We start from the raw sequence: 57,671 nt of genomic DNA, 5'->3' as shown, positions 1-57,671 counted from the left end.
TTCGCCCTTCGGCGAGGTCTCCCGCTCCACCGGAAACTATTCGACAGATAAGCGTTTCACTGGTAAGATATATGACGATTCATCCGCTCTTTTATATTTCGGGGCAAGGTATTACGACCCCGAACTGGGCCGTTTCATTACTGCAGATCCCACAATAGCGCATCCCTTCGACCCGCAGGATCTGAATCGATACAGCTACTGCAGGAATAACCCGGTTAATTACATAGATCCGACGGGGTTAAGTTGGTGGAGCAGTTTCTGGAATTGGCTGACAAGCGGCGTAGGGGCTATAATAGCGTCAATTGCGATTATTGCCGTAACTGCGGTGGCTGCGATATTTACAGGTGGAGCGCTCGCCCCTGTTTTGTGGGGTGAAATCTCCGGAGCTATAGCAGGTGCCGCAGGAGCCGCCGCTACAGGGGGCGATATAGGCAGGGGGATGCTTATAGGTACGATAGTGGGGGGCATTACAGGCGGCGTGATGGGCCAAATGTCTGCGGCGGCAGGGGCAGAAGGAGGAGCAAGTGGAGGCGCGGCTGCAGGCGGTACTACGGCAGGTTTAATAATACCAGCGGATATTGCACTGTCAATGGGAACATCTATGGCTTCTACATCAGCCGCAGTGGCAGTAAGTAATGCTGGAATAAGCGCCTGGGGCTCTGTACTTGCGTCTGGTGTTGTTGGAGGAGGTGCGGCTGTAATAAACGGGATGGTTTCAAACGCGTATGCGGCAGGTTCTAAAGTAGGTAATCATGTTACAGGAGAAGGCCCTCGCCTTTCGATAGGGTTTTCTGGAATTAGAGTTGCTGGCAAATATACATATGTTACGCACGCTGGGCTTCAGATAACCGGAACAGATGATTATAATATATCGGCCGGGTTTAATCCTGAGAATAGCAATGATATTAGTATGTTCTTAGGTAAACCTGTTAATGGAGTTGTTCGTCCGAATGAAAGATATGCATTTACATTAACTGTTAGTAAAGACCCGGTTTTTATTCAGAGGGTATTTAACAACATAATGAAGTCTAGTCAAAACCCGCCAAAATACGATTTCCATGCTTTAAATGATGGCAAACACTATGAATGTTATGATTGGGTAGCGGATATGCTGGGGAGTTAGAAAATATGCGTAAACAAAGTGTATTATTAGGAATTATATTCTGTCTTTTAGGGATAATAATAGTATCAGGAACTCTGTTGCAAATGACATTTATAATTAAATTTGAAAATACAATATTTGTTAAAAATATAGATATTTCAAAAACGGGTACAAATTACACTTTTAATTTTGTTGATAAGCATGGTCCCGAAAAGGAAGTTCTGCTGCAATTTAAAAAAACTCTACTGCCAGGAATTGATTTAAATACGACAAAACCAAATATTATCGATGGAAAAATAAGAGTTTTAGTGAAATCGTCAAATGGCAGAATGCTATATAACGAGGTAATTAGTAGAAGTAGTTTTTTAGTAAAAGAATATTCATCTGAAGATGTTAGCTTAATCATAGCTAGCTATAGCCGAGCTTTTTCGCAAAATTATGTTATTATCATAGATATATTGGAAGGTGATGCTCGATATGAAAATGTCGAGCCTACTTTAATAATAAGAAGTCCGCCAGTAGCTGGAGAGGCAGGATTTTACTTTTTATTCTTATTATTGGCTGGCTCAATCAGTTTTCTTATAGGTTTAGGAATTATAATAGTGTCGATAATAAAAAAATAATAATACACTTTACGTAAGTCAATAAAGATAATAATAGTAGACACTTTAAGAATTTTATCGAAATGAGTCAACGGTTTCATGAAAATGATTAGCATTGATTAATAACGGTGCAGGTGCCACCCTATGAGATACAAAACAATAAACAAAGGAGGACCGATATGAAAACCAAACTGACGATCATATTAATACTTTTCATGGCTATTGCTTTGACTTTGACGCTGGTTGCCTCTGCGGAGATTCCGCATCTAATGAGCTTTCAGGGTAAAGCAACCGACAAGACAGGTGCTCCTTTAAATGGCACATATAACCTGACATTCAGGATATATAATGCCGGAACAGGCGGAACTGCCAAATGGACCGAGACACAGCCGAATATCACTATTTCAAACGGTGTATTACAGGTCCAGTTGGGAAGTGTCGCGCCGCTAAGCCTGGCTTTTGACGAGTCCTACTGGATATCGATCGAGATAAACACGGATGGAGAGATGAGCCCGCGAACAAAGCTTGCCTCAACGCCATATGCATATAAATCTGAATTTGCCGACAATGGTGTGCCAACAGGTGTTATAATGATATGGGCTAGAGATACTTCGCCAAATGGTTGGCTATTGTGTGATGGCAGCGCGATATCGAGATCCACTTATGCGAATTTATTTGCTATAATAGGTACGACTTATGGGGTTGGGGATGGCGTTACAACTTTCAATTTGCCGGATATGCGAGGTCGTGTTGTTGTGCAAAAATCGACTGAAATGGAATTTATGGCATTAGGGCAAAAGGGCGGTGAAAAAGAGCATAAGTTAACAATAAACGAAATGCCCGCACATAATCATAGCTGGAGCGCTACTCAAAGAGGTGGTAATCCAGGATGGAGTAGTATTGTAGAAAATAGCAACGGTAGCTGGACAACGCTTTATGTTAATAACGCTGGTGATAATGGCGCACATAACAATTTGCAACCGTACATGGTGCTAAATTATATTATCAAGACGTAATTCCCAAGATAGTATTGATTTGCCAGCGCAAGCAGGCTGTTTTTTGTTCAATGAAAAATATGATTGGCAAGACCAAGAAAGTTATGGTGAGAGAGGATTATTTTGAAAATCAAGAAATTTATAAATAGACTACGGGATTTCATTTTACATTATATAAGCCAAAAGAAACAAACTTATTATTACGAAGATTATATCAGGGTATATCCCGATGGAATAAATTTTAATAAATATGGTAAACGTAAAAAAGCAACGCCGGATGATATTAAAAATTTTATTAATCACTATAAATTTTATAAGTTTGCGGCACAGTTTGTAAAAAATAAAGTTGTGGCTGATATCGGATGCGGGGCTGGCTATGGATGCCAGATCCTGAAAGAGGAAGGATTTGCTGCACGTGCTTATGGGGCTGACATGTCAAAACCAAGCATAGAATTTGCACAAGCACGGTATGGTAATATTGCGGAATTTAGTATTCAAGGTATAACAAATTTAAAAGAATATCTAAATCATTCTTTTGATGTCGTCATATGCAGCGAAGTCTTAGAACACATTAAAGAATATCATAAAGAAGACAGTGCAATAAAAGAATTGAAGAGGGTTACAAAGGAAGGCGGCATTATCATAATTGGGACACCTAATACGGAAATGTTGGATAATCACGGTTTTTCTTATGAAGAAATTCAAACACTCTTAGCGAATAATTTTAATAAGTTTTGTGTTTTTGAAAATGCGCTCGTCCCTTACTCTAATAAAAAAGAATTATGGAATAAGCGACTGTTAGCCAACAAAGTTGGTATAATTGTTACGCAGGATATTAATTTTAATGAAATGGTTATCCCTAAAGGAATAAATCCAGAGCTTAAAAAAGGATTGCCATCCGGTTTTATTAATGTATTAGGTTTAGAAATTAATACTGCTTTATTGCACAATACACACTCATGGGCTATTGTTGCTGTTAATTAACTTTGCGTCTAAAAAGGTCTGAATATATACAGCTTGGCCCAACATTGCGCATTATAGAATAATAAAGATGCTCAAGAAGAAAGAATGGAATTATAGTGCCGCTGGCATATTGGACAGAACACATCTTAGATTTTTTACCATCAAAAGTATACAAGAAATGTTTAAAAGCGCAGGTTTTAACATAATAAGAATAGAACGTATACTAAGCGCTTCAAATGTTAAAAAGAAAATAAATCAGATCTTCCAGAATAAATTTGCGGACGTTCTCACCGAACAATATATAGTTGTTGCTCTGAAATCAGAATAGAATAACTGGTGCCATGCATCCAGTTGCTCTTGACAGTTGACTACAAAATGTATATAATCGACTACATAATGTATACAGGAGGACGTTATGTTAGATGAACTTTTTTCATCAAGAGCCCGCGTTGAAATACTAAAGTTATTTATCTTTAATCCGCGGGATAAGTTTTACCAGCGGCAGATTTCCTTGAGATCTAAGCAGCCGATCAGGGCTGTCCAGAGAGAGGTAGAAAAACTTGAAAAGATAGGGTTAATAAAGAAGAGCGTTACAGGTAACCGCATCTATTACAGTATCGATAGCGCCTGTCCTATATATGGAGAGTTAAAAGGCATTATCTTTAAAACAGCCGGAATAGCGCAGGTCTTAAAAGCCGAACTTGACAGGTCAAAAAAAGTCATATTCGCTTTTATCTATGGCTCATATGCAGAAGGCAAGGAAGGGCCCTTGAGTGATATAGATTTAATGGTCATCGGTAATGTTTTATCCAGGGAGCTTTCAAAGATACTTTCCAAGTCGAAGATGGAATTATCGCGTGAAATAAATTACGCCGTATTTAAAACGGCCGAATTTAGAAATAAAGTAAAAGAGAAAGACCATTTTTTAAGTACGGTATTAAAAAAGAAAAAGATATTTATCATAGGGAGCGAAAATGAGCTTAAAAGATTTATTAGCTCAGGGCAGCTTAAAACCCCATAAGACGTCAAAAGAGGAGATTGAAAATCTTCTCGATCTTGTCCGGCGTGACATCAAAGACGCAAAAGTCAAAACCATATCCGTCGACAGAAGATTTGCTATAGCATATAACGCGGTTCTGCAAATGGCTACCGCTATTATATACTGTAGGGGATATATGCCGACAGGGTGGGGACATCATTATACCGTATTCAAGTCTCTTAAGTTTATAATGGGTGAAAATTATAACGATATTGCGGATTATTTCGATTCCTGCAGATCTAAAAGAAATATAACTGATTACAGGCGTACAGGAGAGATATCGGAATCAGAAACCGACGAATTGATCGGAGAGGCGGAAGACTTCCTGAATATAGTGCTGGAGTTTATCAAAAAACATCATCCCAGCCTATTAAAACCCCTATAATAATTATGACCGACCATATCGAATTCCTATTTTTTATAATTTATCGACCCCATATTCCACATAATAAGAAAACCATGAACGTTAGAAAAACATGATACGCGATTCAAAAAACTACGGTTGGGTGCCGGATATACCGGATCAGAGGGATTACCTCTATAGGGCGATAAAACCTGTTATCAGGCTCCAGAATAAGGTAGACCTAAGGGAGAGGTGTCCCGAAATAGAGCGTCAGGGTGATTTGGGAAGCTGTACAGCCCAGGCCCTAGCCGGGAACCTCGAATTTCTCGATAAGAAGATAGATGATGTTTATACGGATGTCAGCCGGCTCTTTATCTATTATAATGAGAGAGTGCTGATGGATACGGTTGATTATGATTCAGGCGCCTCCCTGAGAGACGGCATAAAGACATTGAAGAATGAAGGTGCCTGCCATGAAGTGACCTGGCCGTATAAGATATCAAAATTCGCCCAAAAGCCCTCTAAGGACTGCTATATTGAGGCTAAAAAACACCTTATCCAATCCTACCACCGTCTCCACACCATACAAGAGATGCTGATATGCCTTACCGAAGGCTACCCGTTCGTATTCGGTTTTGCCGTATATGAAAGCTTCGAATCTTCCAAGGTAAAGCGCACCGGTATAGTCAACATGCCGGGTGACGATGAGGTTGAAATAGGCGGCCATGCTGTCATGGCCGCGGGATACGACCAGAAGGCCAAAAGGTTCATTGTACGCAATTCCTGGGGCAAGACATGGGGCATGAGCGGATATTTTACGATGCCGTTTAAATATCTGGAAACCCTCGGAGGCGATTTCTGGACCATCCGGCGTTAAATGAACAGGATGGCGGGGATGGTCCATAAAGGTGCGGATGGGATTGTGCAAGATAGACTATATTGATAAAATATGAAAAATAATTTGACATATTTAGAAATGTATGATATGCTTTAAACATTCAATAAAGACCGGCAGAACTTAGCTTACTATCTAATTTTTATTGACACAAAGCTATTATTGATATACGTTTATAATCAGAAGCTACAAAGGAGTAGTGAATATGGAGATGGTCAGATAGATATTTTTAACCGTCTACCCATGAAAGGGTTGTTTTTTTATGCATAGAATATTTGAGAGTGATGCTTAGAAAGGAGATGGGAATGATTATTAGATATTTTTGTGCAGCGCTATGCGTTCTTTTGTTGTCCGGATGTTCGTCCGCTTATTATCATGCTAAGCAAGTCAATAAAGCAGATCAATTGGACAGGGTTACAGTGGGAAAAGTTCAGAGTCAAATACGTATTGGGATGTCATCTGCTCAAGTTGTCGAAGTACTTGGATCGCCTAATATAGTTACAACCGATGAAAACAGATTGGAAAATTGGGTTTATGACAAGATTGCCACGGACGTAGTTTATTCAAATGAATCGGGCGGCGCATGGCTGATAATCGGGTCTGTCCATCCGAATTCAGGGGCAAGCTCTACTTCACAGAGAACACTTACAATAGTCATTAAATTTGACGCAGACAAAAAAGTTCGCGATTTTGCCTATCATTCTTCCAGTTTTTAGGAGAATAATATGAAAAAACCAAGTAATGGGCCGAAGATATTTTTGGTGATATTTTTATGCTTAGGTATATTTGGTTGCGCTACCATGCCAAAGGGTTTTCTTAAACCATCAGAGCAGTCTCTTAAAGATAGACAGTTACAAATGAGGCAGTACGAGACAAAAGACCAGGAAAAAATAGTTACTTCTGTCGCTGGGGTTTTGCAAGATCTGGGGTTTACTCTGGATAATAGCGAGACAGAGTTAGGATTTGTAGCTGCCTCTAAGAGGGCAGACGCAACAAGCGGCGGTCAAATTGCTGCTGCAGTAATGGCCGACACATTAGGTATTGCCGCTGCTTTAATAGGTGCTCCCTGTTATACCAATGCCGTTTCACGATGCGATAAGGAGCAGATGGTGAAAGCGTCAGTAATTACCCAGCCAGCTTTAGATGGAAACAAGACAGTCGTTCGAGTCACGTTCCAAAGGATTGTGTGGAATATGGCTAATCTGATCAGTAAGATAGAAACAGTTAAGGAACCAACTATATATCAGAAATTTTACGATAGTTTGTCAAAGGCGATATTTTTGGAGGCAGAGCAAATATGAAGAAACTAATAAGGTACTGCAGTCTTTTTGTTATTCTGGCGATGGCTGTTATGGTGTCAGGCTGCGCAACAACAGCAACTAAAGCCTTTGAAAGTGATGCAAGTGCAGTTAAATTAAGGAGCATGCAAACAAGGGCTTTTGATACAATCGACAAGAAAAAAATGATGCAAACGGTAATAAGCACGATGCAGGATCTGGAATTTGTAATTGATAAAGCCGATATGACGCTTGGGTCTGTTACCGGCACTAAATTTGTTAAGCAAGCATCTGTCACGATGACTGTAACCGTACGCCCTAGAGGAGATAAACAGTTGCTTGTAAGGGCGAATGCTCAATACGGCATTAAATCCGTAGATGATGCAGCAACTTACCAGGATTTTTTTACCGCTTTAGAAAAGGCCATGTTTTTAACAGCTCAGCAAGTTGACTAGATATGAATGAAAATAGGGGTAGTTCATAAAGCGTCTCATCAGTAATTTTTTTAAATAATTCAGCCTCCTTCCGCGGAAGGAAGTGCCGTAATAAATTCATTTTTTTATATTAACATTGAGTCGTTTGATTAGGGCCACAACCTCTTTTTCGAATATCTCCTTAGCGTAGTAAATACGTCCTATTTCTTCCTTTTTTTCAAGCTCAGCAACACTCCAATTTTTGAGCATCGACTCACTTGTTATATCGCTTCTTATCTCTTTGCGGGTGATGAGATCTTTTATTTCAGCAACGTCAAATCTAAACCTTTCAAATAAAAGCACAAGATCGTAAAAATCCCTATAGCGGGCACGCTCGCTTGCCGCGCGAATCTTCTCAGCGCAAACCTCCCTTACATCCATCGCATTTACTATTGTATTAATTTTCCATGCGTTTTTATAGATAGTAGCTTTTGCCGGAAGAACAACATTCTGATAAAAATCTATCTCAACTTTTAAAGAATTGGCTAACCCCAAAGGACCGGTATATTTAAGACGGCCTATCTTGATCGTCGCCCTGGAAACATTCTCTTCCTTTACCTCCAGGAAATCCTGCGATCCAATGACCGATTTTACCTCTTCTAAGGTTATGGCATTGTCTAAAGATGTGAAGTCAAGATCTTCCGAGAGCCGCGTTTGATCAAGATAACAATGATGGATGGCGGTACCACCCTTAAAGACAAGCTTATTCTGTAACGGCGAATCGTAGATCATCTTTGAGACTATTGCCAGCAGGTAATCTTTTTCGGCATCGGCGAGTTTGTATTTAAGCGATGATTTGTTTAGAATACTCAAGTCGGATTTATTTAATAATGCTATCTTCAAAATACAGCCTCCATTTCGAATCAAACGTCTTAGAGTTTTCCGTCATTTTACTGTACCCGCCTTTGTTTTTTACGAGATTTCGTAAACCATTGGCATCAATATTCAAATGATCCAGGAAAAAACCGATCTGCCTGATCACGTCAAGCGTAAATTTAGCCGCATATTCTTTTAGAAGCTCCATGTTCATAGCATCTTTATTCTCTCTAAGCTTCTCCCAGACAAGGCTCGCGTAGTAAGCATTTGACCTAAAATATAGAATATCCAAAAGAGCTTTCTCCTTAGACGCTATATTTACCAGCCCTATATCCGAACGCTCTTCGGAAAACCCAAAATATAGATCTTTTTTAATATGGAAGAATCTGATTTCCTCATCTTTGACCTTATAGACTCTGGCACGCATGAATGTTACAGCGCCTATACCTGACAGCATCTGATCGAATAGGCCGTGATACTGTAGGGCGTTTTCGAAAGATATATATGAATCCATGTTCAAAGCATGAGAAATAGCGTAATAAGAGACGCCTTCCGTGGAAAGAGACCCGATATCTGTTACTATTGTATAAAACCCCTTCTTAATCCTTATAAGCCAACCTAGGTTTGCCAGCATAGCTATGCGGTTTCTTGCCTCGGCAAGAGAGTAGTCATTCTTTAATATCTCGTATAACTGGGTAAACGAAACTATGCGGCCATATTTTAATATGGCATTTTCAAGCAGATGTGAGTCTTTTCTAGATAAAATAGTATGTTTTATTACCATATAATAATCCTTTTTAGTTATTATCTGGTATAAATATACACTATTACTTAACTTTTGGCAAGTTTTTTTACCCCAAAATCCGGCCAGGTGATATAATAGCGCGATATGAAGAAAGCTTTATTTACGCTTATCATGGTTTTGCTGACGGTCGTGACGGTCGCGGTCATCGCGGAGGTCGCGTTCAGGGTACGAGACCTTTTCGATAGGAACGTCGGATTGAAGAATTCGATGGGACACGCCGACAAGAAGTATTCGCATGTCTTTAATCCAAACAGCCAATTCAGGAATATCTCATCAAGGCGCGGCGAATACGACGTAAACATCCATATCAATAACTACGGCTTCCGCGGGGGCGATATCGAGTTCAATAAAGAGCCCGGCACAACGCGCATAATGGCCGTCGGGGACTCATTCACTTTCGGTGTAGGTTCCAATGATAACGAGACGATACCCGCGCTTGTTGAACAAGACCTGCGCGATGAGAATGTAAGCGCGGAAGTTATTAACGCCGGGTTCGGCAATTATTCTCCGCTATTGAATTACCTGCGGCTTCGCGACGAATATCTCGAATTCAAGCCCGACCTCGTGTTGCTATTCTTCGATTTCTCGGACCTTGCCGATGTCTGGCGGGGCGAACGGTCGCTCATATACGATAAGGCGGGTAATATTCTCAGGTGCGATCCGTCATATGTGAACGGAAGATACGACTGGTGGCTGGCCATGCGTTCGCATTCACGCCTTTGCTCCTATATCCATAATAAGCTGATAAGAACCATAGAGAAGATACGCATCCTGGGGCTTGCTGAGTATATAAAGGCGAAGTTGGCGGGTAAGCGCGCCAAGGCTTTGATAGTGGCTAAAGAGAACGACTATTTCAAGACGCGGGACCCTGTCGAATATGACGGATATCTGATGATCAGGGGGCGGGACCGCCTGCCGTATATCGAGAAGCATTTTGAAAGGGTGAAAGTATATCTGGGCAAGATAAAAGAGCTGTTGGACGAGCGTAATATACCGATGATCCTCGTCATCTATCCCTACGGTATCCACGTCGGCCCGGATCAATGGGGCGAGGGCAGGGTTTACTGGGGCTTCGAGAAGGGCAGGGTATACGACGATTATTACGCTTTCGATATGCTGGAAAAATACGCACGCGACAACGATATTCCGAGCATAAACCTTTTGCCGGTATTCTTGAAAAATAAGGAGAAGAAGCTCTTCTTCGACGTCGACGGCCATTTTACGCCGGAGGCAAATCACATAGCGGCGCGGACGATAGCCGCGGACAAAGAATTCAGGCGAATAATTAACAAAATTGATTGACACTAGGGGCATAAGAATATAATATAGATGAAGAGTTCAACGGAAGCTAAAACTACAAAAAAGAGGAGTTGACATGTCCGAATACCCGGGAGTGGAAAGGCGCGAATTTTTCAGATACAGGCACGAGAAGCCGGTTACTTACAGGGTAGTAACGCCCGCTAAGACCGAAGCTTCCGATATGCTCAATGGTATGTCCAAGAACCTGAGCGCTTCAGGCATTTTATTTACCAGCAAGCATCATCCGGCCATCTCGAGCATAGTGGTGCTGGACCTGGATTTCAGGACTACGCGGATCTGCGAAGAGGTTGAGGAGCGCGCATTAATAGTGAACAACAAAGTGATAGGCAAGGTAGCGCGCATAGAGGACAATGACGACGGTTCCTTCGATGTGGGCGTGGCATTTGTTAAAAAGACCGACGGCGTTTCCGACGAGATAAAACGCCTGGTCGATTAGAATAGCATTCTAATAGTTCAACAGCAGTTTCCTGATCCTCAAGGCTTTGGGACTTTCCCCATTCTCTTCGTAAAGCTGGTACAGGAACAGAAGCATCTTCGCGTATTCCGGAGTCCCGAGGCTCAATTCATACTGCACTTCTTTTATCGCCTTTCCGTATAGGTCCTTTTTCTCATATATGACGGCCAGCGCCTGGTGGATCTGCGGCATGAGCCCATTGTGCTTAGCGAGTTCCTCGAACTCGGTGATCGCATCGTCGAACCTACCAAGATTAAAATATGCGTGTGCGAGATTGAACCGCGCCTCTTTTACGTCCCATTGGATATCTAGCGCTTCCTTGTATTTAGCAATCGCCGAGGGCAGGTCATTGCGCAGGGAATATGCGCATCCGATTTGGTAAATAATGATCGGGTCTTTCGGGTATTTCTTTACCATTAATTCCAGCAATGTCGAATTATCTTTCCAATGCAGCGTATTGCAATATGATGAGACTGCCATTGATATGATAAGCGCCAGCGTAACGCCATAAATGATAAGTTTCTTGCGCCCCGCCGCGAAGATGCCGGAAAACCCTGCTATTCCTATAAGAGGGAATAGCAGAAACCTCGGGCCCATTAATATGGCGACAAACAGGACGTTTGCTGAAGTTATCGCTGCCCAGCCGAGAAAAAATACTTCCTTTTTGAATGAAAGCCCGTATCTGAAGCCGTAATGTAGAAGAAAACATATCAGGCAGATAGTTGCAGCGATGCCTGCAAGATCCGGCGAGGGTACGACGGGGATCTTAAGCGCCTGGAATTCCAGCGGAAAAGGGAAGAGCGCGGATTTGATGTAATAGGGGATGCTCTTCAGCGTGAGGGCCAGGCATGTCGCCAGCGGCATTTCCTTCGGATGGCGTATGTAGATACCGGAAGCGCCTTCCAATGCCACATATCTTGCCCACAAGTATACGACGGCGACGACGAAAAGTGGTAGATAGTTTATCAGTTTTTTTAATATTCTTTTAACGCTGAAATCGCAGGTAAAGCAATAGTCATGCCATGCAAGAAGCGGCAACAGGAACAATGCCGCCTCTTTTGATAATAGGCCAAGGGCGAACATCATCGCTGAGCCGGCGCAGAGAAAGACGCGGCCGGATGAGCTTTTGGAATTATCGGCTTGCCGGAACATCAGAAAGGATGCAAGCGTGAATATAAGAAAGAGAGGTTCGTTCCTTCCGCTTATCCAGCAGGCGGCGATGCCGCTTACAGGATGGACGATGAATATGGCAGTTCCAAGGATAGACGCGAGCCTTGAGCCGGAAACGGCTCTGATGACGGTATAGACGAGTAATGATGTAAGTATGAATAACAGGATATTTGTCAGATGGAACATCCTGGCGTTGAGGCCCCATGCGGCATGGTCGAGATAGAAAGAGAGCATATCCAGGGGCCTGTAGTAATTGGCTGAAGCCGGGAACCTGGAGAGACGCCACATGTCCGTTAAAAAGAAGGAGCCGATGTAGCCCGGATCCTTTATGTAGGGATTCGTCTCGATAAGCGGGTCGTCGTCATAAGCAAAGCCGAATCCGAGGGCATGGCCATACAGGGCCGTCACTGCCGCGGCGATGAGGAGCAGGATGCCGCATTCTTTTAAGAGTTCGCTCGCCTTTAACATAGCATAAAATATACCATAAAGTCGGCTATCTGGTATAATAGATTTTGACGTTTGATATCTTTGGGAGTATACTTATTCGAAATGCGCCTGTGGCCTAAAGGATAAGGCAATGGCCTCCGAAGCCATGTATGGCAGTTCGATTCTGCCCAGGCGCGCCAGATAAAAAATTAACCAGGTTAGATCTGACGGAGACCGTAGTTTCTAACCTGGTTAAATAAAAATTTATATAGCCTTTTTGATCTTACCGGCCTTGAGGCACTTTACGCAGACGGTGACCCTTTGAGGAGTGCCGTCGATGATAGCGCGGACGCTCTTAAGGTTAGGCAGGAAACGGCGCGCGGTGATGCCGGTTATCTTCTGGCCCACGCCGCCTTTTTTCTTTGCCAGGCCCCGGCGGACTATAGTCCTGCCGGCTACCGGCTTCTTGCCGCATGAATAGCATACTTTTGACATGATTTTTTAGCTCCGTTTTGTCCTTCTTCGCCCTTAAGGAAGTTAGACTGCAGTAGGGCTTCGAAGGATAAATAATAACACAGGTAAATGGCGCATGCAAGAGAAAAATAAAGCAAGTTTCCATACATTGAAGTCGCCGGTCAGGTATTTCAAGGGCGTGGGCCCGAAGAAAGCGGCCGAACTTTCGAAATTGGGGATCGAGGACGCTGAGGGCCTGCTGTATTATTTGCCGGCTCGATACGAGGACAGGTCAATATTCGTTCCTATTAAAGACTTGAAGATAGGCGAATCTCAGACGATCCACGGAGATGTATTCACCGTTACAAATCGTATAGCAAAAAGCGGGATGCCGGTATTCCGGGTAGCCGTGACCGACGGCACAGGCTTTATCCACGCCGTATGGTTCAACCAGCCATACCTGAAAGATTATCTGAGAAAAGGGCAGAAGGTCGTCCTGTACGGCAAGGTCGAGCGGCACGACAAACTGCAGATAACTCAGCCGGAATATGAACTGTTGAAAGGCGACGATACCGATTCCATTCACATCGGCAGGATAGCGCCCATCTATGCCTCGACCTCGGGATTGTCGCAGAGATATCTGCGCAGCCTGCTGTTCCAGGCAGTAACGAATTATTGCAAACTCCTCGCCGAGAAATTGCCCACATATATGCAGGCCCGCGAGAAATTGGTCGACATCAAGTTCGCGATACATAATATACATTTCCCTGCCAGCTTCGATAATCTCGAAAAGGCTTACAGGCGGATAGTCTTCGAGGAATTTTTTTTACTGCAGCTTGCTCTGGCGGTAAAGAAGAAGAATGTGAAGCTGAAAGAGGACGCGCCCAGCCACAGGATAGGCGGCGAACTCGTCGATGCGTTCAAGAGGAGCCTACCGTTCGAGCTGACACAGGCCCAGAAGAAGGCCGTAGCCGATATCGAGCGCGACATGTCGAGCGGCAAGCCGATGAACAGGCTTCTCGAAGGTGACGTGGGCAGCGGCAAGACCATAGTGGCCGCATACGGACTGGCGCTCACAGTGCAGAACGGATTCCAGGGGTGTATTATGGCGCCGACGGAAGTTTTGGCGCGGCAGCATTTTATAAGCTTGAGCGAGTTTCTTATGCCGCTTGGCGTGAACGTGGCGCTTCTTGTGGGCGGAGCCGACCCGAAGACGAAGAGAGAGATCTATTCCGATATCAAGGAAGGCAACATCGACATTGTGGTCGGGACTCACGCCGTGATACAGGAGTCTGTGGAATTTAAAAAGTTAGGGTTAGCCGTGATAGACGAGCAGCATAAGTTCGGTGTAACGCAAAGAGCCATACTTAAACAAAAAGGTTACAGCCCGCATATACTTATCATGACAGCCACTCCGATACCGAGGACGCTGGCGCTAACCGTTTACGGGGACCTGGATATATCGATAATAAGGGAGATGCCGAAGGGGAGGAAGCCGATAGCCACTTATTGGGTGGAGGAAAGTAAGCGCTCTAAGGTGTACGGCTTCATCAAAGAAGAGCTTTCAAAAGGGCGGCAGGCGTACGTGATATGTCCGCTTATCGAAGAGAGCCGCGGGTCGCAGGTTCAAGGGCAAGCGGTATGGGATGGACGGCAGGGCGCTGTCAGCATGTTCGAAAAGTTGAAGAGCGAGGAGTTCCGTGATTTTGAAGTAGGACTGCTGCACGGCAGGATGCCTTCGAAAGAAAAAGAATCTGTGATGAAGGATTTCAAAAAATGGAAGATCAAGGTCCTCGTCTCGACGATAGTGATAGAGGTGGGTATCGACGTGCCGAACGCGTCTGTGATGCTCATCGAGAACGCGGAACGCTTCGGGCTGGCCCAGCTGCATCAATTGCGCGGCAGGGTCGGGAGGGGCGAACACGAATCGTATTGCATATTGCTTGCCGATCCCAAGACGGAAGAGGCGAGCCAGAGGCTGAAAGCTGTGGAAGGAACGCTCGACGGGTTCCAGATAGCCGAGGCCGACCTCGATATACGAGGGCCGGGCGAATTTTTCGGAACGCGGCAGCACGGGCTTCCGGAGATAAGGTTCGGGAATATCCTGAAAGATTTTGATATAATGGAAGCGGCCAGAAAAGAGGCGTTCGGCCTCGTGGCGGCCGATCCGGGTTTGAAAGAAGAGCGCCATAGACAGCTTAAGGCGGCGCTGGCTGACAGGTTCAAGGATAAGCTGGAATTGATAAACGTGGGGTAAATGTAAGTTTACACCTCGTAGGTGAACACCTACGAGGTGTAGTAAGGGTAGGAATGCGTATAATAGGTGGTGAATACAGATCGAGGCTTATTTCGATGCCTAAGGGCGTCGAGGTCAGGCCGACTCAAGACAAGGTCAGGCAGGCGATATTCAATATGCTGGGCGACGTCAGCGGCAAGAACACGCTCGACCTCTTCGCCGGGAGCGGCGCATTTGGCATAGAAGCCCTCTCAAGGGGCGCTGTCCACGCGACTTTCATTGACGACGATTTCAGGTGCGTCCAGACGATAAGGGAGAACCTCCGATCATTGACTATACCTGAATCTAATTATGATATTATTAGAGCAAATGCCCTCAGCGTTATGCCCAGATTGGCCAAGACGAAGGAGAAATTCGACCTGATATTCGCAGATCCCCCGTATTATAAGGGTATGGCCAAAAAATGCTTGATAAATATAGATTCTTATGATATATTATCGCCCATTGCCTTAGTGGTGATAGAGCGGTTTAAGAAGGACGCGCTTGCCGCGGATCTTAAGACCGTTATTATCGATAAGGAGAGGCAATACGGGGACACATCGGTCACAATTTTCAGAAAGGCAGCATGAAGAAATGCAAAATAGCTGTATACCCGGGCACATTTGACCCTGTTACCTACGGCCATATAGACCTTATCAGGAGAGCCTCGAAGATATTCGATAAAGTCATAGTCGCCGTAGCGCACAATAAATCCAAGGGCACACTGTTCAGCGTCGAAGAGCGCGTCTCTATGATAAGGGACGCCGTTAAGGTCATCAGGAACGTGACGGTCGACGATTTCGGCGAGCTTGCCGTGGATTACGTCAAGAAACAGGGATCGAACGTGATGATAAGAGGACTCAGGATGATCTCCGATTTCGAATATGAGTTCCAGATGGCCCTGACTAACAGGAAGCTGTCGAGCGATATCGAGACGATCTTCATGATGCCGCACGAGGATTATTCGTATGTATCGAGCAAGCTGATAAAAGAGGCCGCCGGCCTCGGAGCGAATGTCGGCTCTTTTATTCCGAAAAAAGTGGAAAAAGCTTTAAAAGAAAAGATGAACTTGAGGTGAAAGATGAGTTTTCTCGACGAGATCAGGTTAAGATCCGCTAAGGCTTCGAAGAAGGTCGTCCTTCCGGAAAGCGAAGATAAGCGGACGCTCGACGCGCTGGAAATTATTTTAGATAAAAAAATAGCGAAGATAATATTGATCGGCAAAGAGGACCTTAAATCCGGGATAAAGAGCAAAAATACGAAAGACCTGGAGATCATCGACCCCGCAACATACAAAGATACGGATGGCATAGCCTCGGAGTATTACGAATTAAGAAAAGCTAAAGGGATGACGCCGGAAGAGGCGAAGTCCATCATGACGAAAGATTATCTGACATTCGGAGGCATGCTGGTGCGCAAGGAACTGGCCGACGGTTTTGTGGCCGGCGCGAGCCATACCACGCCGGATGTCATACGGGCGTCGTTAAGGACGCTCAGGATCGACAAGAACATCGGCGTTGTGTCGGGCGCGTTCCTGATGGAAGTGCCGAATTCGCCGTACGGCGAAAAGGGCGTGTTCATATACGGGGATTGCGGCGTCAATCCTGAGCCGAACGCGAGGCAGCTGGCCGGCATAGCCGCGTCCTCCGCTGAGTTATTCAAAAAGCTTGTCGGGACTACGCCCAGGGTGGCATTCCTGAGTTATTCGTCCAAGGGAAGCGCCGAGGGCCCGCTGGTGGAGAAGGTAAAAGAAGCCGTGGCTAAGGCGAGAGAGATATCGCCGGGACTGCTGGTGGATGGCGAGTTTCAGGTCGACAGCGCCATAGTGCCGGAAGTGGCGAAGATAAAGTGCGCCCGGAGCGATGTTGCCGGAAAGGCTAATGTCCTGATATTCCCTGACCTGAATTCCGGTAATATTTCATATAAACTGACCCAGAGGCTGGCCAATGCAAGAGCGGTCGGGCCTCTGCTTCTTGGGTTCACTAAACCATCGAGCGACCTGTCCAGGGGCTGTGACGCGGAAGACATCGTCGATGCAGTAGCGATAACGGCGATAAGGGCGGCATGATAATCCTAGTTATAAATTGCGGCAGTTCGTCCGCGAAATACCAGGTGTTCGATATTAAAAAGAAACAGTCTTTGGCGAAAGGCGTCGTAGAGCGTATAGGCCAGGCGGGTTCGACGTTGTGTCACCAGAAAGAAGGCAGCCCTTCCTTAAACAAGAACGTCCTCTGTAACGACCATCACGCCGCTATCGGCATGATAGTCAGTATCCTGAGCGATAAGCGCTATGGGGTGATATCGTCTAAAGGCGATATAGCCGGCATAGGCCATCGCGTTGTCCACGGAGGAGAGGAGTTCAAGGAGTCGACCCTCATCACGGCGAAGGTGCTGCGCTCAATACAAAAATACAGCGAACTTGCGCCGCTCCATAATCCGCCGGCGCTCCTGGGAATAGAAGCGTGCCTGCAGATACTTAAGGGTGTGCCCCAGGCGGCGGTTTTCGATACATCTTTCCACCAGACGATGCCCGAAGTGGCGTTCCTGTACGGCCTGCCTTTCGAATATTACAAAAATTACGGCATAAGGAGATACGGTTTTCACGGGACTAGCCACAAGTTCGTGACCGAAGAGGCAGGACGTATCCTGAAGCGCCCCCTGAAGAGCCTGAAGCTAATAACGTGCCATCTCGGGAACGGCTGCAGCATGACCGCGGTCGACGGAGGCAAGTCCGTAGATACATCGATGGGATTTACGCCGCTGGAAGGACTTTTGATGGGGACGCGGTCGGGCGATCTCGACCCGGCTGCCGTATTGTACCTGCTGGAAAAAGAGAACCTGTCGTTTAACCGGGTCAACGATATATTGAACAAAGAGAGCGGCCTTCTCGGGATATCGGGCGTCAGCAACGACATGCGCGACATATTGAAGGCCTCAAAAGGCAGGGGCGAGAAGGCCCTAAGGTCCAAGCTGGCCATAGACATGTTCATCTACAGGGCAAAGAAATATATCGGTTCTTACCAGGCGGTGCTTGGAAGATTGGACGCGGTGATATTTACGGCCGGAATAGGAGAACATAATCCTTGGCTGGTAAAGCGGATCATGAGGGAGATCAAGGGGATAGTCGGGCGCAAGGTGAGATTTTTGATAATACCTACGAACGAAGAGTTGCTGATAGCGCACGATACGTATCAAATTGTAAAAGACAGAAGTTATTAAAGGAGGAACAATGGCACTACCAAAAAGAAAACACTCTAAGGCGCGGAGAGATAAAAGACGCAGCGCGAACAGTAAGGTATTCATGCAGGACCTTGCCGTATGCACTAACTGCAAAAAGGTAAGGATACCGCACCGTGTTTGCCCTCACTGCGGTTATTATAACGGTAAGCCGGTCGTCATGATGAAAGAAAAAAAGACGAAAAAGAAGCAATAATAAGGAAGAGAAAGATATGAAGATAGTGATCGATGCAATGGGTAGCGATAGGGCGCCCGTCGTAGAGGTCGAAGGGGCGATCCAGGCCGTAGAGGAACTCGGCCATGACCTGATCCTTGTAGGCGACGAGAAGACGATCAGGGCCGAATTGAACAAATATAAGGACTATTCGTCAAAGATAACCGTGTTGCACGCGCCCGAGAGGATAGAGATGCATGAGCCTGCCGCCATCTCCGTAAGGCGCAAGCGCCATTCATCTATAGTCGTCGGACTCGACCTTATAAAGAGGGAACAGGCGGACAGTTTCATCAGCGCCGGCAATACGGGGGCGGTTGTTTGCGCGGCCACGCTCTCTTTGAGACTTTTGCCGGGCATCGAGCGTCCTGGCATAGCCATAGTAATACCGACCCTCGCCGGACCTTCGGTGATAATCGACGTCGGCGCGAATATAGATCCCAAGCCGATCCATCTTCTCCAGTACGGCATTATGGCGGACGCGTATTGCAGGTACATCCTGCGGAAATCGAATCCCAAAGTGGGACTGCTGAATGTAGGCGAGGAGGAGTCCAAAGGGACGGAATTCGTTAAAGAGACCCACACGCTTCTCAGCGAATCAAAACTCAACTTCATCGGGAACATGGAAGGACGCGATATATATGCCGGTACCGCCGACATAGTCCTGTGCGATGGGTTCGTCGGCAATGTCATACTCAAGGTCTCGGAGAGCGTAGTGGATACAATCGTGAAACTTCTTAAGCATGAGATAAAGTCCAATATAATCGCCACGCTGGGCGCCGCGCTCGCGAGCTCCGCGTTTAACGAACTGAAGAAGAAGATGGATTATTCGGAGTACGGCGGAGCGCCGCTTTTGGGCGTAGACGGAAGATGTATCATAAGCCACGGCTCGTCCAGCCCCAAGGCGATAAAGAACGCTATAAGGGTAGCCGGCGAGTTCAAGGACCTGGATGTGAACAAACATATCGTAGAGGAATTGGAGAGTTATTGATATGTGTGAAAAAATCAAGACAGGCATATTGGGGCTGGGGTCGTATCTCCCGGAAAAGGTGCTCACCAATAAGGACCTGGAAAAGATGGTCGATACTACCGACGAATGGATCACCACGAGGACGGGAATCAAAGAGCGCAGGATAGCCCGGCCCGACGAAGCGACGAGCGATATGGCAACGGAGGCGGCCAAGAGGGCTCTCAAAGACGCCAATCTGAAACCAGAGGATATAGACCTCATCATCGTAGCGACCATTACGCCGGATATGTTCTTTCCGGCGACGGCGTGTCTCGTCCAGGAAAAGATAGGCGCGAGGACGGTTCCCGCGTTCGATATAAGCGTAGCCTGTTCCGGCTTCATATACGGGCTCGCGATAGCCGATAAATTTATCTCCTCGGGAACTTATAAGCACGCGCTCGTGATAGCCGCGGAAAAACTCTCGGCGATAACGGACTGGAGCGACCGCGCGACCTGCGTCTTATTCGGAGACGGGGCGGGCGCCGCCGTGCTGGGGCCGGTAGAGCGCGGCGGGATATTGTCGGTCTACCTCGGCGCTAACGGGAAACAGGGCGAACTCATCAAACTTCCGGCGGGCGGCTCCAGGATGCCGGCCAGCAAGAAGACGGTCGAAGACAAGCTTCATTTCATTAAAATGAACGGCACAGAACTCTTCAAACATGCCGTCAAGATAATGGCCGACGCCGCGCTTGAAGCGACAAAACCTCTCGGGCTGACGGCTAAAGATATCGCCCTGGTAATACCTCATCAGGCCAACATCAGGATACTGAACGCCGTGGCGAAGAGGATGGGGTTGACGCCGGACAAGATATATTTGAATATCGATAAATACGGCAATATGTCGGCTGCGTCGAGCGCCGTTGCGCTGGTCGAGGCGATCAAAGAAGGCAGGGTCAAGAAGGGCGAGAAGCTGCTTCTGGACGCGTTCGGCGGCGGGCTGACGTGGGGCGCAATCGTAATAGAGTGGTGAGACAATGGCAGACGCAGCGTTGATATTTCCGGGACAGGGCGCGCAATCCGTTGGTATGGGCAAAGACCTGTATGCCGGTTTCTCTCAGGCGAAAGATGTATTTGACAGGGCAAACTCTGTCCTGAAATTCGACCTGACTAAATTATGTTTCGAAGGTCCGCAGGAGATCCTATCTACTACGCAGAACAGCCAACCGGCTATACTTACCGCAAGCGTCGCGGCCCTGAGGGTATTTGAGTCTTCCTCTTATTATGGGCAGGTCACGTCTAAGTTCAGCCTGGGCTTGAGCCTGGGCGAATACACTGCGCTTGTGGCATGCGGAAGCATGTCATTCGAGGATGCGCTGGTACTCGTCAGGAAACGCGGCGAGCTGATGGAGGACGCGTCGAAGAAGAACCCAGGCAAGATGGCATGCGTTATAGGGATGGACCTTAATCTCGTCGAGGAATTGTGCAAAGGATTCGGTTGCGAGATAGCGAACCTCAATTGTCCCGGGCAGGTCGTAGTTTCCGGCAAGACGTCTAATATCGAGCTTTTTGCGAGCCTTGCGAAAGAGAAAGGCGCCAAACGCGTCCTGATGCTCGATGTAAGCGGCCCGTTCCATTCGTCGCTCATGACCCACGCGCGGGACAAGCTGAAGGACTATATTGAAAAGATCCAGATACTGCCGCCGAGGATACCGTTCATATCGAACGTCGACGCGAAAGTCCAGACCGACCCGGCAAAGATAAAAGAAAACTTGATAGCGCAGGTAAATACAAGGACTCTATGGGAAGAATCCGTCAGGTCGGTAGTCCGGACGGGCGTAAAACTATTCCTTGAGATAGGGCCCGGGCAAGTATTGAAAGGCATCAATAAAAAGATAGACTCAAAGCTGGAGACAAAGAATATCGGTACATCGCAGGATGTGCAGGTATTGACAGCGCAACCGATCTCATAAAGGAGACATTTATGGCAAAGACAGCTGACGAAAAAGCAGCATCAACGAAATCGATAAAGGGGACGAAGACAGAGAAAAATCTTTTGGCTGCTTTTGCGGGAGAGTCGCAGGCCAGAAACAGGTATACGTACTTCGCTAGCGCGGCCAGGAAAGAAGGATTTGAGCAGATCGCCAATATTTTCACGGAGACGGCCGAGAACGAAAAAGAACACGCGAAGGTATTCTTCAAATATCTGCAGGGCGGCGATGTGTCGATAACGGCTTCATATCCGGCCGGCCAGATCAAAGACGCTAAGTCTAATCTTGAGGCCGCGGCGGCAGGCGAGAATCTGGAGTGGACGACGCTCTATGCCGATTTTTCGAAGACAGCCGCGGATGAAGGGTTCCCGGAGATCGCGAGGTCGTTTGAGCAGATCTCCAAAGTCGAGAAGTTCCATGAATCGAGATACAGGAAGCTTATCAATAACATTTCCGGCAATGAGGTGTTCAAGAAGCGGACACCTGTTAAATGGCATTGTATAAACTGCGGTTACGTCTTTGAGGGCGCCGAGGCCCCGCGCGAATGCCCGGCGTGCAAACATCCACAGGCCTATTACGAGCAGCTGGCCGAGAACTACTAAAGACAGACCCTATCTTATGGGATTCGATCCGGAGGAAGTGCTCTTTTCTCCCACCGCGCGGTGCAACCTTGCGTGCCCGCATTGTACCTCCGCAAAGACCGGGCCTAACCTATCCGTCGGAACGGCTGAAAGGTTTTTGGCAGGATGCGGGAAAATAGGCATTAAATACGTCGGTTTTACCGGAGGCGAACCTTTTCTCGCTCCGGATTTTTTATGTTCTCTCACGAGAAAAGCCGTGAGCGAAGGCATGCTATTCGACAGGATAATGACCAACGGCGTATGGTATAAGTCCGGCTCGCACCTCGACGGCGCGCTGGCGCGTCTGCGCAAGGCAGGATACGACGGTTCGATATGCGTGAGCGTAGACGCATTCCATAAGCAGGATCTGAAGAAAGCGGCTCGATTTATTGAAACAGCCGTGTCTATATGGCAGAGGCCGGATATAGTGTCGATCGCAAGGACGACAGGCGCGCGCGACAAAGCTACGGATCGAATGCTTCGGATCCTGGCTCGTTTATTGGGCGCCGGTTATGCGCGGGCAGGCCGAGGTTCGCACTGCATCAGGAACGATTCCGTTTTTGTGAGGGTATCCAACATTGAATTGTCTCCCGTCGGAAAGGCCGGAAGGCTCAAAGATCCATGGGGCGGCCGGTGGTTCAAAGAGGACTATTGTAAAGGGCCCGGTAACGCGTTTTTTGTGATGCCCGACGGCAAAGTGAAGCCGTGCTGCGGATACGCGGCTGATTCCGAAATCCTGACCATAGGGAATATAAAACGCGATTCCGCCGCGGATATATTACGCAGGGCCGGCTCAAACAGGTTTGTTGCCGCGGTATTCGATTCGGGCCTTACCGAGATACGTAAAAAACTCGAGCGCCTGGGAGTGAAATTTCCCGGAAAGACGACAAACCATTGCTATCTGTGTTATTATATATTAAATAATATCCCCGGAGAGATTCTCCGGCGTTGCCTTAAGTAAGGGCCTATGCCAAAAAGACAGGAGACGTTTATGAGAGGAGTGATGGTTTTGGCGGTCGTATCGATCGCATTTATCTGTCCGGCTATTATATTCGCGGAGAATGACATGCAGGGTAACGGTTCAACGCCCGACGTGTCGATACCTCCCGGGATGGAGGCAAGAAAGGTCAATAATGACGTCACCATACTGATGCCGAAAGGCGCGAAGATGCATCAGCGCAATGCCACTACGTTCATCCTTGAAAGCGCGGAAGAGTTTTCGTCGAGGAAATTCGTGGAGGTAGACCGCCGTCTTCAGAAACTGGAGGCGGAGAATGTCGAGCTCAAAAAAGAGATAGACGAACTTAAAACCCGTGTGAATGAGGCAAGGGAACCCGCAGATGAGACGAATGCAACCGAAGTTTATTAACGCGGTTATCTTAGCGCTGATATTTTTATCCGCGGATATTGTTCATGCCGGGACACAAACGGACCAGCTTAATAAGGGAAAACAATTCAAGGAGATACCAGTTAAGGTACTGCGTGAGATCAAGCTTGAAAAGGGTTATCATGAAGGGCTTTTCTGGAACGGCGCCGACATATGGGTGGCGAACGGCCCCGTCGCTAAGGGGTTGAACGGCAATGTATGGGTTGTCGACGCAATGAGCGGCCTGCACGTTCGCGACATCAAACCGATAGGGAGTTTCACCGAAGGGATCACGAGGAAGTCCGGCGACGTATATTTTGTGACCGATTGGCAGGCGCGTAAACTTTACCGGGTCCGCATCGAGAATGACGAGATGGTGCCGGACGGCCTCGAGGTTTCGCTTGCGCCGTCCTTTCCGGCAGGCGTCGTATGGACCGGAAGCCGCTTATTCGTAATAACGTGGACGCGCGGAATGGGCACTAAATTCCATCTTCTTGAGATGAACGAGAACGCCAATATTATAAAGAAGGTGGAGATCAAGTATATCCAGGAACCGTGCCAGATGGCGTGGGACGGTAAAAATTTATGGATAACGAGCTGGTTCGACAAGATAGTCTACAAGATAGACGTTGATAGATATGAAATCATAGGCGCTTTTATTTCGGCTGTGAACAGGGCGACAGGTATAGCGTGGGACGGTAAACATCTTTGGTTGACGGGAACGGCTGCCGACCTGTACCAGCTTGAGGTGTCGAAATGAGGCGAAGGACGTCGATACTGGCCGCGCCCTCCAGCTCTGGGCCGGGGTCAACTCATCGGCAAATATAAGAAGTAATCCGCGAAAGATTTTACTATTCCTGCTCTAACCTAAGCCTAGTTATGTGAGCACTGAAAATATTTCCCCACTCTCATACTACAGGGTCGGTCTTTGTTCAGTCGAAAAACGGGAGCCTGCGGCAACTCGGCCGGCGTCCCGCCTGCCCGGCTTCGACTGTGTCAGGCGGGCAGGCCCGCCTTTGGCGGGACGATGATCCGGCCTCAGACAGCCTTGGCTCTTTTAATATCAAAACATTGTTATATATAACCGTTTTTCTCCATCACAAAGACCTAATATTTTCAATGTGCTCATCATAACGTCGGCTTAGGTTTTTATCTGTTTCCCTAGTAAGATTTTTCGCTACTCAAGTGGCAGAAAATATGAGCTTTTCTTCATTGACATTTTTGCTGTCCTTATGATATATTAAATTTCTTATATCCAAATATTATTATATATATGAATAGAATAAATAATATCTCTATTATAGGCGACGGCGGATGGGGCACGACTCTTGCTATCTTATTGGCAAATAAGGGGTTCGATGTCACTATGTGGGGCGCTTTTCCCGATTATATAGAGATATTGAAGCGCGGCAGGGAGAATCTCAAATTCCTTCCCGGCGTAAAGATGCCGAATAATGTAGGTTTTACCGCGTCCATGAAGGACGCCGTATATGGCAAGGACCTCATCGCGCTGGCCGTGCCTTCGCAGTTCATGAGGGGCGTGCTGAATGAATTGAAGAAAGAAAATACGGCAGATAAAGCTCTCATAAGCGTCACCAAAGGAATAGAGAACGATACGCTTATGCGGATGTCCGAAGTCATACACGAGGTTATGGGCAGCAGGCCTCCTGCGGTGCTTTCCGGGCCGACCATAGCGCTCGAGGTGGCCAACGGAGTCCCCACTACGGCTGTCATATCGTCGGAGGATCTCGGGCTTGCCCGGCAACTGCAGGAAGTCTTTATGACCGACCGGTTCAGAATATACACTACGAATGATATCAAGGGCGTTGAGCTCGGCGGCGCTTTGAAGAACATAGTCGCGATAGCCGCAGGCGCGAGCGACGCTCTCGGATTCGGAACCAACGCGAAGGCGGCGCTCCTTACCCGGGGGCTGGTCGAGATAGTGCGGCTTGGCGCGGCAATGGGAGCGAAGAAAGAGACGTTTTACGGATTAAGCGGCCTCGGCGATCTTACGACGACATGCATAAGCCAGTATTCCAGGAACAGGTGGCTTGGAGAACAGATCGGCCTGGGCAAAAAACTGAAAGATGTGCTGAAAGAGACCGATATGGTCATTGAAGGAGTGGCGACCTCGAAGGCGGCCTATGATCTCTCTAAGAAGCATAAAGTGGAGATGCCGATAACGGTAGAGATATATAAAGTGCTTTACGAGAACAAGGACCCTAAAAGAGCGGTCCATGACCTCATGACCCGAACGCCAAAGATGGAGGACGGGGCTTAGTGATGATGGGTTTGCGGTAACAAAAAATTGTTTTGGCGGGGCGTAGCGCAGATTGGCTAGAGCACTTGCTTGGGGTGCAAGGGGTCGGCGGTTCGAATCCGCCCGCCCCGACCATAACGATTTTTCGAGGAAAGACATGAAAAAGATAAAAATAGGAATTATCGGTTTCGGCAAAATCGGCGCGGGCGTAGTCAAGGCGCTGAAGTCACGGCGGGCTTTTTTGCGCGACAAGAGTGATGTGGATGTTACGGTCTCCTTGATATGCGATAAGGACCTGAAGGCGAAGCGTCCTGTAAAAGTGGACAGGAAGACGCTTACCAGGTCTATAGGGAAGGTCCTGTATGACCCGAAGATAGATATAATCGTAGAACTCATAGGCGGGATAAGGCCGGCAAAGGACGTCGTCCTGGAAGCGCTGCGCCAGGGGAAACATGTCGTAACGGCCAATAAGGCGCTATTGTCGGATTCCGGATACGAGATATTCAACCTCTCGAACGCGCTAGGGCTGTGCGTAGGTTTTGAGGCGAGTGTCGGCGGAGGCATCCCCATAATCCGCGCGATGAAGGAGGGCTTCGTCGCTAACAGGTTTGAGGTAATATACGGGATAATAAACGGGACCAGTAATTTCATATTGTCGAAGATGGCCCAGGACGGCCTCGATTTCAAAGAGGCGCTGGAGATGGCCCAGAAGCTGGGTTACGCAGAGGCCGACCCGTATCTTGACATAAGCGGCGGAGACTCGAGCCACAAATTATCCGTTCTCGCGCTGCTGGGCTTCGGCGCGTCCGTCAAGGCCGGCGGTATTTATACAGAAGGCATTACCAATATCGAAGCCGGAGACATAACGTACGCGAAAGAACTCGGGTACGTAATAAAGCTCCTGGCGATTGCTAAGAGGTACGGAGATTCGCTTGAGCTTAGGGTCCACCCGACGCTTATACCGGAATCGCATATGCTATCGAACGTGAACGGCGTGTATAACGCGATATTTGTAAAGGGCGACCTTGCGGGTGAAAATCTTTTCTATGGGAAGGGCGCGGGCGCCGAACCGACCTCGAGCGCCGTTGTGAGCGACATCATCGCTATATCGAAGCATATAGCTAAGGACGGCGCCAAGGTAGATTGCTGCGTCGGTTTCAAAAAAGACGTCAAGTCGATAAGGGCGATGGATGATATAAAGACCAGATACTACATAAGGTTCTCGGCGATCGATAAGCCCGGAGTCCTGGCCAGGATATCAGGCATACTCGCGAAGTATAAGATAAGCATAGCAAGCGTTTCCCAGAAACAGAAGAAGAGCTCTAAAGTCGTTCCGATAGTCATGATGACCCATGAGGCGCGCGAGCGTGACATGGCTAAGGCGATAAAAGAGATAGACAAGTTGAACGCTATGAAGAAGAAATCGGTCCTGATAAGGGTCGAGAGGTAACGTATGGAAATATGGAACGGTATTATTGAAAAGTATAAGAAATTTTTACCGATAACCGGTAAAACCCCGGTAATCACGCTGAAAGAGGGTAATACGCCGCTGATCCGCGCGCTTCATCTGTCGGCCATGATAGGAGAAAGCGCGGAGGTCTACCTGAAGTATGAGGGGCTGAATCCTACCGGTTCATTCAAAGACCGGGGTATGACCCTCGCTATTTCCAAAGCCATGGAAGAAGGGTCAAAGGCGGTGATGTGCGCGTCTACCGGCAACACTTCGGCATCTGCCGCGGCTTATGCCGCAAAGGCGGGCCTCAAGGCGGTAGTGCTGATACCCGAGGGCTCGATCGCGCTCGGTAAACTGTCGCAGGCTATGATCCACGGGGCAAAGGTAATTGCGGTGAAGGGGAATTTCGATGACGCGCTGGAATTGGTCAGGGATATAACTAAAAAATATCCGCTGACCCTGGTAAATTCAATCAATCCTTACAGGATCGAAGGGCAGAAGACCGGTTCGTTCGAGATATGCGATTGTCTCGGCGACGCGCCCGATTTTCACGCGATCCCCGTAGGAAACGCCGGGAACATAACCGCGTATTGGAAAGGTTACAAAGAATATAAGCATGCAGGTTTTAGTAAAACGCTGCCGAAGATGCTGGGTTTTCAGGCGGAGGGTGCGGCCCCGATAGTTCTTGGCCATCCGGTTAAGGACCCTAAGACCATCGCGACAGCTATCAAGATCGGCAACCCGGCAAGCTGGAAACAGGCCGAATTAGCCCGAGACGAGTCGGGCGGCCTGATAGACGCTGTCACCGACGAGGAAATCCTCGCGGCATACAAATTGCTTGCTGCTAAAGAAGGGGTTTTTGTCGAGCCTGCGAGCGCGGCGAGCGTTGCGGGCATATTGAAATTGGCTAAAAAAGGATATTTTAAGAAGGCTAATGCGAAGATCGTCTGTGTCCTGACCGGCCACGGCCTGAAGGATCCCGACAGGGCAATAGCGAGCGTTGAAAAGCCGAAGGTTCTGGAGCCGAAAATTGAACTGATAGTCAGCGAGATGGGGTTTTGAATATGAAATACGCTATACTTGTAGGCGACGGTATGAGTGACTACCCGATGCCTGAGCTTGACAACAAGACACCTCTTGAAGTCGCCAAGATACCGAATATCAATGAGATCGTGAAGTCCGGCATGATAGGGCTGGTCAAGACCGTTCCGAGGGGCATGAAGCCCGCGAGCGACATCGCGAATCTTTCTATAATGGGATACGACCCGAAGACATATTACACAGGCAGGGGCCCGCTGGAAGCGGCTAACATCGGCATAGAACTCGATACGGACGAAATAGCGTTCAGATGTAATCTCGTAACTGTTACTAACGATACGATGGCCGATTACAGCGCGGGCCACATCTCCGATAAAGAGTCGGCCAAGCTGATGGAGTATTTGAACGAAAAGCTCGGATCCCAGACGATAAAATTTTACCACGGCAAGAGCTACCGCAACCTCGTAGTGATAAAGACGAGGTCGGTAGGCGAATTGAACGAACTGAAGAAAGTCGAATGCACGCCGCCGCACGACATAACGGGAGGGAGCGTTTCGAAACATCTCCCCGCAGGTAACGGCGCTGAGCCTTTAATGCGGCTTATGAACGATTCGAGGCCGTTCCTGGATAAGCACGAGATTAACAGGGTAAGGGTCGATCTTAAGGAGAACCCCGCTAACATGATATGGTTATGGGGGCAGGGCACCAATCCTAACATGCCGAGCTTTAAGGGGATGTTCGACCTCGACGGATCCGTCATCTCGGCTGTCGATCTTGTTAACGGCATCGGCAAACTGATAGGCCTGGAACTTATAAATGTTCCGGGCGCGACCGGTTATTACGATACGAATTATCAGGGTAAGGGGGAATACGCCCTAGAGTCTTTGAAAAGTAAAGATTTTGTATTTGTCCACGTCGAATCACCGGACGAGGCCGGGCATAACGGCGACGTAAGGGCGAAAATAACCGCAATAGAGAATTTCGACAAGTTCGTCGTAGGCGCCGTATGGAGATATCTGAAGCAGACCAAGGATTTCAGGATAATGGTATTGTCGGACCACGCGACGCCTGTCTTGCTGAAGACGCATGTCTCCGATCCCGCGCCGTTTGCTATGGCGGGGAAGGGCGTCGGGCATAATGGATTTGACATTTACAGCGAATCAAACGCCGCGCTCGGCAAGATAAAATTCAGGTCGGGAGCGGCGCTTACCGAAGCTTTGATGAAGAGCGCGAACGTAGAGTGCCGGAAGGTGGTTATATGAATAAGGGGGTCATCGTCCAGAAATACGGCGGGACCAGTGTTGCTGATGTCGAACGCATACAGCATGTGGCCGGACGGGTCGTAGCTACCGCCAGAGACGGTTACAACGTAGTCGTCGTAGTTTCCGCGCTCGGCCATACTACCGATGAGTTGATAGCATTGGCCAATAAGATAACAGCCCAGCCGTCCGAGCGGGAGCTGGACATGCTTATATCGACAGGTGAGCAGGTATCGTGCGCGCTTTTGGCGATGGCAATACATAAGCTGGGCGTTGACGCTATATCTTTTACAGGCGCTCAGGTCGGTATAATGACAGACGACTCTTTCACAAAGGCCAGGATCGTGGACATCAACGCAAAAAGGATAGTGGAAGAGCTGAAAAAAAAGAAGATCGTGATAGTAGCGGGCTTCCAGGGCGTGAATGTTAACCAGGATATTACGACTCTCGGCAGGGGAGGCTCAAACCTTACCGCCGTGGCGCTTGCTAAGGTATTGAATGCGGTATCGTGCGAAATGAATACGGATGTTGAGGGCGTCTTCACAGCGGACCCCAGGGTGGTAAAGGACGCGAAGAAGCTGGACAGGGTAAGCTATGAGGAGATGTTCGAACTTGCGTCCCTGGGGACCCAGATACTCCAGGCGCGTTCGATCGAATTCGCTATGAAGTTCGGTGTGCCCATACATGTCAGATCGACATTTTCGAATAAGGCGGGGACGATAATCTCCAAGGAGGTAAGGGCGATGGAAAATATAGTTGTTTCCGGAGTTGCGTTAAATAAAGATGAGGCGAAGGTCACTATCTGCGATGTCCCGGACAAGCCGGGGATAGCTGCCAAGATATTCAAGGATATAGCCAAGGGCGGCATTAACGTTGACATGATAGTGCAGAACGTCTCCAGGACCGGTTCCACCGACCTGTCATTTACCGTTCCCGCGACGGACCTTAACAGGACCATAAAAGTCGCCAGGGAGCTGTCGAAGAAGGTCGGGGCCGGTGACATCACCTTTGATAAGGATATAGCAAAGGTCTCCGTGGTAGGTATAGGCATGAGAAGCCATTCCGGCGTCGCGGCGAAAATGTTCGAGGCGTTGGCGGAGAACAAGATTAATATAGAAATGATCTCTACGAGCGAGATAAAGATATCCTGTATAGTTGAGAAGAGGCGCGGCGAGGATGCCGTGAGGGCGATCCACGGGAAGTTCGGATTGGGCAAAAAATAGAGCTAAAAAGAGGGACCTATGGGTAAAATCGAGCTGTATGACACTACTTTGCGCGACGGGGCGCAGTCGGAGGGGATTTCCTTTTCGGTCGTTGATAAGCTCAAGATCTGCGAGAAGCTGGACGCGCTCGGCATAGACTTTATCGAAGGCGGTTGGCCCGGAGCGAACCCGAAAGATATGAGCTTCTTTAAGAAGGCTAAATCCCTTCATCTGCGATTTTCAGAACTTGTCGCTTTCGGCAGTACCAGGCGCGCGCACACCAGGGCCTCGATGGACAAGGTGCTCAATAACCTCGTGGCGGCAGGGACGAAGTACGTTACTATCTTCGGTAAGAGTTGGGACCTCCACGTGGAAGAAGTCTTCAATGTCGACCTCGACGAGAATTTGAGGATGATAGAAGATTCTATCAGGTTCTTAAGGTCTAAAGGCCGCGAGGTTTTCTACGACGCCGAACATTTCTTTGACGGATATAAGGGTAATAAGGAATACGCCCTTAAGACCCTGAAGGCCGCTGAGGCGGCCGGCGCGTCCAGGATCATATTGTGCGATACGAACGGCGGCACTATGACTACCCAGGTTTTTGAGATAGTCGAAGAGGTCAAAGCCGCTATCTCTGTTCCGCTGGGAATACATGCTCATAACGATTGCGATATGGCCGTCGCGAATTCTATTGCCGCCGTCCAGGCGGGCTGCGTCCAGGCGCAGGGCACCATGAACGGTTACGGCGAGAGATGCGGTAACGCGAACCTCGTATCGATAATTGCCAACCTAAAATTAAAACTAGGCATGGCATGCGTATCCGGCCTGTCGCTTAAAGAGCTGACGGAAGTTTCCAGGTTTGTAGCGGATGTGTGCAACATGAAACTGCAGGACAACCAGCCTTATGTCGGCAACAGCGCGTTCGCCCACAAAGCGGGGGTCCATGTCAACGCCATATTGAAGAATCCAAGGACCTACGAGCATGTGGATCCTCATAGCATAGGGAACCACAGGAGACTCTTGATCTCCGAGCTGTCGGGAAAATCTACCATCCTGAAGAAAGCGGAGGAGATGGATCTGGGTATCGATAAGGACGGGAAGGGGTCTAAGAAGATCCTGAAGATCCTGCAGGATCTTGAGCATAAAGGGTATCATTTTGAGGCCGCGGAAGCTTCCCTGGAGCTACTGATTAAACGGGTATTGAAGAAGTTCAAAAATTTCTTCGACCTGGAAGATTTCAGGGTAATCATGGAGAAGAAAAAAAACGGCAAGATGTCTTCGGAGGTTGTTATCAAGCTGAAGGTCGGCAAAGAGCTGGAGCACACAGCCTCTACAGGAGACGGCCCTGTGAATGCCCTCGACAGCGCTTTGAGGAAGGCGTTGAAGAAGTTCTACCCGAGCCTCGACCAGATGCACCTCATGGATTACAAGGTTAGGGTCCTTGACGAGAAAGAGGGGACGGCCGCCAAGGTCCGCGTATTGATCCAATCACAGGACAAGGCCGATTCCTGGTGGACGATGGGGGTTTCGGAAAATATCATAGACGCTTCCTGGCAGGCCCTGGTAGATTCGGTGGAGTATAAGCTTCTCAAGGATTCGGAACGGTCGAAGGCCGGAACGTCGAAATGAACAATTATTTATGATCCTGTTTAACAGAAGAACTCCTGTTATTGTTTTAGTGTTATTAGCAGGCTATCTGAGTTTGACAACAGCTTCCTCGCCAGCCGCAACGCGCCGCGACGCCGGTATCTGTAAGGATAAGAACGGTTATTTTGCATTCTCTCCTCCTAAAGGCTGGAAGATAGAGGACCATTCGGATGGCGTCAGGAGTGTTTTGTATTTTATCGCGCCGGATAGCGGCGCCGGCATAGAGCTACTCGTCAGACCGGTGAAAGGTAAGGGTGTTGATATCCAGGCCGGCCGGCAGAAGTTCCTCGAAGACCAAAGACTTCATTTTCCGGAAGGAAAATTTCTTCTTTCGGATGACCGCCTGTGCGGATATGACGCTTCCAGGATAGAGATAGAGATCCCTGGCGGCGTTAAGCAGGAGCTCTACCTGTTTGACGCGGATGGAATGCTGTTCAACCTGAACTATTCCGCCTCTGATAGTATAAACTTCGATAAATACAAGGAAGCGGCCATGGCGTCTTTCAGGTCTATTGAGGTTTCCGGCAGGAGGTAGCAAATGAAGACTGTCCTTGACTTATTATAGGACATATGGTATATTTTATTAAAGTCTAGGTATAGGATAAATGTCCTATTGACAAATGCAGGTTAAATTCGATGAAAAGGATAGAAATTACAGATAAAGATAAGCTAGTCCGGCTGATTAAGGAAGCGGGTGTTTCGCGGTCCGAGATCGCACGGCTTTTGGAGGTAAGCTACAAGACGGTCTACAGATGGATCGATAAGGGCGTTCGGCCTCATCCGGCACAGTCGCGCCACCTGGACGAACTTTTCAAGGAGCATGTCGACCTTTCAGGTTTTGTGGAGAGACTTAAGAAAAGCCTGAGCGACCCGATAAAAAAGCTTAAAGACGACCGGAAAGTCCGTGAAAGATTTTTTCTCGAGATGACCTATAATTCCAACGCCATTGAGGGCAGCCGCATGACGATGAAAGAGACCGAAATGGCGATAAACGGTAAGAAAGTCAGGGGCAAGGAGTTTTTTGAGGTCCTGGAGGCCGTGAACCACGATAACGCCCTGAAGTATCTGCTCGAGACCATAAAGCCGGGCTTTAAGATCGATGAGGCGTATATATTAAAGCTCCATTCGATCATTCTGTATAATTTTAATAATAAGCTTCCCGGAAAGTACAGGACAGGCCACGTCAACGTCACGAACACGGAATTAATAGTGCCGGCGGCGCAGGCCGTACCCGTCAAGATGCGTTCTTTTTTTGGGCGGGTTAACAGTTACGGCAACGACGCCATAAAGAAGATCGCGCACGACCATTACGAATTTGAAGGGATACATCCTTTCTTTGACGGCAACGGCAGGGTGGGAAGGCTGATAATACTGGCCCAGGCCCTTTCAAAGGGGTATCCGCCCATGCTTATCCAGGTCGAAGACAGGCATAAATATTATACCGCTCTCGCTAAGGGCGACATGGGCGAGTTCAGGAATATGGTCCAGGTTGTATGCGACGGTATGATAAAAGGATATAACCTGTTAACGGGAAATGGCGAAAAATCCGGAGGTTGAATATGGTAAAGAACGTTTATCTGGGCGAAGAGATAGTGATAAATACGACGAACAAGATAGGCCTGCTGGCGGACATATCGATGATGCTGGCAAATAACGGGATCAATGTCGATGCGGTCGTAGGATACGAGGCCGGGAAGTCGGCTAAACTCATGCTCGTAACCAACGCTAACATACGTATTTTAAACGACCTGAGGAAAAAGAGATACAAGTTGGTCAAAGAGACGGAGGTCGTTATCGTTGACCTCGAGAACAAGCCGGGCGCGTTGAAAGTGGTGACTACCGAGCTACGCAAGAACAAGATCGATATTAAATATTTATACGTAACGGCCTGTTCTTGCGGCGGCTCTTCGCGCATGGTAGTCTCGACGGACGATAATGAGACGGCTATAGCGTTACTGTCAAAGTTCATGAAATAAGGTGCGAAAGTGATTATGTCAGGGAAAATATCGGCAGTCATTGCAGTGATGTCGGGCGTCGCCTTATTCTGCGCGGCGGGTTCCGGGGCGGACACCGTCTATTTCAATAGCGGCGGCACTATAGAAGGCGTAATAAAGACGGAGAGCGCAGATTCTGTGGAGGTCGATGTCGGTTTCGGCACCATCACGTGTAATAAAGACCAGATAAAAGAGATATACCGTTCGACGGCTGAGGAGCTTTTCGCGCTGCGCGAGAAGTGGGAGAATAAGAAGAAGGAACTTGAAGCGCAGGAAGAGGAGTTTTTCAGGGAACGCGAGAGACGCTTCACTGACTATGAAAAGCAGATCGAGGAGGAGCAGCAGAGGAAAACGGCCTCGGAGTCCGGAAAGAAAGAGATCAAGGTCAAGAGAGACGAGGGATCGCACGGCATAATCGTCGATGCGCTGTTGAATGATAGTATAAACGTCAGCCTTGTGCTGGATACCGGCGCGTCCCTTGTTGTGCTGTCGAAGAAGATAGGCGAGGAGTTGGGGGTAGACCTGGCGGATACGACCAAAGATATGGCCAAATTACATGTGGCCGACAATCGCGCCATAGACGCAAAGCTGTTCATGTTGAAGAGCGTGCGGGTCCAGGAAGCGGAGGTCAATGACGTGATGGCCGCGATCATCGTAGATGATATAGGCGGCATAGGATCCAAAGATGGGTTGTTGGGGATGTCGTTCCTGGGGCGTTTCAATCTTAAGATAGACCTGGCCAACATGAAGATGACCTTGGAGAGCATAAATAAACAGCATGGAAAAGACTAAAGATATGAATCCGGGTGAATTGGCAAAGGCGTATAATCCTTATGAAGTAGAGGATAGGCTGTATAAGTCATGGGAAGATCAGGGTTATTTTCACGCGACTCCGAAATCCGGGAAGAAGCCGTATTCTATTGTGATACCTCCTCCGAATATCACGGGAATTCTCCATATGGGCCATGCCCTTAACGATACCATCCAGGATATATTGATACGATTTAAAAGGATGCAGGGCTTTGAGGCGGAATGGATGCCCGGGACTGACCACGCGGGCATCGCGACCCAGAATGTCGTCGAGAGGAAGCTCGCGAAGGAAGGGGTCAAGAGGCACGATCTCGGCAGGGAAAAGTTCGTGGAGGAGGTATGGAAGTGGAGAGAGGAATACGGCTCTACGATAATCAGGCAGCTTAAGAAGCTCGGCTGTTCATGCGACTGGGAACGGACGCGCTTTACGATGGATAAAGGCCTCTCGTACGCTGTCCTGGAGGTATTCACGCGTCTTTACGCAAAAGGGCTCATCTATAAAGGGAATTATATAATCAACTGGTGCCCGAGGTGCCAGACGGCATTATCCGATGAAGAGTCGCAGCATAGAGACGTAGACGGCATGCTCTATTATATAAAGTACCCGATAAAAGGCGGATCAGGCAAAAAAGGAGAGGACCATGTTATCGTTGCGACGACAAGACCTGAGACGATGTTGGGCGACGTCGCGATCGCGGTGAATCCCAAGGATAAGAGATATAAGGACCTGGAGGGTAGGACGATAATGCTTCCTCTTCTGGACAGAGAACTGAAGATAATATTCGACCCGCTTGTCGACCTGAAGTTCGGCACAGGCGCGCTGAAGGTCACGCCTGCCCATGATCCTGTGGACTTCGAACTTGGGAAGAAACACGGACTGGAACAGATAAATGTGATGAACGACAACGCGACCATAAACGCGACCGGCGGCGAATATGAGAATATGGACAGGTTCGAGGCGAGAGAAGCGATCATTGAGGACCTGAAAGAGCGGGGGCTATTCGTAAAATCGGAGGCGCACAGGCATGCGGTGGGCCACTGTTACCGGTGCCATACTATGGTAGAGCCGAGGCTTTCTCCCCAATGGTTCGTCAAGATGAAACCTCTGGCAGAACCGGCTATAGAGGCAGTCAAAAAGGGGAAGATAAAATTTTACCCCGCAAGATGGACTAAGGTATATCTGGATTGGATGGAGAATATAAGGGATTGGTGTATCTCGAGGCAGATATGGTGGGGGCACCGCATACCTGTCTATTACTGTAATGGTTGTATGCGGAATGACCAAATTCCAAATCCCAAATTCCAAACAAATTCCAAATCTCAAACTATAAATTCAAAACAAAGAGGGATAATAGTATCTAAAGTGAAGCCGGAGAAATGCCCTGAATGCGGATCGACTGAAATAGAGCAGGATCCTGATGTGCTCGATACATGGTTCTCTTCGTGGCTTTGGCCGTTTTCGACGTTCGGCTGGCCCGGGGAGACGCCGGATCTGAAATATTTTTATCCGACAAATTCCCTTGTTACGGCGCAGGAGATCATCTTCTTCTGGGTGGCGCGCATGATAATGGCCGGTTATGAATTCATGGGCGATATCCCGTTCAAGAACGTATATATACACGGAACGGTGAGGGATATAACAGGAACGAAGATGTCGAAATCGCTCGGCAATGTCATAGACCCGCTCGATATGATCGCAAAGTACGGGACTGACGCGCTCCGTTTCAGCATAATATCGATAACCGCCCAGGGGCAGGACGTATTCCTTTCCGAAGGCAAATTCGAGCTCGGCCGGAACTTCGCGAACAAGATATGGAACGCTTCCAGGTTCATTCTCATGAACCTGAAGGCCGGTGAGGTGGATGCGGACTTATGCGTATTCTTCAAAGCGGCCAGGTTATCGCTTTCCGAGAGATGGATACTGTCGCGTTTCTATTCCACATTAGGCTATGTCGGGGAATGCCTTGACGCATACAGGTTCAATGAGGCGGCGAATTCCATATATGAGTTCATGTGGCACGAGTTCTGTGACTGGTATATAGAGATAGCGAAATCGACCATAGACCAGAAGACGTCGCAAATGATGTTGTATAAGATCCTCGAGAAGTCCCTTAGGATGCTCCATCCGTTCATGCCTTTTGTGACGGAAGAGATATGGCAGAAATTGCCGAGGGGCAAAGATACGCAAGGCGCATCCATAATGGTCCAGCCCTGGCCGCATGTCCAGAAAGAGATGATATCGAAAGAGGCCGAGGACGGCATGAAGAAACTTATCGGACTGATCACCTCGATAAGGAACATGAGGTCGGTCTGGAACATTGAGCCCAGGTTTGAGATATCGGTCATGATGAACGTGCACGGCAAGCGCGATGAGGCGCTCCTTACAGAGAACGCGGATATGATAAAACGTCTTTCCAGGGCGGCGGACCTTAAGATAGGCAAGCTGTCGAAGCCGAAGAACGCGGCAGTCAGCGTCGTGGGCGAGATAGAGGTGTATCTGCCATTGGAAAGCGTCATAGATTTCGAAAAAGAGAAGGGAAGGCTGAAGAAAGAAGGGACGAGGATCACAGGCGAGATCGAAGCGATCGGCAAAAGGCTCAAAGACAGGAACTTTACGTCCAAGGCCCCGAAAGAGGTAGTTGACAAGCAGAGAGAACGGCGCTCGGAACTCGAAATACAATTGAAGAAGATAAAAGATAACGTGAAGGAATTAAAATAAGGAGGTTGTTCTATGAAATATGTGCTGTTGGTCTTGTTCGCTATTTTCGGACTGTGCGCGGTTCCGGATTGTTCTGCGGAAGAGGGCGGCGATAAAACTGTCGCGGAAGAGAAGACGTCCTCCGAGAGCGAGTCCGAGGAGAACATGAAGCCTATAGATCTGGGTGACGAGGGGGAAAGAAGGGCTGATGAAGGCGGCTGCGGGGTCGATAACCCTCAGATGATGCCGCCCGGAGACGACGTAGATGAGAATACGGGCGCGCCGAATATCGTCGAGAGCGATACAACGGGCGAGATAGAATAAAAGGATAAGCATCGATCTATGAAACTCGATAAATACAGGGTATTGCCGATAATCAAGGCCGCGTTGAAAGAGGACATAGGTAAGGGTGATATAACTACTAACGTCCTCATAGATAAGATCACAAGCCGAAATGCCGTTATAGTGGCCAGGGAGGACTGCGTCGTCTGCGGGCTGGAGATATGCGAATGGCTTATGTCCCAGATGGATTACAGCGTCAGGTTCAAACCTAACTGCAGGGACGGCGTGTTTGTCGGGGGAGGCAAGGAGGCAGCGTTCTTAGAAGGGCGCCTTGATTCGATACTGAGGGCTGAGCGAACGATGCTTAATTTTCTTTCTTTCTTAAGCGGCGTCGCGACCAGGACGAGACAATTCGTCGAAAAGGCCAAGCCGTACGGCGTTAAGGTAATGGATACGCGCAAGACGCTGCCGCTTCTCAGGTATCTGGAAAAATACGCGGTCTTTACCGGCGGCGGAACGAACCACAGGATGGGCCTGTATGACCAGGTATTGATAAAGGATAACCATATCGAAGCTCAGGGCGCGGGAAAGCGGCTTAAGACATTAGTAGAGCGCGCGAGGAAGGGTAATTTAAAAGGTACGGTCGTAGAGATAGAGGTTGCGAGCATAGAGCAATTTAATGACGCCCTGGAAGGCAAGCCCGATATAATCATGCTCGACAATATGGGGGTAAGGGAAGTGAAGGCCTGCGTAGAGATAAAGAGGCTGGCGAAAGTGAAGCCTTACCTCGAAGCATCGGGCGGGATTACGCTGGAGAACATAGAGGATTATGCCAAGACGAAAGTGGACATGATCTCGGTCGGTTCGCTTACCAATTCTGTCAAAGCGATCGATATGGCGTTAGATATTGTGTAATGTGTAAAGTGTAATGTGTAATGATAGTGGAATGTAACTATGTGTAATGGAAAATTCTCTTCCTTTACACAATAATCCATTACACCCGCATTACACCTGCCTGCCGGCAGGCAGGCATTACACAATTAACATTACACAAAGTGGTGTTATTAATGGCAAAATTTAGGCTTGTATCAAGTTTTAAGCCCGAGGGCGACCAGCCGCAGGCGATAGATAAACTTACCGGCGCGCTGAATAAGGGGGAACGCTTCCAGACGCTTCTCGGGGTCACCGGATCCGGGAAAACATTTACCATGGCCAACGTCATAGCCAATATAGGCCGCCCGACCCTGGTGATATCCCACAACAAGACGCTTGCGGCCCAGCTCTACGGTGAATTCAAGGAGTTCTTTCCCGAAAATGCCGTGGAGTATTTTGTCAGCTATTACGATTATTACCAGCCCGAAGCTTATATCCCGCATACGGACATTTACATAGAAAAAGATTCTTCGATCAATGAGGACATCGACAGGCTGAGGCTGTCGGCCACGAGCTCTCTCATGTCGCGTGAAGACTGCATTATTGTAGCGAGCGTATCCTGCATATACGGCCTCGGCTCGCCGGAGGAATACGGCCAGATGCTCGTATTCCTGCAGGAAGGCGAAGAACTTTCGCGCGACCAGATACTTAAGAAGCTCGTATCGATTCATTATGGCAGGAACGATTACGACCTCAAGAGGTCGACGTTCAGGGCGAGAGGCGATACGGTCGAGGTCTTCCCGGCTTACATGAATACGGCCTACAGGATCGAACAGTCCGCAGATAAGATAGACCATATTTATGAGATAAATCCACTTACAGGCAATGTCATTACAAGTGTGCGCAAAATAGGTATTTACCCGGCCAAGCATTTTGTGACTACTCCCGACAGGATAGAGAAGGCTATAGTCTCAATAGAGACAGAACTCGAAGGGCGCCTGAAAGAGCTGCGCGACCAGAACAAACTCCTGGAGGCGCAGAGGCTCGAATCGAGGACGAATTATGATATCGAGATGATGAGGGAGATAGGTTATTGCAGCGGGATAGAAAACTATTCAAGGCACCTGTCCGGGAGGAGCGCCGGGCACAGGCCTTATTGTCTTCTCGATTACTTTCCGAAAGACCTGCTCATCTTCATAGACGAATCGCATGTCACCATTCCGCAGGTCAGGGGAATGTATAACGGCGATAGGGCGAGGAAGGAGACGCTGGTTGAATACGGTTTCAGGCTGCCGTCCGCTCTCGACAACAGGCCGCTCAAATTTGAGGAGTTCGAGAAGTTCATAAGCCGCGCTATATTCGTTTCCGCAACGCCCGACGATTATGAGCTGGGGTTATCGGGGAAGAACGTTGTCGAACAGATCATAAGACCTACGGGCCTCATCGATCCTCCTATAGAGGTAAGGCCCACAAAGAACCAGGTGGATGACCTTATGAAAGAGATCAGGGATAGGGCAAAGAAGAAAGAGCGTATTCTTGTCACGACCCTGACCAAACGGCTGGCTGAAGAGCTCACGAGATATTTAAGCGACTTTAAGTTAAGGGTAAAGTATCTGCATTCCGACATAGACGCGATCGAGAGGGTGGAGATATTAAGAGACCTGAGGATGAATAAATTCGATTGTCTTGTCGGGATAAATCTTCTCAGGGAAGGGTTGGACCTGCCCGAGGTGTCCTTAGTAGCCATACTGGATGCGGACAAGGAAGGTTTCCTGCGCAGCGGCACGAGCCTTATACAAGTAGCCGGCCGCGCGGCAAGGCATATCAATGGCCGTGTGATAATGTATGCCGATACGGTCACGAAGTCGATGAAGAAGGCGATCGGTGAGTCTGACAGGCGGCGCAAGATACAGATGGAGTTTAACAAAGAGAACAACATAACGCCGCGTTCCATAGACAAAGCCGTAAGGGAAGGTATAGAATCGTATAAGAAGGCGCGGGAAGTGATCGCCGCCGTTGTAGAGGAGACACCGGAAGAGTATGACGTCCTTGCTCTGATAGGCGAACTCCAACATGATATGGAGGTGGCCGCGAGGAACCTGCATTTCGAGCGCGCGGCGGTTCTGCGGGACCAGATAAAGGAATTAAAAGATAAATATAGATTGGGACACGGATGATGCTGGACGAGAAGATACTGAATGTATTGCGCAATAATACCCAGACGCATGTTTCCAGCGACGAGCTTTGCAAGCTTGCGGATATCTCCAGGGCGGCTATCTGGAAACACATAGAAAAACTCAGGGATGAAGGGTATGATATAGAGGCTTCCCCGCATCTGGGATATCGCCTCATAAGCGTTCCCGACAGGCTTATTCCCGGCGAGATAAAATGGAAATTGAATACGAAAATCCTCGGCAAAGAGGTCATATCCTACAATAAGGTCGATTCGACGAACGATATCGCGTATGAGCTGGCTGAAAAAGGGATGAAGGAAGGGTGCGTGATACTGGCGGAGGAGCAAGCGAAGGGCAAGGGCAGGCACGGCAGGAACTGGGCGTCCCCGCCGCGCGGCGGTGTATATCTGTCGTGCATATTGCGGCCGGTTATGGCTCCTAACGAGATACCCAGAATAACGCTTCTCGCGGCAGTGGCCGTCGCAAGAGCGGTCAGAGAGGTGACCGGCCTTGCCGCGATGATAAAATGGCCGAATGACATAATGGTGAACGGCAGGAAGGTATGCGGGATACTTACGGAGATGAAAGCGGAACAGGATAAGGTGGATTTTCTTGTTTTGGGGATAGGCATAAATGTGAACACGCCGGATCGCTCTCTTCCCAAAGGCGCTTCCAGCCTTAAGGCGGAATTGCGCCGGGAAGGCAGGAGGCCGGGTGACCTGGCCAGGCTGGAGATAGCAAAGGCGATACTGGAATATCTGGAAAGAGATTACGCGGTCCTGAAGAGAGAAGGTTTTAAGGCGATAATAGAGGAATGGAAACGCCTGTCATCGATGCTTGGAGTAAGGGTTAAAGTGGTCCTGCAGAACAGGACCTTCGAAGGTCTTACCCATGATATAGATGAGAACGGCTCCCTCATCGTCAGGCTCGATTCCGGGGTTTTTGAAAGGGTCTCTTCCGGGGACGTGACATTAATAAGGTAAATTGAACGCTGGATCATGAAGAATATATTAACGATCGATATAGGGAATACGAATATTACGGCGGGGCTGTTTTGCTGCAAGCACCTATCCGAAAAGTGCAAGATCCCGACAGCCGCATACTCTTCATACGACAGGCTCTTTAAACAATTTTTCGGGTCGTGCGGCGTAACGGCGCACGAAGTGACCGAGGTGATAATATCGAGTGTAGTTCCGCTCGCTCTGTCGCGGCTTGTCTACTATCTAAATAAGACTCCCGGCCGAATTATACGGATAACGGGAAAAGACGTAGATGTTCCTATAAAGAATTTATACAAGGTAAAGAGCGAGGTGGGCCAGGACAGGCTGGTCAACGCTTTTGCGGCAAACAAGTTATACGGCGCCCCGTGCGTTATAGTGGACTTCGGCACAGCGATAACATTCGATATCGTATCCGGAAAAGGCGAGTATCTGGGAGGGCTTATATTGCCCGGCATAAAGATGTCTCTAAAGAGCCTGTATGATAGAACGGCCCTCCTTCCGAAGGTAGAACTTAAGGCTGTCTCCAATATAATAGGTAAGGATACGATCAATAGCATGCGCGGCGGTATACTTTTCGGGTTTGGGGCGATGTGCGACGGCCTTGTCTCGCAATACCGGAAGATATTGGGTAAAGGCGCAAAGGTCATAGCGACCGGAGGCAACGCCGGGCTCGTAAAAAGATACGCTAAATCTATAAACATCGTGGACGAGGACCTTACGCTAAGAGGGCTGTTTTTGATATATAAAAGCCTGGCCAGGTGCGCATGAACGGGCGTATCGGCCTGACTATTATATCGATATTGATCACCGGTGCGTTCAGTGTAAATACTGCGGGCGGGCAGGAAGATGGCCCGCATGCGCCTGACAAAGGGGCTTATAATGAAGAATACGTGCCGGTTGGAGACTATGAGGTTCCTGTCCTTATAAACAGGTCGACTGGCAAGGTTGAGTATTATTGGCATGACACAGACAAGCGGTGGGTTGAGGCCCGGGAATTCAAAGGGGATCTCCAGCGTATATACACCGACAGGAAAAAAATACGTCAGGATCGGAAACTCGCTGAGATGCAGCAGGAACTTGACAGACTGCATGATGAATCATGGTCAGACAGGCAGTGGCACTGAAATTTCCGCAGCCGTTCCATCGATTAAACCTAAGCCTAGTTATGTGAGCACTGTCCCGTCTCTAGTATTACTCTAGGCGGGACAATGTGCTCATCATAACTTCGGCTTAGGTTTTTATCTGCCTTTCCCAGTAAAATTTTCCAGCTCGTTCGCCAAAGTAAAATATTTTGTGCCACGAGGCAGCTACCGGCAGGTTGCTCTTGAGGCGTTAAATTTTGCCAAGATAATAACTACTACCCAAGATAATAGGCGCCATAGTTACCATAAGGGCAACAACGACACATTTAATCATCTCTTACATAAACACTCTTGATGGCAAAATTAGCCGAAGGAGCACCTGCCGGTAAAGCTGCTAAAAATCAACAGACACAAAATATTTTATATAAAAGAATTTTTACTTTTCTGTTGACAAAATCCGCCGATTTTGTATAATACACGTTGTTAGCACTCTATTGGAGTGAGTGCTAAATAGAGTTGTGGGTAAAAATTTTATCAAAATTTTCAGAGGAGGTGTGAGTATGAAGATTCAGCCGTTGGCGGACAGGATCGTTGTAAAGGTCTTAGAAGCCAAAGATGTGACGAAGGGTGGGATAGTCCTTCCGGATACGGCCAAGGAGAAGCCGCAGGAAGCGGAAGTGATGTTTGTGGGAAAAGGGAAGGTCTCCGATGAAGGCAAGACTATACCGCCTGAAGTGAAGGTGGGCGACAAGGTCCTATTCGGGAAATACACCGGGACCGAGATAACAATCGACAGCAAGGAATACCTGATCCTTAAAGAGGACGATATTCTGGCTATTGTTAAGTGATTAAGTTATTAAGCGATTAAGTAAAAAGAAACCCAATTGCTTAATAACTAAAGTCAGACGACTTTGGGTAATCGCTTAATCGCAAAGCGTAAAAAAGGAGATTAAAAATGGCGAAACAATTGTTATACAGCGAGGAAGCGCGCAGGGCGATCCTGAGAGGCGTTGAGCAGCTGGCAAAGGCGGTCAAGGTCACTCTTGGCCCTAAGGGAAGGAACGTAGTTCTGGACAAGAAGTTCGGCGCGCCGACTATAACGAAAGACGGCGTGACGGTAGCGAAAGAGATCGAATTGAAGGATCCGTATGAGAATATGGGCGCGGAGCTGGTAAAAGAGGTAGCTTCAAAGACCTCTGACAATGCCGGCGACGGAACGACCACGGCGACAGTCCTGGCCGAGTCGATATTCAGGGAAGGCATGAAGAACGTCACTGCCGGCGCGAACCCGATGGCGCTGAAACGCGGCATCGAGAAGGCTGTCGAGCGGGTTGTTGAGGACCTGAAGAAGCTCGCCAAGCCGGTCAATCCGAAAGACAAGAAAGAGATACTGCAGGTCGCATCGATCGCGGCGAATAACGACCAGGATATAGGCAACCAGATCGCCGAGGCGATGACAAAAGTCGGCAAAGACGGCGTAATCACGGTAGAAGAAGGTAAGGCATCAAAGACAGAGTTGGAACTGGTCGAGGGTATGGAATTCGATCAGGGATATCTCTCTCCTTATTTTGTGACCGACGCGGAAAAAATGGAATGTTCCCTTGACGATCCTTATATATTGATCCACGAGAAGAAGATATCGAGTATGAAAGATATCCTTCCTCTATTGGAAAAGGTGGCGAGAGCCGGAAAGCCGCTTCTGATAATATCGGAAGAGACTGAAGGAGAAGTCCTCGCGACGCTCGTCGTGAATAAGATCCGCGGCACTTTGCAGACGGCGGCCGTAAAAGCCCCCGGATACGGCGACAGGAGAAAAGCGATGCTCGAAGATATCGCGATACTCACCGGTGGTAAGGCGATTACCGAAGACCTCGGAATAAAGCTCGAGAACGTGAAGATAGAAGACCTCGGCCGGGCAAAAAGGGTCAGGATCGATAAGGACAACACAACTATAGTGGAAGGTTCCGGTAAGTCTGCGGACCTGCAGGCCCGTATCGCGCAGATACGCAAACAGATCGAGGACACCGATTCCGATTACGACAAAGAGAAGCTACAGGAGAGGCTCGCAAAGCTTGCCGGCGGAGTGGCCGTGATAAATGTCGGAGCGGCGACCGAGACCGAGATGAAAGAGAAGAAGGCGAGAGTGGAAGATGCTCTTCATGCGACGAGAGCCGCTGTCGAAGAGGGTATAGTCCCGGGCGGCGGCGTAGCGCTATTGCGTTGTGTCGATGGCCTCGCGAAGCTCAAACTGTCGGGTGACGAGCAGATAGGCGTCGATATTATCAGGAGGGCGCTTGAGGAACCGATCAGGACGATAGCGAATAACGCGGGCCAGGAAGGCTCAGTGGTCGTAAACAAGGTGAAGGATATGAAGACGAACGAGGGTTATGACGCGGATAAGGACGTATACACCGATATGATAGCGGCCGGTGTGATCGATCCTAAGAAGGTTACCCGTTCGGCTCTGCAGAACGCGGCCAGCATAGCTGCGCTCATGATCACGACCGAAACGATAGTCACCGATATTCCCGAAGAAGAGAAGGCGCCGGCGGGAATGCCGGGCGGGATGCCTCCGGGGGGTATGGGAGGGATGTATTAAAAAGCTGTAAGCCATAAGCTGTAAGTTTTAAGTGAGAATGGCCCCGAAGAAGTTCGGGGCCATTCTTATTATACAGCCAATGTTTTAATTGACAAAACGCGATTATTTATATATCATAATATTCTATTATATTAACAATTAGGAGATATTCTATATGGCACAGTTTTATATCGGGGTAGGCAGAAAGGCAAGACGTTGTTACGGATTCGATGAGATCGCTCTCGTTCCCGGAAGGGCAACGATAAATCCTGAAGAGGTAGACGCTTCCTGGAAGATAGACGGGAAGAAGTATGACGTCCCTATCCTTGCTGCCGCTATGGACGGCGTGGTGGATGTAAAGTTCGCTATAGCAATGGGTAAGCTGGGCGGCATAGCCGTTCTCAACCTGGAGGGCGTCCAGACTCGTTATGAAAATCCGAATGAGGTCCTGGATAAGATCGCCCATGCCTCCCCCGAAGAAGCCACGAGACTTGTCCAGGGTATATACGAAGAGCCCATAAAAGAGGATCTCGTATTCAAAAGGATAGCGGAGATAAAAAAGGCCAAGGTGCCGGCCGTAGTAAGTTCTATCCCTCAGCGCGCTGAAGCATTCGGAAAGATAGCCGAGAAAGCAGGAGCGGATATTTTTATCGTGCAGTCCACGGTCACTACGGTAAAGCATATAGCCAGGAAATATAAAGCCCTCGATTTCCATAAGTTCTGCAAGTCCATGAAGATACCGGTGATTATCGGGAACTGCGTGACATACGAAGTTGCGCTTGAATTGATGGATACCGGCGCAAGCGGCCTCCTGGTCGGCATAGGTCCGGGCGCGGCATGCACGACAAGGGGTGTTTTAGGCATAGGTGTTCCACAAGTTACGGCCACAATAGATTGCGCCGCGGCGAGGAACGATTATTACAAGAAGACAAAAAAATATGTGCCGATCATTACGGACGGCGGCATGTCTACGGGCGGCGATATATGTAAGGCCTTCGCGTGCGGCGCTGACGCGGTAATGGTGGGCAGCGCGTTCGCGAGATCTAAAGAAGCTCCGGGCAGGGGTTATCATTGGGGGATGGCGACGCCTCACTCAAACCTTCCGAGGGGCACCAGGATAAGGGTGGGCGTTACAGGCACTCTCGAAGAGATATTGTTCGGCCCGGCCAAGGTTGACGATGGTTCGCAGAACCTTATGGGCGCTTTGCAGACATCTATGGGGAACGTCGGCGCGAAAGACATAAGCCAGATGCAAAAGACAGAGATCATCATTGCGCCGGCCATCCAGACAGAAGGAAAAGTCTTCCAGGCCGCTCAGCGGGTTGGAATGGGGAAGTAATGCGAAAAATATTTTAGTTGTAAGTTGTAAGTCGTAAGCTTTAAGCCGTAAGCTTTAAGCAAAAACTTACAGCTTATGGCTTATAACTTATAGCTTATAAATGACACACTCCGATTTTGTCCATCTTCACGTGCATACCCAATACAGCCTTCTTGACGGCGCATGCCTTCTTGAACCCCTCATGAACAAGGTCAAGGAACACAGGATGCCGGCCTGCGCCATGACAGACCACGGCAACATGTTCGGCGCTATCGAATTCTATGACCTATGCATGAAGAACGGCGTAAAACCGATAATCGGCAGCGAGGTCTATATCGCCCCCGATTCCAGGTTCGAGAAATCGAGCCGCGGCATCAGCGACGCATCTTTTCACCTTGTCCTGCTTGCTAAGAATGAAACGGGATACAGAAATCTCATGAAGCTCGTCTCAATAGGATTCCTTGAGGGATTCTATTACCGGCCGAGGATCGACAAAGAGGTGCTTGCCAAACATAAAGACGGGCTGATATGCCTGTCGGCTTGCCTCAAGGGCGAGATACCCCACCTCATCTATACAAATCAGTTGGACCAGGCGCGGAAGACGATCGATGAATACAAAGATATGTTCGGCAAGGATAATTTTTATCTCGAGATACAGGACAACCTGATCCCGGAACAGGATACCGTCAATGCTGAACTGATAAAGCTATCCAGGGAGACGGGGATAGGACTCGTAGCTACGAACGATGTCCATTATGTAGAAAAGGACCACGCAAAGGCCCACGAAGCGCTCCTCTGCATACAGACCCAGACCACTCTCGACGATCCGAACAGGATGCGCCTCCAGACAGAAGAGTTTTATTTCAAGTCGCGGGATGAGATGGCGAGAAAGTTCGGCGACGCCGCGCCCGAAGCGCTTAAGAATACGGTAGCTATAGCCGAGAAATGCAATCTTGAGCTCGATTTCAAGAAGACGCATCTTCCTAATTATAAGGTACCCGAAGGGAAGACCAAGGAAGGATATCTCAGGGAACTTGTTGACCAGGGTTTGAAGAAGCGTTATCCCGATGACGACAAGACGGTCCTCGACCGCGTCCAGCATGAGTTGAAGATAATAGAGAAGCTCGGTTATACAAGCTATTTCCTGATAGCGTGGGACTTTGTCCACTACGCCAAAGAGAACCATATCCCCGTGGGTCCCGGCCGCGGAAGCGCGGCGGGAAGCGTCGTCAGCTACGCCCTGGGTATAACCAGCATAGATCCTCTCAGGTATGATCTTCTTTTCGAAAGGTTCCTGAACCCCGAAAGAGTAAGTATGCCCGATATCGACATAGATTTCTGCTACGAGAGGCGGAATGAAGTCATAGATTACGTCGTTAAAAAATATTCCAAGGACAATGTCGCGCAGATAATAACGTTCGGAACTATGATGGCTAAGGCCGTGGTGAGAGATACCGGGCGCGCCATGGGAATGCCCTATGCGGATGTGGACAAGATAGCCAAGCTCATCCCTAATGACCTAAACATGACCCTTACCCACGCCCTGGAGCAGGAGCCGGAACTCCGCAATCTTTATAAAATGGATTCGAAGATAGCGCAGCTAATAGAGACTTCACTAGTCCTTGAGGGGCTCACAAGACATGCCTCGACCCATGCTGCCGGGATCGTTATAAGCGAGGAACCTCTCGTTAACCACGTTCCTTTGTATAAGATACAGGACGGACAGATCACAACAGGCTATTCCATGTCGTCCCTTGAGAAGATAGGCATGCTTAAGATGGACATGCTGGGCCTCAGGACGCTGACGGTAATTAGCGAGGCTAAGAAGATAATCAAGCGCACTAAAGGCATTGATCTCGATCTGGACAACGTCCCCACAGAAGACAAAAAGACCTATAAGTTATTGACCAATGCGGAATCCGTCGGCGTCTTCCAGCTGGAAAGTTCCGGCATGAGGGATCTGCTTAAAAAACTTAAACCCGAAAAGTTCGAAGACCTGATCGCGCTCCTGGCGCTATTCAGGCCCGGCCCCATAGGTTCCGGGATGCTTGACGACTTCATGAAGAGGAAACACGGCGAAGTAAAGATGCGCTATGACCATCAATTGCTGGAACCGATACTGAAAGAGACTTACGGGGTAATACTATTCCAGGAACAGGCCATGAGGATAGCGTCGAGCCTTGCCGGTTTTACCCTGGCTCAGGCCGACAACTTAAGACGCGCTATGGCCAAAAAGACTCCTGAAGTGATGGTCGAGGTCAGGACGCATTTCGTGAACGGCTGTTTAAAGAACAGGATCGACAGGAGGACGGCCGACCGGATATTCGATCAGATAGAATATTTTGCCGGATACGGTTTTAATAAATCGCACAGCGCGGCATATGCCATGATAAGCTACCAGACCTCGTACCTGAAGGCGAACTATCCGGGTGAATTCATGACAGCGCTTCTCACAAGTGAAAAAGACAACCTGGATAAGATAGCTGTCTATATAAGCGAATCTCAAAGGATGGGGCTTAAGATACTTCCGCCGGATGTGAACGAGAGTTACGCAAATTTTACATTAATCGGGGACTCTATACGGTTCGGTCTGCTCGCGGTAAAAAATGTCGGGCAGGGGGCGATAGAGTCCATTATAGGCGTAAGGGATAAGGGCGGCAAGTTCAAATCCATTTACGAGTTTACGGAAAGAGTGGACCTGAGGCTCGTTAACAGGAAAGTCATCGAGAGCCTGATAAAATGCGGCGCGCTCGATTCGCTCGGCCTTTACCGTTCGCAGCTATCCGCTATGATCGACAAGGCGCTTGAGGTCGCCGGCGGCATACAGAAAGACAGGTCGAATGGCCAGCTCTCTTTCTTCGATAAGTTCGAGGATGAGGAGAACTTCAAAAAGACATATCAGGAGATACCGAACATACCCGAGTGGCCGGAGAACCAGTTGCTCGCGTACGAAAAAGAGATGCTGGGATTTTATGTGACGAACCATCCGTTGGCGCGCTTTGAAAAAATACTGCGCACTTATTCGACATGCGCGACGACAGAGCTCAGGGGACGCAGGGATGGGGATGAGGTGCTGGTCGGCGGGATAATAAGCAAGGTGAAATTTACGGTTACGAGGAAGACCAGCGAAAAGATGGCTATCGTGACCCTGGAAGACCTGGATGGTGACGTAGAGGTTCTTGTCTTCCCGAGCACTTTCTCGAAAGCGGCCAATCTCGTCAAGCAGGACGCCATAGTATTTGTGAAAGGGCGGCTTAACCTGCGCGAGGACGAACCCAAGATAGTCTCGAACGAGATATCGGCTCTGGAATCGGTCAAGATGAGATATACGAAGACGGTCGTTATAGATCTGGTTACGCCCGGGCTCGAGACGACCACGCTCGATAAATTAAAAAGGGTGCTTTCAAGATATCCCGGGAAGGTTCCGGTGTATCTGAATTTTAAAAAACCGGACGGCAAAAGGACGCTTGTGTCGATAAACAGGACGCTCTCCGTAGAGCCGCATGAAGGGCTTGTGAGGGATATAGAGAAGGTCTTCGGCAGGGATGCGGTGAGCTTCAGGACATAAACAGGATCTAATATAATCTTGACTTCGTTACCCGGCAATGATACCATAACCCATTGCAGGTTAAAATGTTATACATTCTTGGGCAGGGCTTATGATAGACAAAAAGACGGAATGCGACATAAAGACCGTAAAGAGTTTTCTGGAGTTCTGGACAAAATTCCACTCCATCTACTCCGGCACAATAGCCAGGGAGAGGATAGCAAAAGACGACGAGGAGACATTTCTCCAGACAAAGGCTATGATAGGGTTGAAGTATGACGAGTTGAAAAGTTCCCTTGAGTTCAAATATGTGCCGCACGGCCGCCTGACGGATCCTGTCAACGATATACTTTCCATGGAAGGAGTCCGTTTCATGGCTGAGAAAAATTTAAAAAAGCTGGAAGATGACTGGAAGGATTCATACATATTTTTAAATAATATACTCGAAAGGCTTAAAAACAAGAAGAGAAGGCTGGAGGACTTTAATCCTGTAGGGGTGTTTTTCAAGAGGGTGCTCGAGAGAAGGTAAGGATGGCGGAATAAAATTACACGGAGGAAGCCGAACATGACAAAGAAAGATATAGTCCTGAAGATCGCCGAAGAGACGGCCTTGAAACAGGTGGATGTCAAGCAGGTCGTGCAGAAGACGCTCGACCATGTCATACAAGCCCTGGCAGCGGGCAAGACAGTAGAGTTGCGTAACTTTGGCGTCTTCAAGGTAAAGAGCCGTAAGCCGAAGATGGCGAGAAATCCCAGGACGGGAGCCGCTGTCTCCGTTCCCGAGAGAAAAGTGGTCTCATTCAAGTCCGGTATGATAATGAAGAAGAAAGTCAAATGAACGAGGCGCCGATGGCGTACAAGGCTGTAAAGGGCATGGAGGATATCCTTCCTCAGGATATCGGGATCTGGCAGGAGTTGGAGCGCATAGCCCGTATAGAACTCGAAAGCCACGGGTTCAGGGAGATAAGGACCCCGATCCTGGAGGAGACCACTGTTTTTACGCGGAGTATAGGCGAGACCACAGATATAGTAAAGAAAGAGATGTTCACCTTTGAGGATAGAAAGCTCAGGTCACTCAGCTTGAGGCCCGAAGGAACCGCTCCTATAGTCAGGGCTTATATCGAACACTCGCTCGACGCTAACCTGCCGGAAGGCAGGCTCTATTATATCGGACCGATGTTCAGGAGCGAGAGGCCGCAAAAAGGGCGCTCGCGCCAGTTCCACCAGATAGGCGTCGAGATGATAGGGTCAGTGTCGCCGTTTGCCGATTCAGAAGTCATAATGCAGCTGGACAAGATGCTCAGGAAATTCGACCTGGAAGGTTTTGTCATAAAGCTGAACAGCCTTGGATGTAAAAAAGACAAATCCGCGTATTCGGAAAAATTGGCCTCTTATTTGAAGGGCGAAAAAGCGCGGTTATGCGCGGATTGCAAGGAGAGGGCCCAGAATAATGTCCTGAGGATCCTGGACTGCAAACAGGAGTCCTGCATAGAAGTATTGGGGGGCGCGCCGGACATAACGGCCAGTTTATGCGATACGTGCAGGGCGCATTTCGATACCGTAAAGAAGAGCCTAAGGTCGCTTAATGTAGATTTTAAAGAGGCGAAGAACCTCGTCAGAGGGCTTGATTATTATACAGGCACTGTGTTCGAAATAACTCATCACGGTTTAGGCGCCCAGGATGCCCTGGCAGCCGGAGGCAGGTACGATAACCTCGTAAAAGAGATGGGCGGCCCGGACGCGCCCGCCGTCGGGTACGCAATCGGGATGGAGCGTCTGATAATGGCGCTGGGTAATAAAAAAGAGATAAGTTCGAAAAACAGCGTTGTTTATGTAGCTACGCTTGGAAGCGACGCTAAGATAGAGGGTCTCAGGTTGTCGGAAGAGATAAGAGACGCGCTGAACGGCCGCGACAAGATGAATGTGATAGTGCTCGTCGATTCTAAGGAGTCTTCATTGAAATCGCAGATGAGAGCGGCTGATAAGAACAACGCGCGCTTTGTATTGATAATGGGTGATGACGAGTTGAAGCAGGGCAAGGTGACAATGAGAGATATGAACAGCAAAGAGCAGTCCTCTGTCGAAAGGGGAACTGTCCTTGATGAGATAAGGAAGAGATTATGCTGAGGACACATACTTGCGGTGAACTGACGGATAAGGATGTAGGTAAGACAGTGAAGTTGTGCGGCTGGGTCGGCAGCCGGAGGGATCACGGGAATATCATCTTCATAGATATCAGGGACGGATACGGTATTACCCAGGTCGTCTTCAATCCCCAGCTTGAAGCCGTTGTCCATAAGCAGGCGGAAGGCCTTCGCCCCGAATTCGTATTCAAGGTCGAGGGTGTTGTTGAGAAGAGGCCCGACGGCACTCAGAACAAAAAGATATCTACCGGCCTGGTGGAAGTGCGGGCAAACGCCCTGGAGGTGCTGAATACAGCGGCTACGCCGCCGTTCGAGATAACGGACAATATTGCGGTCACCGAAGAGGCCAGGTTAAAATACAGGTATCTCGACCTGCGCCGGAACGCGATGCAGAAAAGCCTGCGTTTAAGGCATAAAGTCTGCAAGCTTGCCAGGGACTATTTCGATGAGAGGAATTTCGTCGAGGTCGAGACCCCGATCCTCACAAAGTCGACCCCCGAAGGGGCGAGGGATTATCTGGTCCCGTCAAGGGTTAACCAGGGCATGTTCTACGCTCTCCCGCAATCGCCGCAATTATTTAAACAGATATTGATGGTCTCCGCGTTCGACAGGTATTTCCAGATAGCGAAATGTTTCAGGGATGAGGATTTACGGGCCGACAGGCAGCCGGAATTTACCCAATTCGATATCGAGATGTCGTTTGTGACCGAAGATGATATATTCGAGCTCTCCGAAGGGCTAATGAAGAAGATATTCAAAGGCGCCGTAGGCGTGGACCTGAAGACGCCGTTCCCGCGCTTGAAGTACGCCGAGTCGATGTCACGATTCGGATGCGACAAACCGGATACCCGGTTTGGGCTTGAGCTTAAAGAGATAACAGATATAGTGAAGGGATGCAAATTCAAGATATTCCAGGGCGTCCTCGAAAAGAAGGGCAGGATAATCGCGATAAACGCGAAGACTTGCGGGGCGTATTCGCGCAGCCAGGTCGATGAACTGATAGAGTTCGTGAAAGAGTACGGCGCCAAAGGGCTCGCTAATTTCAAGGTCGAAAAAGGCGCTTTAAGTTCGCAGATAGACAAGTTCTTCTCCAAAGAAGAACTATCCGCAATAAAGGATGTATTGGCCGCGGAAGACGGCGATATGATATTCATAGTAGCGGACAAAGAGAGAGTGGCCTATGATTCTATGGCGGCTTTGCGCAAACTTCTCGGTAAAAGGCTTAAGCTCATCGACGAGAAGAGGTTTGACTTCCTGTGGGTGACCGATTTTCCGTTATTTAAATATAACGAAGAGGAGAAGAGGTGGGAGTCGGAGCACCATCCTTTTACTTCCGTCCATCCCGAGGATCTGTCGTTCCTGGAAAAAAGCGAGTCACTGGACAAGGTAAGGTCGCGGTCTTACGATCTGGTCATAAACGGCACTGAGATAGGCTCCGGCAGCATAAGGATACATCAGAAAAATATGCAGGAGCTTATATTTAAGACGATCGGTATCAGCGATGAAGAGGCACGGCTAAGGTTCGGCTTTTTGCTGGACGCTTTCAGGTACGGCGCCCCTCCGCACGGAGGGGTAGCGTTCGGGCTCGACAGGCTCATGACGTTCTTTATCGGATGCGAATCTATCAGGGACGTCATAGCTTTCCCGAAGACGCAGAAAGCTATATGCCCCATGACGAGCGCGCCGTCGTCCGTTGATGATAAACAGTTGAATGAGTTGGGGATAAAAATCAAAAAGCCGTAAGTTATAAGGTGTAAGCTGTAAGCTGTAAGTTTGCGGTAAACTAAGAATTTTTTACTTACAACTTATAACTTAAAACTTACAACTATCATAAGGAGGGTGCATGAGGAATTTAAGTTTATTAGTACTGATTGCATGTGTCGCAATAACTCTTACCGGATGCGAGGCGATGAGCAAGCCTTATATTACGGAGACGCCGAGGGTCGATCAAGTAGTAGATGCCGGGAATAGAGGATATCTGCTAGGCAATCCGCCGCCGGCTAAGGACAGGAGCAACCTGAAACGCCCCTGGATCACTATGGACGTTGATCTCCTGGAGGGAAAAGACGGAAAGGTTGTGCTGGATAGCAAGAAATCGATCATCGAACCCAGAGTCGGGTCAGAAACGGGGAATGACGCCCCGCGCGGATATGTTAAAGAGAGCGCGCCGGTGAGACGGGAGACTATCGCGACGATACGAAGCGAAGTGACGGTGACCGAAGAAGAAGTTAAATAGCCGGTTAAAAATTGCGCGGGATATAATAAATGCGTATGAAAGAGTGAAATAACGGAGCTCAATGCGTCGCAGGGCCAAGGGCCAAGATTTGAGAGTCAAGACAGTTAAAATAGTAAACCTGAACAGGCGGTACGAATTAAATTGTGCCGCGATAAAAAAAATAGTATCGCATGTTTTAAGATATATAAAGAAAATCGGAGCGGCTGAGTTAGAGATTGTTTTCCTGGACAATAGAGCGATAAGTTCGCTGAATAAAAAATATAAGAACCGGCCCCGGCCGACAGACGTATTGAGTTTCAGGATTGAGAGGCTCGAGTTCGGTTATCGCTTGTTTTTCGGCGAGATATTTATATCGGTTGACAGGGCCGCGGAAAATTCCATTGTTTTCGGAACCGATGTTGCGGAAGAAGTAACACTATACGTGATTCACGGCGTCCTTCATCTCTTCGGCTATGATGATGAGACGACGTCCGATAAGGCCAGGATGTCAAGAAAGGAATCCAGCATATTAAAATTTATCCGGAAGAAAGAAGATTTGTCGAAAGTTTTAATGCCGCGGTAGAGGGGTTCATCTACGTGTTGAAGTCGGAACGCAATATGCGTATCCACTTTTTGGCCGCTTTATTTCTTATCCTGCTCGGGGCTTTCCTGAATTTCTCTTATCTCGAAATACTTATCATGTGCATTACCATAACTCTAGTGTTGGCAAGCGAGATGGTCAATACTGCTATAGAGCTTATAGTGGATATGGTAAAGAGCGAATTCCATCCGATGGCGAGGATAATAAAGGATGTAGGGGCGGGCGTTGTCCTGATCACATCCATCAATGCGGTTATTGTCGGGTATATACTTTTTTCCAGGAGAATACCGTTCAACATAGAAGAGGCGATGGCAAAGGTAAGACAATCGCCATGGCATATTACTTTTATATCCCTCATCCTTGTCTTTGGCGTCAGCATTATAGGAAAAATGATATTTCACAGGGGTACGCCTTTAAGGGGCGGAATGCCGTCAGGCCATTCAGCAGTGGCTTTTTCCATTTGGACTGTCATAACATTCCTGACCAATAACTCCATAGTCCTTGTCCTGACGTTCCTTATGGCCTTCCTTATAGCGCGCCACAGGGTCAAAGATGCGGTACATACGGTGTGGGAAGTCTTAGCGGGCGGGATCGTGGGAGTCCTGCTCACAACCCTTGTGTTTCAGTTGTTAAGATAAATCCAATGTCCATCCAAAAATCCGAAGGCATTCTACTGCGCAGCCAGGATCTAAGGGAAACCAGCCTCATACTTACATTCTATACCAGGGATTTCGGAAAGATAAAGGGGATAGTGCGCGGAGTAAGAGGTTCACGCGCGCAATGCGGAGGCGGCAGTTTTGAGATATTCGCTCACGACGAGGTAGTCTTTTACGAGCGTAAGCGCAGTGAGATATTTACCATATCCCAGTGCGATCTGTTGGAATTTTTTAGTCCGGTGCGGGAGTCATTGGAGAGGCTCTCTTACGCCGGCTATATAGTAGAGTTGCTCGATTCCGTTACGTCGGTAGGGGACAAGAATCCTGACGTATTCGCCCTTTTACTGAACAGCCTGAAGCTGCTGTCCGGGGAGTCGAGCGCAAAACGCGTTGCGAGGATCTTCGAGATAAAATTGCTCCATATCCTCGGTTTGATGCCTACGCTGGAGATATGCGCTAACTGCGGACAGAAAGTGATCGCGGACGCAAGGTTCAGTTTTCGCCACGGCGGCCTGATATGCAAGAATTGCTACGACTCTGATAAAGAGGCAAAGCCTTTCCTGCCCGGGACAGCCAGGTTCATCGAATATATAAGAAGTTCTCCGTTTGAGAGGGTGGCGAGGGTAAAGGTCGCCGCGGAGGTCGGTAAGGAACTCGAGTCGATGCTCCGGAAATTCCTCGATTATCACATAGAGCGCCGGCTAAAGAGCCTGGAATTTATCAAGGAGATAGAGAGGGCGTAAAATTTTTCGCTTTGCCCTGGCGCCGATGGGGCTAACCGGCCAGTGGGCCTCGCCTAATTTTGATCTCAAGGGTGCTTTAGTTTTATCCGTGCTATTTCTGTTATCTCGTTCTTATGGTAACTATGGCGCTTAAGTGCTTTGGGTATTAACGAGACGTTATCAAAATTTACGGCTCAACCCACGTGGCCGGTTGCCGTCGTCGCCATAACAGGGCGAAGAAATTTTGCTGAGGGGGCAGATAAAACCTAAGCCGACGTTATGATGAGCACATTGAAAATATTTCACATTCTTTTTCGAGCGAGACCGAAGGCCGAGTC

Annotated in this window: 58 protein-coding genes and 2 tRNA genes (1 of these 60 running past the window's edge); 56 read left to right on the top strand and 4 right to left on the bottom strand. The window is 48.5% G+C overall.

Features of this window, described 5'->3' with window-relative positions; genetic code table 11:
• The 10 genes from WC592_05805 to WC592_05760 form a co-directional block, all read left to right on the top strand.
• Positions 1 to 1,123, top strand: the 3' portion of a protein-coding gene (locus WC592_05805) for an RHS repeat-associated core domain-containing protein (protein ID MFA4981967.1). It extends 836 nt beyond the left edge of the window; only the last 1,123 of its 1,959 coding nucleotides appear in the window; the start codon falls outside the window, past its left edge; it ends in the stop codon at positions 1,121 to 1,123.
• 5 nt (positions 1,124 to 1,128) lie between these two features.
• Positions 1,129 to 1,725 carry a hypothetical protein gene (locus WC592_05800; GenBank protein MFA4981966.1) on the top strand — a complete coding sequence of 199 codons (597 nt, stop codon included), beginning with the start codon at positions 1,129 to 1,131 and terminating at the stop codon, positions 1,723 to 1,725.
• A gap of 158 nt (positions 1,726 to 1,883) precedes the next feature.
• Complete coding sequence (locus WC592_05795) at positions 1,884 to 2,720, top strand: tail fiber protein (GenBank protein MFA4981965.1); 837 nt, start codon at positions 1,884 to 1,886, stop codon at positions 2,718 to 2,720.
• Positions 2,721 to 2,822: 102 nt separating this feature from the next.
• Positions 2,823 to 3,683, top strand: coding sequence for a class I SAM-dependent methyltransferase (locus WC592_05790; protein MFA4981964.1), 861 nt, complete (start codon positions 2,823 to 2,825; stop codon positions 3,681 to 3,683).
• A 394-nt stretch (positions 3,684 to 4,077) separates the two neighbouring features.
• Entirely contained in the window at positions 4,078 to 4,683 is a 606-nt protein-coding gene (locus WC592_05785; GenBank protein ID MFA4981963.1) for a nucleotidyltransferase domain-containing protein, read from the top strand.
• Complete coding sequence (locus WC592_05780; protein MFA4981962.1) at positions 4,637 to 5,086, top strand: SAV_6107 family HEPN domain-containing protein; 450 nt, start codon at positions 4,637 to 4,639, stop codon at positions 5,084 to 5,086. The genes WC592_05785 and WC592_05780 overlap by 47 nt, the downstream gene beginning before the upstream one ends.
• A gap of 91 nt (positions 5,087 to 5,177) precedes the next feature.
• A complete protein-coding gene (locus WC592_05775) occupies positions 5,178 to 5,921 on the top strand; it encodes a C1 family peptidase (GenBank protein ID MFA4981961.1) in 744 nt (247 codons plus the stop codon).
• 302 nt (positions 5,922 to 6,223) lie between these two features.
• Positions 6,224 to 6,655, top strand: a complete 432-nt coding sequence (gene bamE / locus WC592_05770; GenBank protein MFA4981960.1) for an outer membrane protein assembly factor BamE — start codon at positions 6,224 to 6,226, stop codon at positions 6,653 to 6,655.
• Between the two features lie 9 nt (positions 6,656 to 6,664).
• Positions 6,665 to 7,240 carry a hypothetical protein gene (locus WC592_05765; protein MFA4981959.1) on the top strand — a complete coding sequence of 192 codons (576 nt, stop codon included), beginning with the start codon at positions 6,665 to 6,667 and terminating at the stop codon, positions 7,238 to 7,240.
• Positions 7,237 to 7,671 carry a hypothetical protein gene (locus WC592_05760; protein MFA4981958.1) on the top strand — a complete coding sequence of 145 codons (435 nt, stop codon included), beginning with the start codon at positions 7,237 to 7,239 and terminating at the stop codon, positions 7,669 to 7,671. The genes WC592_05765 and WC592_05760 overlap by 4 nt, the downstream gene beginning before the upstream one ends.
• 96 nt (positions 7,672 to 7,767) lie before the next feature.
• Here WC592_05760 and WC592_05755 read toward each other — a convergent pair whose 3' ends face one another.
• Complete coding sequence (locus WC592_05755; GenBank protein MFA4981957.1) at positions 7,768 to 8,532, bottom strand: nucleotidyl transferase AbiEii/AbiGii toxin family protein; 765 nt, start codon at positions 8,530 to 8,532, stop codon at positions 7,768 to 7,770.
• A complete protein-coding gene (locus WC592_05750; GenBank protein ID MFA4981956.1) occupies positions 8,510 to 9,289 on the bottom strand; it encodes a hypothetical protein in 780 nt (259 codons plus the stop codon). The genes WC592_05755 and WC592_05750 overlap by 23 nt, the downstream gene beginning before the upstream one ends.
• A gap of 105 nt (positions 9,290 to 9,394) precedes the next feature.
• Here WC592_05750 and WC592_05745 point away from each other — a divergent pair, with 105 nt between their 5' ends.
• A complete protein-coding gene (locus WC592_05745) occupies positions 9,395 to 10,612 on the top strand; it encodes an SGNH/GDSL hydrolase family protein (protein ID MFA4981955.1) in 1,218 nt (405 codons plus the stop codon).
• A gap of 73 nt (positions 10,613 to 10,685) precedes the next feature.
• Positions 10,686 to 11,066, top strand: coding sequence for a PilZ domain-containing protein (locus tag WC592_05740; protein MFA4981954.1), 381 nt, complete (start codon positions 10,686 to 10,688; stop codon positions 11,064 to 11,066).
• A gap of 9 nt (positions 11,067 to 11,075) precedes the next feature.
• Here WC592_05740 and WC592_05735 read toward each other — a convergent pair whose 3' ends face one another.
• The gene (locus tag WC592_05735) at positions 11,076 to 12,722 is read right to left on the bottom strand and encodes a tetratricopeptide repeat protein (GenBank protein ID MFA4981953.1); all 1,647 of its coding nucleotides are present in this window, start codon (positions 12,720 to 12,722) and stop codon (positions 11,076 to 11,078) included.
• An 83-nt stretch (positions 12,723 to 12,805) separates the two neighbouring features.
• On the opposite strand from WC592_05735, the gene WC592_05730 reads away from it, so the two are divergent.
• Positions 12,806 to 12,880, top strand: a tRNA-Arg gene (locus WC592_05730).
• Between the two features lie 64 nt (positions 12,881 to 12,944).
• On the opposite strand, the gene rpmB is transcribed toward WC592_05730, so the two are convergent.
• Positions 12,945 to 13,175 (bottom strand): 50S ribosomal protein L28, encoded by a 231-nt coding sequence (gene rpmB / locus WC592_05725; protein MFA4981952.1) that lies wholly within the window; start codon positions 13,173 to 13,175, stop codon positions 12,945 to 12,947.
• Positions 13,176 to 13,269: 94 nt separating this feature from the next.
• On the opposite strand from rpmB, the gene recG reads away from it, so the two are divergent.
• From recG to recO, 43 genes are all read left to right on the top strand, one after another.
• A complete protein-coding gene (gene recG, locus WC592_05720; protein MFA4981951.1) occupies positions 13,270 to 15,390 on the top strand; it encodes an ATP-dependent DNA helicase RecG in 2,121 nt (706 codons plus the stop codon).
• Positions 15,391 to 15,443: 53 nt separating this feature from the next.
• The gene (gene rsmD, locus WC592_05715) at positions 15,444 to 15,998 is read left to right on the top strand and encodes a 16S rRNA (guanine(966)-N(2))-methyltransferase RsmD (GenBank protein MFA4981950.1); all 555 of its coding nucleotides are present in this window, start codon (positions 15,444 to 15,446) and stop codon (positions 15,996 to 15,998) included.
• The gene (coaD, locus tag WC592_05710; protein MFA4981949.1) at positions 15,995 to 16,486 is read left to right on the top strand and encodes a pantetheine-phosphate adenylyltransferase; all 492 of its coding nucleotides are present in this window, start codon (positions 15,995 to 15,997) and stop codon (positions 16,484 to 16,486) included. Before rsmD ends, coaD begins: the two co-directional genes overlap by 4 nt.
• A gap of 3 nt (positions 16,487 to 16,489) precedes the next feature.
• Positions 16,490 to 17,476, top strand: a complete 987-nt coding sequence (gene pta / locus WC592_05705; GenBank protein ID MFA4981948.1) for a phosphate acetyltransferase — start codon at positions 16,490 to 16,492, stop codon at positions 17,474 to 17,476.
• Positions 17,473 to 18,627 (top strand): acetate kinase, encoded by a 1,155-nt coding sequence (locus WC592_05700; GenBank protein MFA4981947.1) that lies wholly within the window; start codon positions 17,473 to 17,475, stop codon positions 18,625 to 18,627. Before pta ends, WC592_05700 begins: the two co-directional genes overlap by 4 nt.
• Positions 18,628 to 18,637: 10 nt before the next feature.
• Complete coding sequence (rpmF, locus tag WC592_05695) at positions 18,638 to 18,841, top strand: 50S ribosomal protein L32 (protein MFA4981946.1); 204 nt, start codon at positions 18,638 to 18,640, stop codon at positions 18,839 to 18,841.
• A gap of 16 nt (positions 18,842 to 18,857) precedes the next feature.
• On the top strand, positions 18,858 to 19,847 hold the full coding sequence (gene plsX, locus WC592_05690; protein MFA4981945.1) for a phosphate acyltransferase PlsX: 990 nt from the start codon (positions 18,858 to 18,860) through the stop codon (positions 19,845 to 19,847).
• 1 nt (position 19,848) lies between these two features.
• Complete coding sequence (locus WC592_05685; GenBank protein ID MFA4981944.1) at positions 19,849 to 20,835, top strand: beta-ketoacyl-ACP synthase III; 987 nt, start codon at positions 19,849 to 19,851, stop codon at positions 20,833 to 20,835.
• 4 nt (positions 20,836 to 20,839) lie between these two features.
• Positions 20,840 to 21,775, top strand: a complete 936-nt coding sequence (gene fabD, locus WC592_05680; protein MFA4981943.1) for an ACP S-malonyltransferase — start codon at positions 20,840 to 20,842, stop codon at positions 21,773 to 21,775.
• An 11-nt stretch (positions 21,776 to 21,786) separates the two neighbouring features.
• On the top strand, positions 21,787 to 22,395 hold the full coding sequence (locus WC592_05675) for a rubrerythrin family protein (protein MFA4981942.1): 609 nt from the start codon (positions 21,787 to 21,789) through the stop codon (positions 22,393 to 22,395).
• A gap of 16 nt (positions 22,396 to 22,411) precedes the next feature.
• Entirely contained in the window at positions 22,412 to 23,374 is a 963-nt protein-coding gene (locus WC592_05670; protein ID MFA4981941.1) for a radical SAM protein, read from the top strand.
• Between the two features lie 30 nt (positions 23,375 to 23,404).
• The gene (locus WC592_05665; GenBank protein ID MFA4981940.1) at positions 23,405 to 23,782 is read left to right on the top strand and encodes a hypothetical protein; all 378 of its coding nucleotides are present in this window, start codon (positions 23,405 to 23,407) and stop codon (positions 23,780 to 23,782) included.
• Positions 23,754 to 24,539, top strand: a complete 786-nt coding sequence (locus WC592_05660; GenBank protein MFA4981939.1) for a hypothetical protein — start codon at positions 23,754 to 23,756, stop codon at positions 24,537 to 24,539. Before WC592_05665 ends, WC592_05660 begins: the two co-directional genes overlap by 29 nt.
• Positions 24,540 to 25,052: 513 nt before the next feature.
• On the top strand, positions 25,053 to 26,060 hold the full coding sequence (locus WC592_05655; protein ID MFA4981938.1) for an NAD(P)H-dependent glycerol-3-phosphate dehydrogenase: 1,008 nt from the start codon (positions 25,053 to 25,055) through the stop codon (positions 26,058 to 26,060).
• Between the two features lie 36 nt (positions 26,061 to 26,096).
• Positions 26,097 to 26,174 (top strand) — tRNA-Pro (locus WC592_05650).
• A gap of 22 nt (positions 26,175 to 26,196) precedes the next feature.
• Positions 26,197 to 27,489 carry a homoserine dehydrogenase gene (locus tag WC592_05645; GenBank protein MFA4981937.1) on the top strand — a complete coding sequence of 431 codons (1,293 nt, stop codon included), beginning with the start codon at positions 26,197 to 26,199 and terminating at the stop codon, positions 27,487 to 27,489.
• 3 nt (positions 27,490 to 27,492) lie between these two features.
• Positions 27,493 to 28,554: a threonine synthase gene (gene thrC / locus WC592_05640; GenBank protein ID MFA4981936.1), complete on the top strand. Its 1,062-nt coding sequence runs from the start codon at positions 27,493 to 27,495 to the stop codon at positions 28,552 to 28,554.
• A 2-nt stretch (positions 28,555 to 28,556) separates the two neighbouring features.
• Positions 28,557 to 29,792 carry a cofactor-independent phosphoglycerate mutase gene (locus tag WC592_05635; GenBank protein ID MFA4981935.1) on the top strand — a complete coding sequence of 412 codons (1,236 nt, stop codon included), beginning with the start codon at positions 28,557 to 28,559 and terminating at the stop codon, positions 29,790 to 29,792.
• Positions 29,789 to 31,012 carry an aspartate kinase gene (locus WC592_05630; GenBank protein ID MFA4981934.1) on the top strand — a complete coding sequence of 408 codons (1,224 nt, stop codon included), beginning with the start codon at positions 29,789 to 29,791 and terminating at the stop codon, positions 31,010 to 31,012. Before WC592_05635 ends, WC592_05630 begins: the two co-directional genes overlap by 4 nt.
• A gap of 18 nt (positions 31,013 to 31,030) precedes the next feature.
• On the top strand, positions 31,031 to 32,620 hold the full coding sequence (cimA, locus tag WC592_05625) for a citramalate synthase (protein ID MFA4981933.1): 1,590 nt from the start codon (positions 31,031 to 31,033) through the stop codon (positions 32,618 to 32,620).
• A gap of 73 nt (positions 32,621 to 32,693) precedes the next feature.
• Positions 32,694 to 33,173 carry a hypothetical protein gene (locus WC592_05620; GenBank protein ID MFA4981932.1) on the top strand — a complete coding sequence of 160 codons (480 nt, stop codon included), beginning with the start codon at positions 32,694 to 32,696 and terminating at the stop codon, positions 33,171 to 33,173.
• Positions 33,174 to 33,274: 101 nt separating this feature from the next.
• Positions 33,275 to 34,195 (top strand): Fic family protein, encoded by a 921-nt coding sequence (locus tag WC592_05615; GenBank protein MFA4981931.1) that lies wholly within the window; start codon positions 33,275 to 33,277, stop codon positions 34,193 to 34,195.
• 2 nt (positions 34,196 to 34,197) lie between these two features.
• Positions 34,198 to 34,614, top strand: coding sequence for a hypothetical protein (locus tag WC592_05610; GenBank protein ID MFA4981930.1), 417 nt, complete (start codon positions 34,198 to 34,200; stop codon positions 34,612 to 34,614).
• A gap of 15 nt (positions 34,615 to 34,629) precedes the next feature.
• The gene (locus WC592_05605) at positions 34,630 to 35,424 is read left to right on the top strand and encodes a retropepsin-like aspartic protease (GenBank protein MFA4981929.1); all 795 of its coding nucleotides are present in this window, start codon (positions 34,630 to 34,632) and stop codon (positions 35,422 to 35,424) included.
• A gap of 4 nt (positions 35,425 to 35,428) precedes the next feature.
• Positions 35,429 to 38,161, top strand: a complete 2,733-nt coding sequence (locus WC592_05600) for a valine--tRNA ligase (GenBank protein MFA4981928.1) — start codon at positions 35,429 to 35,431, stop codon at positions 38,159 to 38,161.
• A 12-nt stretch (positions 38,162 to 38,173) separates the two neighbouring features.
• Entirely contained in the window at positions 38,174 to 38,464 is a 291-nt protein-coding gene (locus WC592_05595; GenBank protein MFA4981927.1) for a hypothetical protein, read from the top strand.
• An 18-nt stretch (positions 38,465 to 38,482) separates the two neighbouring features.
• Positions 38,483 to 39,337, top strand: coding sequence for a carboxylating nicotinate-nucleotide diphosphorylase (nadC, locus tag WC592_05590; GenBank protein MFA4981926.1), 855 nt, complete (start codon positions 38,483 to 38,485; stop codon positions 39,335 to 39,337).
• A 152-nt stretch (positions 39,338 to 39,489) separates the two neighbouring features.
• Complete coding sequence (uvrB, locus tag WC592_05585) at positions 39,490 to 41,472, top strand: excinuclease ABC subunit UvrB (protein MFA4981925.1); 1,983 nt, start codon at positions 39,490 to 39,492, stop codon at positions 41,470 to 41,472.
• Positions 41,469 to 42,452, top strand: a complete 984-nt coding sequence (locus WC592_05580; GenBank protein MFA4981924.1) for a biotin--[acetyl-CoA-carboxylase] ligase — start codon at positions 41,469 to 41,471, stop codon at positions 42,450 to 42,452. The genes uvrB and WC592_05580 overlap by 4 nt, the downstream gene beginning before the upstream one ends.
• Positions 42,453 to 42,467: 15 nt before the next feature.
• The gene (locus WC592_05575; protein MFA4981923.1) at positions 42,468 to 43,238 is read left to right on the top strand and encodes a type III pantothenate kinase; all 771 of its coding nucleotides are present in this window, start codon (positions 42,468 to 42,470) and stop codon (positions 43,236 to 43,238) included.
• Positions 43,235 to 43,594 carry a hypothetical protein gene (locus WC592_05570; GenBank protein MFA4981922.1) on the top strand — a complete coding sequence of 120 codons (360 nt, stop codon included), beginning with the start codon at positions 43,235 to 43,237 and terminating at the stop codon, positions 43,592 to 43,594. Before WC592_05575 ends, WC592_05570 begins: the two co-directional genes overlap by 4 nt.
• A gap of 518 nt (positions 43,595 to 44,112) precedes the next feature.
• Complete coding sequence (gene groES / locus WC592_05565) at positions 44,113 to 44,400, top strand: co-chaperone GroES (GenBank protein MFA4981921.1); 288 nt, start codon at positions 44,113 to 44,115, stop codon at positions 44,398 to 44,400.
• A gap of 107 nt (positions 44,401 to 44,507) precedes the next feature.
• Entirely contained in the window at positions 44,508 to 46,151 is a 1,644-nt protein-coding gene (groL, locus tag WC592_05560; protein MFA4981920.1) for a chaperonin GroEL, read from the top strand.
• A gap of 154 nt (positions 46,152 to 46,305) precedes the next feature.
• Positions 46,306 to 47,469 (top strand): GuaB3 family IMP dehydrogenase-related protein, encoded by a 1,164-nt coding sequence (locus WC592_05555; GenBank protein MFA4981919.1) that lies wholly within the window; start codon positions 46,306 to 46,308, stop codon positions 47,467 to 47,469.
• 100 nt (positions 47,470 to 47,569) lie between these two features.
• Positions 47,570 to 51,016: a DNA polymerase III subunit alpha gene (locus WC592_05550; protein MFA4981918.1), complete on the top strand. Its 3,447-nt coding sequence runs from the start codon at positions 47,570 to 47,572 to the stop codon at positions 51,014 to 51,016.
• Between the two features lie 91 nt (positions 51,017 to 51,107).
• The gene (locus WC592_05545) at positions 51,108 to 51,524 is read left to right on the top strand and encodes a hypothetical protein (GenBank protein ID MFA4981917.1); all 417 of its coding nucleotides are present in this window, start codon (positions 51,108 to 51,110) and stop codon (positions 51,522 to 51,524) included.
• Between the two features lie 36 nt (positions 51,525 to 51,560).
• Positions 51,561 to 51,833 (top strand): HU family DNA-binding protein, encoded by a 273-nt coding sequence (locus WC592_05540; protein MFA4981916.1) that lies wholly within the window; start codon positions 51,561 to 51,563, stop codon positions 51,831 to 51,833.
• Complete coding sequence (gene hisS, locus WC592_05535) at positions 51,830 to 53,122, top strand: histidine--tRNA ligase (protein ID MFA4981915.1); 1,293 nt, start codon at positions 51,830 to 51,832, stop codon at positions 53,120 to 53,122. The genes WC592_05540 and hisS overlap by 4 nt, the downstream gene beginning before the upstream one ends.
• Complete coding sequence (gene aspS / locus WC592_05530) at positions 53,116 to 54,882, top strand: aspartate--tRNA ligase (GenBank protein MFA4981914.1); 1,767 nt, start codon at positions 53,116 to 53,118, stop codon at positions 54,880 to 54,882. Before hisS ends, aspS begins: the two co-directional genes overlap by 7 nt.
• A 100-nt stretch (positions 54,883 to 54,982) precedes the next feature.
• Entirely contained in the window at positions 54,983 to 55,375 is a 393-nt protein-coding gene (locus WC592_05525) for a hypothetical protein (GenBank protein MFA4981913.1), read from the top strand.
• 88 nt (positions 55,376 to 55,463) lie between these two features.
• On the top strand, positions 55,464 to 55,937 hold the full coding sequence (ybeY, locus tag WC592_05520; GenBank protein MFA4981912.1) for an rRNA maturation RNase YbeY: 474 nt from the start codon (positions 55,464 to 55,466) through the stop codon (positions 55,935 to 55,937).
• A 14-nt stretch (positions 55,938 to 55,951) separates the two neighbouring features.
• Positions 55,952 to 56,593: a diacylglycerol kinase gene (locus tag WC592_05515; protein ID MFA4981911.1), complete on the top strand. Its 642-nt coding sequence runs from the start codon at positions 55,952 to 55,954 to the stop codon at positions 56,591 to 56,593.
• A gap of 5 nt (positions 56,594 to 56,598) precedes the next feature.
• Positions 56,599 to 57,354 (top strand): DNA repair protein RecO, encoded by a 756-nt coding sequence (gene recO / locus WC592_05510; protein ID MFA4981910.1) that lies wholly within the window; start codon positions 56,599 to 56,601, stop codon positions 57,352 to 57,354.
• Positions 57,355 to 57,671 lie beyond the last annotated feature (317 nt).

The organism is Candidatus Omnitrophota bacterium (assembly GCA_041648975.1).
In the GTDB taxonomy this organism is placed as follows: domain Bacteria; phylum Omnitrophota; class Gorgyraeia; order 2-01-FULL-45-10; family 2-01-FULL-45-10; genus JAQUSE01.
This window is presented reverse-complemented; position numbering and strand designations above follow the sequence as displayed.

Coding starts and splice junctions, on each gene's coding strand:
- cimA (MFA4981933.1), top strand. CDS start 31,031: ATGGGTAAAATCGAGCTGTATGACACTACTTTGCGCGACGGGGCGCAG.
- WC592_05580 (MFA4981924.1), top strand. CDS start 41,469: ATGATGCTGGACGAGAAGATACTGAATGTATTGCGCAATAATACCCAG.
- WC592_05610 (MFA4981930.1), top strand. CDS start 34,198: ATGGTAAAGAACGTTTATCTGGGCGAAGAGATAGTGATAAATACGACG.
- aspS (MFA4981914.1), top strand. CDS start 53,116: ATGCTGAGGACACATACTTGCGGTGAACTGACGGATAAGGATGTAGGT.
- rpmB (MFA4981952.1), bottom strand. CDS start 13,175: ATGTCAAAAGTATGCTATTCATGCGGCAAGAAGCCGGTAGCCGGCAGG.
- WC592_05575 (MFA4981923.1), top strand. CDS start 42,468: ATGAAGAATATATTAACGATCGATATAGGGAATACGAATATTACGGCG.
- WC592_05800 (MFA4981966.1), top strand. CDS start 1,129: ATGCGTAAACAAAGTGTATTATTAGGAATTATATTCTGTCTTTTAGGG.
- nadC (MFA4981926.1), top strand. CDS start 38,483: ATGAAACTCGATAAATACAGGGTATTGCCGATAATCAAGGCCGCGTTG.
- WC592_05750 (MFA4981956.1), bottom strand. CDS start 9,289: ATGGTAATAAAACATACTATTTTATCTAGAAAAGACTCACATCTGCTT.
- recG (MFA4981951.1), top strand. CDS start 13,270: ATGCAAGAGAAAAATAAAGCAAGTTTCCATACATTGAAGTCGCCGGTC.
- WC592_05615 (MFA4981931.1), top strand. CDS start 33,275: ATGAAAAGGATAGAAATTACAGATAAAGATAAGCTAGTCCGGCTGATT.
- bamE (MFA4981960.1), top strand. CDS start 6,224: ATGCTTAGAAAGGAGATGGGAATGATTATTAGATATTTTTGTGCAGCG.
- rpmF (MFA4981946.1), top strand. CDS start 18,638: ATGGCACTACCAAAAAGAAAACACTCTAAGGCGCGGAGAGATAAAAGA.
- WC592_05635 (MFA4981935.1), top strand. CDS start 28,557: ATGAAATACGCTATACTTGTAGGCGACGGTATGAGTGACTACCCGATG.
- WC592_05745 (MFA4981955.1), top strand. CDS start 9,395: ATGAAGAAAGCTTTATTTACGCTTATCATGGTTTTGCTGACGGTCGTG.
- uvrB (MFA4981925.1), top strand. CDS start 39,490: ATGGCAAAATTTAGGCTTGTATCAAGTTTTAAGCCCGAGGGCGACCAG.
- WC592_05795 (MFA4981965.1), top strand. CDS start 1,884: ATGAAAACCAAACTGACGATCATATTAATACTTTTCATGGCTATTGCT.
- WC592_05685 (MFA4981944.1), top strand. CDS start 19,849: ATGTGTGAAAAAATCAAGACAGGCATATTGGGGCTGGGGTCGTATCTC.
- WC592_05595 (MFA4981927.1), top strand. CDS start 38,174: ATGAAATATGTGCTGTTGGTCTTGTTCGCTATTTTCGGACTGTGCGCG.
- WC592_05550 (MFA4981918.1), top strand. CDS start 47,570: ATGACACACTCCGATTTTGTCCATCTTCACGTGCATACCCAATACAGC.
- groES (MFA4981921.1), top strand. CDS start 44,113: ATGAAGATTCAGCCGTTGGCGGACAGGATCGTTGTAAAGGTCTTAGAA.
- hisS (MFA4981915.1), top strand. CDS start 51,830: ATGAACGAGGCGCCGATGGCGTACAAGGCTGTAAAGGGCATGGAGGAT.
- coaD (MFA4981949.1), top strand. CDS start 15,995: ATGAAGAAATGCAAAATAGCTGTATACCCGGGCACATTTGACCCTGTT.
- recO (MFA4981910.1), top strand. CDS start 56,599: ATGTCCATCCAAAAATCCGAAGGCATTCTACTGCGCAGCCAGGATCTA.
- WC592_05675 (MFA4981942.1), top strand. CDS start 21,787: ATGGCAAAGACAGCTGACGAAAAAGCAGCATCAACGAAATCGATAAAG.
- rsmD (MFA4981950.1), top strand. CDS start 15,444: ATGCGTATAATAGGTGGTGAATACAGATCGAGGCTTATTTCGATGCCT.
- WC592_05700 (MFA4981947.1), top strand. CDS start 17,473: ATGATAATCCTAGTTATAAATTGCGGCAGTTCGTCCGCGAAATACCAG.
- WC592_05670 (MFA4981941.1), top strand. CDS start 22,412: ATGGGATTCGATCCGGAGGAAGTGCTCTTTTCTCCCACCGCGCGGTGC.
- plsX (MFA4981945.1), top strand. CDS start 18,858: ATGAAGATAGTGATCGATGCAATGGGTAGCGATAGGGCGCCCGTCGTA.
- WC592_05525 (MFA4981913.1), top strand. CDS start 54,983: ATGAGGAATTTAAGTTTATTAGTACTGATTGCATGTGTCGCAATAACT.
- WC592_05780 (MFA4981962.1), top strand. CDS start 4,637: ATGAGCTTAAAAGATTTATTAGCTCAGGGCAGCTTAAAACCCCATAAG.
- groL (MFA4981920.1), top strand. CDS start 44,508: ATGGCGAAACAATTGTTATACAGCGAGGAAGCGCGCAGGGCGATCCTG.
- WC592_05605 (MFA4981929.1), top strand. CDS start 34,630: ATGTCAGGGAAAATATCGGCAGTCATTGCAGTGATGTCGGGCGTCGCC.
- WC592_05540 (MFA4981916.1), top strand. CDS start 51,561: ATGACAAAGAAAGATATAGTCCTGAAGATCGCCGAAGAGACGGCCTTG.
- WC592_05645 (MFA4981937.1), top strand. CDS start 26,197: ATGAAAAAGATAAAAATAGGAATTATCGGTTTCGGCAAAATCGGCGCG.
- WC592_05735 (MFA4981953.1), bottom strand. CDS start 12,722: ATGTTAAAGGCGAGCGAACTCTTAAAAGAATGCGGCATCCTGCTCCTC.
- pta (MFA4981948.1), top strand. CDS start 16,490: ATGAGTTTTCTCGACGAGATCAGGTTAAGATCCGCTAAGGCTTCGAAG.
- WC592_05760 (MFA4981958.1), top strand. CDS start 7,237: ATGAAGAAACTAATAAGGTACTGCAGTCTTTTTGTTATTCTGGCGATG.
- WC592_05555 (MFA4981919.1), top strand. CDS start 46,306: ATGGCACAGTTTTATATCGGGGTAGGCAGAAAGGCAAGACGTTGTTAC.
- WC592_05630 (MFA4981934.1), top strand. CDS start 29,789: ATGAATAAGGGGGTCATCGTCCAGAAATACGGCGGGACCAGTGTTGCT.
- WC592_05545 (MFA4981917.1), top strand. CDS start 51,108: ATGATAGACAAAAAGACGGAATGCGACATAAAGACCGTAAAGAGTTTT.
- WC592_05600 (MFA4981928.1), top strand. CDS start 35,429: ATGAATCCGGGTGAATTGGCAAAGGCGTATAATCCTTATGAAGTAGAG.
- WC592_05765 (MFA4981959.1), top strand. CDS start 6,665: ATGAAAAAACCAAGTAATGGGCCGAAGATATTTTTGGTGATATTTTTA.
- WC592_05785 (MFA4981963.1), top strand. CDS start 4,078: ATGTTAGATGAACTTTTTTCATCAAGAGCCCGCGTTGAAATACTAAAG.
- thrC (MFA4981936.1), top strand. CDS start 27,493: ATGGAAATATGGAACGGTATTATTGAAAAGTATAAGAAATTTTTACCG.
- WC592_05655 (MFA4981938.1), top strand. CDS start 25,053: ATGAATAGAATAAATAATATCTCTATTATAGGCGACGGCGGATGGGGC.
- WC592_05660 (MFA4981939.1), top strand. CDS start 23,754: ATGAGACGAATGCAACCGAAGTTTATTAACGCGGTTATCTTAGCGCTG.
- WC592_05740 (MFA4981954.1), top strand. CDS start 10,686: ATGTCCGAATACCCGGGAGTGGAAAGGCGCGAATTTTTCAGATACAGG.
- fabD (MFA4981943.1), top strand. CDS start 20,840: ATGGCAGACGCAGCGTTGATATTTCCGGGACAGGGCGCGCAATCCGTT.
- WC592_05570 (MFA4981922.1), top strand. CDS start 43,235: ATGAACGGGCGTATCGGCCTGACTATTATATCGATATTGATCACCGGT.
- WC592_05775 (MFA4981961.1), top strand. CDS start 5,178: ATGATACGCGATTCAAAAAACTACGGTTGGGTGCCGGATATACCGGAT.
- WC592_05665 (MFA4981940.1), top strand. CDS start 23,405: ATGAGAGGAGTGATGGTTTTGGCGGTCGTATCGATCGCATTTATCTGT.